The organism is Sulfitobacter sp. DSM 110093 (genome assembly GCF_022788715.1).
In the GTDB taxonomy this organism is placed as follows: Bacteria; Pseudomonadota; Alphaproteobacteria; order Rhodobacterales; family Rhodobacteraceae; genus Sulfitobacter.
Genome location: NZ_CP085167.1, coordinates 722,821 through 778,023, shown reverse-complemented (window position 1 = coordinate 778,023; position 55,203 = coordinate 722,821). Strand labels below are relative to the sequence as shown.

Sequence of the window (55,203 nt, the reverse complement as noted above, 5' to 3'; positions counted from 1 at the left end):
ACACTGAGTTGCGCAACTGCAGCCGTAGCGCCATCAAGCCGGGTCAACACCGCATACCACAAAGCGTAACCAAGGCCCGAAGTCACCCCGCCGCAGAGCGCAGCCATTAACATGCCAGTCGCGGTGAAATGCCCGCCTGCAAACGCAGGCAAAATAAGCATAAAAGGTAGGCAAAGAAGAAAGTTGGCCGAAGTCGCCGCCAAAGGATCGCCCGATGTGCGACCAATGATCGTATAGGCCGCCCACCCCATTCCAGCGAGCACCATAAGCCCGGCACCAATGATATCTGTTGAACTCTGCCCGTCCGGCCAGAGAACGACCACCAGCCCAGCAAAGGCCGCTACCGCGCCTGATATTTGCCGTCCTGTTGGTGTCGCACCGGTAAGCGCGGCGTATGTGAACATGGTGATCTGCACCACACCGAATAGAATAAGGGCCCCCAATCCGGCATCCAACGTCATGTAAGCAAGACTGAAACCGATCATATAGACAGCCAAGCTCACTGCTCCGCCGATCCGGTTGCGCCGCAACAGCGGCAACCGTCCGCCCCGCAGCGTGACCAAGACCGCCAGTACGATGGCGCCCGCACCGACCCGGACAAGAGCAAATCCCGCGGGATCAATATGCCCCCCATCAATCGCCATTCTCGTCAGAATGGAATTGGCCGCAAAGGCGCACATGGTGAGGGCGGAGAGAAGGAAAAGCTGCATAGCCCTTCGCTTAGCGTCGATAGCAGTGTGCGCCAAGCCCGCAAACGCGCTGTTCTGACAATCTAGCGGGGTCGTGATCATCAGAGCAATCGGATCGAGCACCGATGCACCTACCTTTACCCCCGGATACCTCGGCGCCTTCGGCACTCCACTCGGGCGGTTCTAATAGCGGTCGAATAGAATTACAGTTACAGCCTCAAAAGACAGAAAAGTTCCTCTGCATATTGCCTCATACCCCGCGGCGGCTGGGTCGAAGGCGGAACCGTGTAGAGGAGAATATTCAAAAACGATTGCGTCATATTGTGGCAAACCAAAGTGCTGTCATCGAATAAGGTGCTTAGGCTACGCGTTACCATCATGCGTATCGCCTGCATTATGCGACATCCCGCAGCAAACGGCGCGCGTCTGGCGGGTATTTACTACGAAGTTGGCTCCATCTCTTAACCTGACTCTCACGCCCTGCCCGGCTCGTGATAAGCTGCCACTGTTGGGCCACTCGCGTTAAGGCCACCTGCGGCGTCACGTCCCCGTGCAGAGCCCTGTCCAACCCTCTCCCCAACGTTTGAAAATACTCTGATTGCCCCTTGAGGTAGAGATCAGGAATGGCCCCCTTCAGCGTAGCGCGCTGCACCTTTAAAAAAGGCTCCGAATAGGCATCTTGCACGCCCGGATCCCTGTAGTGTTCTTCACGGTAAGGATCGAAAAATCCGTCCGGTTGCCGGACAGCGAGCGTCGACATAGCTGGCGTGACCGCAAAGAGAGCAAATAAGTAACCAAGTTCCTTCTGGGTTGACGCCGTACTCACGACAAAGCTCCACCCCCAGTTAAAATAGGGGGCCGGCAGTACTTCATTCCTAACTCTCCCGCCCGGCGTGGGGCCATGCACCATTCGCCCCCGCATCGGTGATTGTGGAGCGTTCAGGTATTTCTGCGTGCCGCCCCAGCCAATGTTACAATACACATCGCCCTTCGCATATCGCGACCAATTTTCAAACAACCCAAGACTGGACGTCTCGGGAACGAGACAGTCTGTAATCGCAATCAATTCCTCCAAAGCCGTTATGCCCGCCTCCTCCGCAATTTGCGGTGTCATATCGGGCGAAAGAGGCCAGTAACCTTTCGCATGGAACCGAACCCACCATTCCCATGCGAGGTAGCCGGGTGTGCGGAACAACAACCCGCCATAGCGGCCAGCCGCTGGCGCATTAAAAAACCGAATCTGCCGATCCAACTCCTCCCAAGTATTTGGTGTGGCAAGAGAATAGCCAAAGCGATCTGCATAACGTGCCTGCGTATCAGGGTCGTGCAGCATTTCGCGGTGGTAAAACATTACATATGCGTCGCCGTCAGTTTGGAAACCATAAGTCTGACCATCAAATCTATCGCCCTCTTGATAGAGCATCGCGTTACGGAATTCCTTGGGCTCGTAACGCGCGGCATAGTTGTCCAAGGGGTGGATAGCACCCGCCGCTACAAGGTCAGCCACGCCAAAAGTAGCAGGTAGGGCGACATCGTATTTCGCTTCACCCAATACGCTATTTAGCATCAGTTCGGCGTTAATTTGATCAATATGCACCTCTTTCAAAGTAACTTTGACCCCGGTTTGGGCCGTAAAAGCTGCGGCAACCGGTCCAAGATTAGCACGCGACCCTTGCGGCAACAGCACTGAAAGAGGGCGGCTTTTGTCCGCCACTTCACGCGCCTGTGCAGCCACCTGCACATCGATCGCCGCGCCACCGAATGCTGGCCCGACTACCATCGCGCCCAGTCCGGCCCCCAGGCCCAAAGTCATCTTTCTTCTCGTGAGCCCGCGTCCATTTAGCACATCGTCCCCTTCCAAGTCGCCGCTGACCCGATAACCATCTGCTGCTGTTAAATTGGTTTTAGGTCGGCAGCGATTAACATTGCGTTAATCGCTGCCGACTATTCACGTGGCATGGTTACGACGCATTCTCCTTGGCGATTGCTGCAACTTTTTGCCAGCCGAATTAGCACCCGACTAAGGGCGGGCCTCCTTCTGATTGCCGCGATTATCGGCGCAGCAGGATTATCCGCCACGGCGCAGATGCGGTCCGTGCTCACGAGCCAAGCTCATCTAAGCCAATCTGCTATGCCGATGATGGCTCTTTCGCAACGCATCGAGCGGTCATTAAACGGCGCCTTCCTCCTTATTGAACAGCTAACCCAAACAGATGCCACAGCTTCGTCCGTTAGCCTTGAGAAAGGCTTGGCCATGAAGATTGACGAAGTCATTGAGCTGCTGGATGACCTTAAGGATTTGGGAATACCCTCGCCGCTCGTGGTACGGTTAGAGGGGCAATTACAAGCGTTGCAGCGTGCTACTGCCGCAACGCTTCTGAGCCATCGGGAAATGCGACTTATCGATACCCAAATTGCAGCGGCCCTTGATCGCGCCGAGCAATTACAGGAGCAAAGCCATTTAATTATTGATGACCTGGCTTATCAACTTTCAACAAGGACTGAAGCACTCTTAAGCGAAGCGGATGTAAATCGCGCTTCGGTCAATAACGCCCTCGCGGAGCTCAGCTCAGATTTTTCTGACCTGATGCTAAACGCGCGTACACTAAATGATATTCGCCTGAGTATTGACGCACTTAACAACATTATTATCAACCAGGGCCTGCAAGAAAAACCGCTTCGTCTCGAACGCGCAAAGCTCTTGGTAAACGAGCATTTGCAAAATGCCATTACCCGTCTTCCTCACATTGCTGAAATGGACGCGCGGCAATCGTTGGCACGTCAAATCGCCGCGCTACGCGACGACCTACTCGATCCCCTAAATGGCTTTTTTGTACATACAGCAGCACGTTTACGATTTCGCGATAGTTTCAATGCGTTGCAAGCGGAACACCTGCCCATGATTGTCGAGCTATCTAACCTGTCTTCAGACCTGACGCAGAGCACTTTGCAGTTTGTAGATCGCGCAACGGACAACCTAAGCAATACAATTCACCGGGTCATTTGGATTGTTGGCCTTACCGTGATCTTTGCCCTTATCGCCATCGTACTGACCAACGGATTGGTGATCGAGCGACAATTCAACCGTCGCATCCAAAGGTTAACCAATTCCGTCACAGCCATCGCCAAAGGGGACCTTGATCACCCCATTACCGTTTGCGGACGCGATGAACTGGGAGAGATGGCCCGCGCTTTGGTCGTGTTTCGCCGTACGGCAGAGGAACTGCGCCGCTCCAACATTGAGCTCGAGAAGTTTGCCTATGTGGCCGCGCATGATTTGCGCTCTCCCCTGCGCGCGGTGCATGAATTAAGCCTCTGGGTGCTGGAGGACGATGAAAACGCCCTCAGCGAAGAAAGTCGCGAATATTTACTGATGGCTCAACAGCGTATTGATCGCCTGAACCGATTGCTGAACGATTTGTTGGACTATGCCCGTGCTGGCCAAGATCACCCCGTTCCCGAGCCGGTGAATATCGGGCAGCTGGTGTCAGACCAAGCACGCTTTATCGATACCAAAGGTCGGTTCAAAATCACCTTCAGCGGCACTGACCAACCGATAGACGTGCAACTCTCGCCGTTGCAACAAATTCTCGGAAACCTCATCTCAAACGCGATCAAGCATCATGACCGCGGCCATGGGACAATTCATGTCAACGCCAAGATCGCCAGCGATCGCTTGATCTTAACTGTACAAGATGATGGGCCTGGAATCGAACTGCGGCATCAAGAAAAGATATTTGAATTATTCCAAACCCTTAAATCACGTGATGAAGTTGAAGGGAGCGGACTTGGCCTTGCAATCGTAAGTAAGCTGGCAATCCATCAAAAAGGTAAAGTCAGCTTGATATCGAACCCTGACAAAGGCCGCGGTTCTGCCTTTGTTGTCGAACTGCCTCAGGTGCCGCCATCGCAACGTCCTGCTCCGCCTTTGGCGGCGGCAGCATGATGCAAGTCACAAAGGATCGCTGAATGAAAACGACTGCCGCAAAATTTCTTATTGTTGATGATGACAAAGTCAGCGTGATGGCCATGCAACGGGCGATGCGCAAGCTAAAAATCGTGAACGAAACGGCGGTCTGCCACGACGGTCAACATGCGCTGGAGTTTCTGGCGGAGGAGGTAAAACGGCATGGGCGTCTGCCGCCTTACATTATCACCCTAGACCTAAATATGCCGCGTATGGGCGGCTTGGAATTTTTGGAAATCGTCAGGGCCGATCCCGCATTGGAGCGTATGGTGATCTTCGTTTTCACAACCTCTGATATGCCCACAGACGTTCAATCAGCCTATAGCAAGAATATTGCTGGCTATATCGTAAAGGAAAACCCGTCAGAAACCTTTGCCAATGCGTTGGATATGCTCAATGCCTATGCGCGGATTGTCGAATTGCCGTGTTGAGTGCAAGGGATCAATGCGCGAGGTGAAAGCCTCAAACCCTTTACCATGAAACAAAATAAGGCGCGCCATTGCTGGCACGCCTCAGGTTCTTGAGCCAATTGGGCTGGCTTACATCATGCCGCCCATACCGCCCATGCCACCCATGTCGGGCATAGCAGCGCCGGCACCTTCCTTGGACGGACGGTCAGCAACCATCGCCTCGGTGGTGATCAGCAGACCAGCGATGGACGCCGCATCTTGCAGAGCTGTGCGAACGACTTTGGCCGGGTCGATAACGCCGAACTTGAACATGTCGCCATATTCTTCGGTCTGAGCGTTGAAGCCGAACTTCAGGTCGTCGCTTTCGCGGATTTTGCCGGCAACAACCGAACCGTCGACACCAGCGTTTTCAGCGATCTGACGCAGCGGTGCTTCCAGTGCTTTGCGCACGATGGAGATACCAACGTTTTGATCGTTGTTGTCGCCAGCCAGGCCTTCGAGCTTTTTGCCCGCCTGAACCAGAGCAACACCACCGCCAACAACGATGCCTTCTTGAACAGCGGCACGTGTCGCGTTCAGGGCGTCGTCTACGCGGTCTTTGCGCTCTTTCACTTCGACTTCGGTCATGCCACCGACGCGGATCACAGCAACACCGCCTGCCAGTTTGGCAACGCGCTCTTGCAGCTTCTCACGGTCGTAGTCGGAGGTGGTTTCTTCGATCTGGTTACGGATCTGAGCAACACGTGCTTCGATCTCGGCCTTCTCGCCCGCGCCATCAACAACAGTGGTCTCGTCTTTGGTGATCGCGACTTTCTTGGCCGAACCCAGCATGTCCATGGTCACGGACTCAAGCTTCATGCCCAGATCTTCGGAGATCACCTGACCACCGGTCAGAACCGCGAGGTCTTGCAGCATGGCTTTACGACGGTCACCGAAGCCCGGTGCCTTCACAGCAGCAATCTTCAGACCGCCACGCAGCTTGTTCACGACGAGTGTCGCCAGGGCTTCGCCCTCAACGTCTTCCGCGATGATCAAAAGCGGTTTCTGCGACTGGATCACCTGCTCGAGCAGCGGAACCATCGGCTGAAGGCTCGACAATTTCTTCTCGTGCAGCAGGATGATCGCGTCTTCCAGCTCGACAGTCATTTTGTCGGAGTTGGTGACGAAATAGGGGCTCAGGTAGCCGCGGTCGAACTGCATGCCTTCGACGACATCGGTCTCTGTTTCCAGACCTTTGTTCTCTTCGACGGTGATGACACCCTCGTTGCCGACTTTCTGCATCGCGTCTGCGATCTGACGACCGATTTCACGCTCGCCGTTGGCGGAGATGGTGCCAACCTGTGCGACTTCGTCGCTGTCGGATACGTCACGGGCCGCGGCGCGGATCGCTTCGACGACTTTGGAAGTTGCGAGGTCGATGCCGCGCTTCAGGTCCATCGGGTTCATGCCAGCGGCAACCGATTTCATGCCTTCTTTGACGATGGCCTGGGCCAAAACAGTCGCGGTGGTGGTGCCGTCGCCTGCTTCGTCATTGGTCCGGGAAGCAACTTCCTTGACCATCTGTGCGCCCATGTTTTCGAACTTGTCTTCCAGTTCGATTTCCTTCGCCACGGATACACCGTCTTTGGTGATGCGCGGTGCGCCGAAGGATTTGTCCAGAACCACGTTCCGGCCTTTGGGGCCGAGTGTGACTTTCACCGCATCGGCGAGGATGTTAACACCCTTGAGCATCCGGTTGCGGGCATCGGTGTCAAATTTGACGTCCTTAGCAGCCATGTTGTCTTCTCCTAAAATCTTGGATTGATGTGAGCGTCTTCAAAGGGTCGGCAAGCCGGGTGGCTTACGCGATGATCCCCATGATGTCGCTTTCTTTCATCATCAGCATTTCTTCGCCTTCGACGGTGACCTCTGTGCCGGACCATTTGCCGAACAGGATTTTGTCGCCGGGTGCGACGGCCATTTCGATCAGCTCGCCGTTGTCCTTGCGTGCGCCGGTGCCCACGGCAACGACTTCACCTTCGGAAGGCTTTTCTTTGGCGGAATCAGGGATGATCAACCCGCCGGCGGTTTTCTCTTCGCTTTCTGTGCGCTTTACCAGCACACGGTCATGAAGCGGTTTCAATGCCATCTTTGCAGCTCCTTAAGGCTCAAAGTTACTCTTCCAAGCCACCCCCTCCGTCCGAGGGGTGCAGCCGTTAGCACTCGACCCATGTGAGTGATAACGATGCATAGCTAAGGAGCGTTCTGAGTTCTGTCAACAACGGCATCAAAAAATTTTGCGCAGTCAGGAACTGTTAACCAGCGCCCAGAATGCGACCCGCTGTCGCCACGGCTTCAGCCCCTGATGGGGTAAGCCCGTATATGCCCTTGTCGACCTTTTCAAACCAACCATAGTGGTCGTCGCGCATCATGCGGGTTGCCGCCGAGACACCGGTCGCCCGAGCCACATCCGCGCCTTTGCTCGCCCCGGCCTCAAAAAGAAACATCGCCAACTTCAGCGCATCCTGACGGTAGGCGGTGACCAGCCCCGCGCGGGTTTGGCCGCCATCATTGGGATCCCCCTGCCGCCGCGCGAATTCGCGCAAGAGCATCGCCGCCCGTTTGACATTCTTGCGCGGGGCGTAGGGGCCGGGGTCGCAATGCACCTCAACCAATCCGTCCGACAGCCGCACTGTAATCAGCCCCAGCCCGAGCCGCCGCGCCAGCGTGACGTTGTCCTTCACCGCCTTGGCAAAGCGTTTGCCGGGTTGGCGGGCCACGGCAAGGTAGACGTCATCAGACACCTTGAGCCTCGCCAAGCATTGATGAAACAGCGCCAGCGAAAAGCCGAGCTTTAACTCCACAACCACAGGCGGCTCTGCCCCACGCACCGCCACCACATCCGCCGCGCCGACTTCGGCTTTGACCACATAGCCTTGTTCCTCAAGGAAAGCCTTGATCGGCGGGTAAAGATCGGTTTCGCGAGGGGTGCTCATGTCGGGCAACTTGCCCCATCGCGCGACGCTATGCAAAGGGGCCGTGCGCCCCTAGAGTGACGCCATGACCCGCGATGAATTCAACGCCTTCTGCGCCGCCCTGCCCCAGACAACCCATGTTGTGCAATGGGGCAACGCAGATGTTTGGAAGGTCGGCGGCAAGGTCTTTGCCATCTGCGGCTGGGCCGAGGATGCGCCCGCCTTTACCTTCAAGGTGACCGAACTTGGATTCGAGGTGCTTTCAGACAGTCCCGGACTGCGTCCCGCCCCCTATCTGGCCTCACGCGGGTTGAAATGGATACAGCATTACGCCGAACCCGGCCTAAGCGAAGACAGCCTGCGTGATCACATACGTGCCTCCTATGACATGATCGCCGCCGCCCTTACAAAAAAGAAGCGCGCTGAACTGGGCCTCTAGGCTCTTCACGCAATGCCGCAATGCGGCAGGCGCGCGTGACAAGCCTATTCAACCTGCTATAAGGCGCGCAAATCCACCCGAACAGACAGGACCGCCCCGATGACAACTCTTGTTTTTGGCCATAAATCCCCCGACACCGACAGCACCGGCAGCCCGATCGTTTGGGCTTGGTATCTGAATGAAATCAAAGGCATTCCCGCTAAGCCGGTCCTGCTGGGCGAGCCGAACACCGAAGCGCTGTTCATGCTCGACAAATGGAACCTTGATAAGCCCGAAATCCTGACCACGCTTGAGGCCGACACCAAGGTTGTGATCGTCGACACCAACAACCCCGCTGAACTGCCCGACAACATCAATGACGCCGATATCACCGGCATCATCGACCACCACCGTCTGGTGGCCGGGCTGGAAACACGCGGACCGATTGAGATCAACATCCAACCGCTCGCCTGCACGGCGACCATCATGTTCAAGATGATCGGCAAACACTGGGCGCAAGCCCCGCGTGGCGTCAAAGCGGCTGCCCTGTCGTGCATCCTGTCTGACACGCTGGAATTCCGCAGCCCGACCACCACGCAAGAAGACCGCGCAATCGCCGAAGACATCGCGCGGGACTTGGGCGTCGACATCAGCGACTACGCCGCGGAGATGTTCGCCGCGAAATCCGACGTGTCGTCCTTCAGCGAAGCGGAACTGCTGCGCATGGACAGCAAGGAATTCGATCTCGACGGCACCAACCTGCGCGTGAGCGTGCTGGAAACCACCTCCCCCGCGCCGCTGCTGGAGCGTAAGGACGCACTGATGGCCGAGATGCCGAAAGTGGCCGAAGCCGACGGTGCCGCGCAGGTGCTCTTGTTCATCGTCGATATCCTGAAAGAAGAGGCGACGCTGCTGGTGCCCAACGACATGGTCAAACACATCGCCGAGCAGAGCTTTGGCGCCGAGGTCTCCGGCGACACGGTCGTGCTGCCCGGCGTGATGAGCCGCAAAAAGCAGATCATTCCCAACCTTAAGATGTAAGCCAATCGGGCGGGCCAAGCGCCCGCCCTCGCTTTTTGAAAGGCCGCAACATGACCCGCATTATTTCCGCCCTGCCCGACGTATCCGGTCAATATGACGCGCTTTTCGTCGACCTCTGGGGCTGCGTGCATGACGGGCGCAAAGCGCTGCCCGATGCGGTGGCCGCCTTGCAGGCCTATCGCAAAACCGGCGGCAAGGTCGTGTTGGTGACCAACTCCCCCCGCCCCCGCACGGGTGTTGAGAAACAGTTGCAGCAGTTTGGCGTGCCGGAAGACGCATGGGACAGCATCGCCACATCGGGCGATTCCGCGCGCTCTGCCATGTTCCGCGGCGCGGTGGGCGAGAAGGTTTGGTTCATTGGCAATCCGGGCGAGCGCAAGTTCTTTGAGCCGCTGTCCATTCTCGACAACCCGGTGGAAGTCGAAACAGTCCCGTTGGATCAGGCCGAAGGCATCGTCTGCACCGGCCCTCTTGATCCGATGGCCGACCCCGACGTGATGCGCCCCGAATTTGAGCAGGCCATCGCGCGCGGCCTGAAACTGCTCTGCGCCAACCCCGATATCGTGGTCGACCGGGGCGAGGTGCGTGAATGGTGCGCCGGGGCGCTGGCTGCACTCTATACCGAAATGGGCGGCGAGAGCCTTTACTTCGGCAAGCCACACGCCCCGATATATGACCTTGCACGCCGCCGCCTTGCCACGCTTGACGTAGACATCCCCGACAACCGCATCCTCTGCATCGGCGACGGCATTCTTACGGATGTTAAAGGCGCGATAGGCGAGGGCATCGATTCGCTGTTCATTACCGGTGGGCTGGCCGCGTCGGAAACCGCGACCACCGATCAACCGGACAAGGAAAAGCTAAAGTCATACCTCACGCGCGAAGCCTCTGCCCCTACCTATGCGATCGGTTTCCTGCGCTAAGCCAAATTTGACTTGATTTTCTGCAACTGCGAAGTAATAAAGTTGCATCCAGTCGCGCCACAGCGCCACTTTATTACCAAGGAGCCGTCATGTTGGACAATATGCCGCGCGGAACGATCTGCATCGAAGACATCGAAATTGGGATGACGCGCCACCTGCGTAAGGTCGTCACCGACACGGATATCGAAATGTTCGCGCAGGTTTCGACCGATCATAACCCGGTGCATCTGGATGACGACTATGCCCGCGACACGATCTTTGAAGGGCGTATCGCCCACGGGATGCTAACGGCGGGGCTGATCTCTGCGGTGATTGGTGAGCAGCTTCCCGGCCACGGCACGATCTACCTTGGTCAATCACTCAAATTCCTCGGTCCCGTGCGCCCCGGCGACATGGTGCTGGCCGAAGTCACCGTGACCGACATAGACATCGCCAAACGCCGCGTGAAAATGGATTGCCGTTGCTCGGTTGATGGCAAACCGGTTCTTGCCGGTGAAGCGACGGTGCTCGCCCCCTCGGCCAAGCTCGACTGAGGGGACGGTTTTCGCTGTCTGAGCATCTTGCCCTCACGCCGTCGCGCAGCTAGGCAAGGCACATGCGGATCATCCGAGATTATCAATTCGTCGACCTGCCAGATCGCGGTGCCACCGCCGCGATTGGCAATTTCGATGGCGTGCACCTTGGCCACCGGTCGGTGATCGAATTGGCGCAGCGCGCCGCCCCCGATGCGCCCCTCGGTGTGGTCACCTTTGAACCGCATCCCCGCGAATATTTCGCCCCCGACGCCCCGCCCTTTCGCCTGATGGGCCGCGAAGCCCGCGCGCATCGGCTCGAAAAGATCGGCGTCGAACGGCTTTATGAACTGGCTTTTAACGGTACGCTTGCGGGGCTTACGCCCGAGGCATTCGCCCGCGACGTGCTGCACGAAGGGCTTGGGCTGGCGCATGTGGTTGTCGGCGCAGACTTCTGCTTTGGTAAGGGTCGCGCGGGCACGGCGGAAGATCTCGTCAGTTTCGGCGCGCAATATGGTTTCGGCGTCACCATCGCCCCGCTGATGGAGCGCGATGACCTCACCGTGTCCTCAACCGCGATCCGCGAAGCACTGACCCGCGGTGCCACCCGCGAAGCGGCGGCGATGTTGGGTCATTGGCACCGCATCGACGGGCCTGTGATCTCGGGCGAGCAGCGCGGTCGCGAGCTTGGGTTTCCGACCGCGAACATGTCCATCGACGGGCTGCACCCGCCTGCCTTTGGCGTCTATGCCGTTCTGGTGGACGTGCTGAAAGGGCCGCATCAAGGCAGCTACCACGGCGCGGCGAGCCTTGGCGTGCGACCGATGTTCGGTGAAAACAAAGCCAACCTTGAAACCTATCTCTTTGATTTCAAGGGTGATCTCTATGGCACTCCGCTGTCCATCGCCTTGGTCGAACATCTGCGCGGAGAAGAAAAGTTCGACAGCCTCGACGCGCTGATTACCCAGATGGACGCCGACTGCACCCGCGCACGCGCCATTCTGGAGGTCTTATGAGCGACCCGATTCCCCGCAAGGGCCTTGCCCCGAAATTTTGGGAGAAGAAGCCGCTTAAAGAGATGTCGCAGACCGAATGGGAGGCGCTTTGCGATGGCTGCGGCAAATGCTGTCTGAACAAGCTTGAAGACGAAGACAGCGGCGAAGTAGCCCTGACCCGCGTCGCCTGCCGCCTGCTTGATGATAGCACCTGCCGCTGTGTGCATTACGAGAACCGCCATGAATTCGTGCCCGACTGCATCGTGCTACGCCCTGACAACCTTGATACCCACGCCTATTGGATGCCGCAGACCTGCGCTTACCGCCTGCTGTGGGAGGGCAAGCCCCTGCCCGAGTGGCACCCCCTGCTGACCGGCACCCCCGACAGCGTGCATGACGCCGGGGTCAGCGTGCAATTTGATACCGTGTCCGAATTTGATACCCCGTTCGAAGAATGGGAAGACCATATTATCGAGGAGCCCACCTGATGTTTTTCGCCTCTGACAACGCCGGCCCCGTCCACCCAAAGGTGATGGAGCGCGTGATCGCCGCCAACAGCGACTACGCCATGCCCTACGGCAAAGACTCGATCATGGATGAGGTGCGCGCGCAGATTCGCGAACAGTTTGAGGCACCTGAGGCCGAGGTTTACCTCGTCGCCACCGGCACCGCGGCCAATGCGCTTGCGCTGGCCTGCTATACCCAGCCGTGGCAGACAATCTTCTGCTCCAAGGTCGCGCATATCGAAGAGGATGAGTGCAACGCCCCGGAGTTCTACGCAGGTGCGGCCAAGCTGACACTGGTAGAAACCGACGACAAGATGACCCCCGACGCCCTGCGCCGCGCCATCGTCGCGCGGGCGGCGGGCGATGTGCACACGCCGCAACGCGGCCCGGTGTCGATCACACAGGTGACGGAACGCGGCGGGGTGCACAGCCTTGAAGAATTGCAGGCCCTGACAGCGGTGGCCAAGGAATACGACCTGCCCGTGCATATGGACGGCGCGCGTTTTGCCAATGCGCTGGTGGCCTTGGGCTGCACGCCAGCTGAGATGACGTGGAAGTCTGGCGTTGATGTGGTCAGCTTCGGCGGCACCAAGAACGGCTGCATGGGTGTCGAGGCGGTCGTCTTTTTCGACCCCAAAAAAGCGTGGGAGTTTGAACTACGCCGCAAGCGCGGGGCGCATCTGTTTTCCAAACACCGCTTTCTCTCGGCGCAGATGGCGGGCTACCTCGCGGACGGCGCTTGGCTGGAAACGGCTACGGCTGCCAATGCCAATGCTGCCTATCTGGCCGAAGGTTTGCGCAAGGCCGGGGCAGAGTTTCTGCATGAGCCCGCGGCCAATATGATCTTCGCCCGTTTCCCCCGCGCCATTCACCGCAAGTTGCATGATGCAGGCGCGCGCTATTACCTCTGGGATGGCACGCTGGAGGGCGACGATGACGAGATGTTGGCCGCGCGGATGGTCTGCGACTGGTCGATCAGCCGCGACCAGATCGACCAGTTCCTAAGCCACTTCTAAGCAGTCACGCCAGCGGCAGGTCGTTCAGGAAATCGCGTATCGCTTCGGCGACTTCGGCGGGGTGCGTGATCGGCACCATATGCCCTGCCCCTTCGACTGAAACCCGCCGTGCGTTCGGCAGGCGGCGCATCAGCGACGCATTGATCGCAAGCGCCGCTTTGGGCGACGCGCTTCCCTCTACCAACAGCGCGGGCATTGACGCGCGGTCGAACATGCCCGGCGCCAGCAACCCGGCGCTGTCCTCTCCGAGGAAGGGCGAAGAGGCGGGGATGAAACCGATCCGATCCACCATGTAGGCGCGGGTCGGTTCGGGAATCTGGTCCCATTTCGTGCCATCGCCCCAGACCCGGTTGAACAGCCGTGCAGCGGTCTCCTTGTCGCCCTCGACCAAGGCGGCCTCAAATGCCATATTCTGTTCGTTGTATTCGGCCATCGCGTCAGGATCATCCTCCTTGGCTGCGGCGAAATAGACCGGCTCAATCAAGGTAACGCTGCGCACCAACTCGGGATGCTCGATCGCCAGCCGCAGCGCGACCGTCGCGCCAAAGGAATGGCCGATCAGGTCCATCGGCGCTTCGAGCAGGCTGAGCGCCATGTCGGTTGCCACGTCGTGGATATTGCCCTGCCCGTCCCAATCGCCCGACCGCCCGTGCATCGGCAGATCGAACGCCCGCAGGGTCAGCTCGTCCGACAGGGCAGCCCCAACGCCCCGCCACGCACCGGAGTGCGCAAGCGAGCAATGGATCGCCAAGGCCGGGCGCGGGCCGTGACCGAAACGGCGCGCGTTGACCTCTGGGATCACAGCTTGCCCCCGAGGTGCAGATCAAGATCTTCCAGACGGTCCTGCCCCCAGAACCGCTGATCCCCAACGATATAGAAAGGCGCCCCAAAGACACCTTGAGTGACGGCTTCCTCAAGGTTGGCGGCATAGGTCTCGGCCCCTTGCAGCAAGCCGCTGTTCGCCAGATCGGGGTCAAAACCCGCCTCTTCCAGACACGCCCGGACCACATCGTCATGGCCGATGTCCTTTTCTTCGGCCCAGACAGCGCGGGTGATGGCATGGGTCAGCTTGCCCAGATCACCGCCACCGGCATTCTGCGCGGCGATCACCGCATAGGCCGCAGGCGCGCCGTTGGTGGGCCAATGCGCGGGCTTGAGGTTGAAGGGCAGACCCAGCTTGCGCGCCTGACGCGGCAGGTCTTGGGCGCGGTACTCATTGCGGCTTGGGTGCCGCTCTGCCGGAGGCATGCCACCCGTGCGGGGGAAGGCCGCGATAATGTCGAAAGGCTTGTACACGATCTCAGCACCGTGCTTTTCAGCAATTGCCTCAAGCCGATTCCCGGCAAGGTAGCAATAGGGTGACAGGGTTGCGAAAAAATAATCGATCCGGGCCATTTGGCTCTCCTTCGGGGGCGGTGCAGCTTTGCCAGACCGTAAGCGCATGCTAAGCGGTGTCAACGTCACGAATCTGCAACCTACCGCTGCTCCGGAGCCCCTATGCCACGCACTTCAGAACCAAAACTGATATCAGGCAATGCCAATATGCCGCTTGCCAAGGCCATCGCGCGGCGCATGTCGCTGCATCGCGGCGTTAACGTGGGGCTCGTCGATGCGCGGGTCGAACGGTTCAACGACGGCGAGATTTTCGTCGAAGTTTATGAGAACGTCCGCGGTGAGGACATGTTCATCATCCAGCCCACATCGAACCCCGCGAACGACAACCTGATGGAACTGATGATCATGGCCGACGCGCTGCGCCGGTCTTCGGCCGCGCGTGTCACTGCCGTGCTGCCCTATTTCGGCTACGCCCGCCAAGATCGCCGCACCAAGGCTCGCACGCCGATCACCGCCAAGATGGTCGCCAACATGCTGACCGGAAGCGGCATCGAGCGCATCCTCACTATGGACCTGCACGCCGCGCAGATTCAGGGGTTCTTCGATATCCCGGTCGACAACCTCTACGCCTCGCCGATCTTTGCACTGGATATCAAAGACGCCTTCAAAGACCGGATGGATGAGCTGATGGTCGTCAGCCCCGATGTCGGCGGCGTGGCCCGTGCGCGTGAACTGGCCAAACGCATCAACTCGCCCCTGTCGATCGTCGACAAACGCCGCGAGAAGGCGGGCGAAGTGGCTGAAATGACCGTGATCGGCGACGTGAAAGGCAAGACCTGCCTGATCGTGGACGACATCTGCGACACCGCCGGCACGCTGTGCAAAGCCGCCGAAGTGCTGCTGGAGAACGGCGCCAATGAAGTGCACTCCTACATTACACACGGTGTCATGTCCGGCCCGGCGGTTGAGCGTGTGGCCAATTCGGTCATGAAATCGCTTGTCATCACCGACAGCATCGCGCCGACCCCTGCGATCAAGAAAGCGCCGAACATCCGCATCGTCCCGACCGCGCCGATGTTTGCCCAAGCGATCTTGAACATCTGGAACGGCACCTCGGTCTCTTCGCTGTTCGAGGCGGAAACGCTGGGCCCGATCTATGACGGAATGTACGCGGCAAGCTAAGCCGCAGGCTGTGATCTAGGGCTGGTCCCAGCGGGCCGCCCTCCCCCCTGCTGGGCCGCTCTCTCCCACCGAGCGATGCACCTAGCCGACGACCCAGTCGTCATCCTCTCCCACCGCGCCAATCGCTGTCCATGCCAAACGCGCCCGTGCGACGCGGGTGTCGCCCCATGTGCGGAACACCATGTCAAAGCCGGCCTCGGTCACCGCCTCGGCGCCGATATCAGCGCGGGTGACGGTGCTGGCGTCGATGTCCCAAAGCGACATGCTCACCTGAACATGCGGAGGCTCTCGGAAGGGCTCGGAAAAGCTGATCCGGCGGCGGCGTTCACGCTGGCCCTCGCCCGTCCACATCGATCCGCCGTCTTCGAACTCAGAAAACAGCATGACATCGCCACTGTCCACGCCGATGGTATGGCTGCGAAGTCGTTTCATATCTCGGGCCTGCTTGCATCTAGGGTCACCGCGCAATGATGCCGCAGCAGGGGGAGGCATAAAAGCAAAAAGCCCCGCCGAGGCGGGGCTTTTCACTGATTTTCAAAGCATTACAGGCTGGGCTGTTTACTCGACAATCCGATGTGATCGCCAACGGCAACCATATCGGCCAGAAGCTTGGCTGCGTCATCCACGGGACCGGGTTCGTTTTCCCAGTTGTCCTTGGCGCGGGTGTAGACGGCATGCGCCTCTGCCACCATGCTGTCCATCTGCTCCTGCGTCATGTCGGCACGCGCCACGGCACGTTCCGCCAGCACAGACACGCCGCCCTGACCGCCGATTTCGGCGAAACCGCCGGTCACGACATATTCAGACGTGCCCTCCGGCCCTTCCACGCGCAGAAGGCCCGGACGCAGGGTGGTGATGGTGGGCGCATGATCGGCCATGGCCGTCATGTCGCCCTCAGTGCCCGGAATCTGCACGGCCGTCACCTGCATCGATGCCAGCCGCCGTTCCGGCGAAACGAGGTCGAATTGCATTGTGTCTGCCATTGTCAGCGCTCCTTAAGCGGCGTCTGCCGCCATTTTCTCGGCTTTCGCCTTCACGTCTTCGATGCCACCAACCATGTAGAAGGCACCTTCGGGCAGGTGATCGTATTCACCGGCAACCACGGCCTTAAAGGACGAGATTGTCTCTTCCAGCGGCACCTGAACACCGTCGGAACCAGTAAAGACTTTCGCCACGTCGAAGGGCTGGCTGAGGAAACGCTCGATCTTACGCGCACGTGCCACGGTCAGTTTGTCTTCTTCGCTCAGTTCGTCCATGCCGAGAATGGCGATGATGTCCTGAAGCGATTTGTAGCGCTGAAGCACCTGCTGCACGTCTGTCGCCACCTTGTAGTGCTCGTCGCCGATGATCAGCGGGTCGAGCAGACGCGAGGTGGAGCCAAGCGGGTCAACCGCCGGGTAGATGCCCTTTTCCGAGATCGAACGGTCAAGAACCGTTGTCGCGTCGAGGTGGGCAAAGGATGTTGCAGGCGCCGGGTCGGTAAGGTCATCCGCAGGAACGTAAACGGCCTGAACGGAGGTAATCGAACCGGATTTGGTCGACGCAATCCGCTCCTGCATCACGCCCATGTCGGTCGCCAGTGTCGGCTGGTAGCCCACAGCGGAAGGAATACGGCCCAGCAGAGCGGACACTTCGGAACCGGCCTGTGTGAAGCGGAAGATGTTGTCGACGAAGAACAGAACGTCGGAACCGGATTCGTCGCGGAACTGCTCGGCCAGTGTCAGGCCGGTCAGGGCGATCCGCATCCGCGCACCGGGAGGTTCGTTCATCTGGCCGTAGACCAGCGCAATTTTCGAATCGACGAGGTTGTCAGGGACGATAACGCCGGATTCGATCATCTCGTGGTAAAGGTCGTTACCTTCACGGGTACGCTCACCCACGCCCGCGAACACCGATAGACCGGAGTGCACTTTGGCGATGTTGTTGATCAGTTCCATGATGAGAACGGTCTTACCAACGCCCGCACCGCCGAAGAGACCAATTTTACCACCCTTGGTGTAAGGCGCCAGAAGGTCGATAACCTTGATGCCTGTCACGAGGATTTGTGTCTCGGTCGACTGCTCAGCGAACTCAGGCGCTTCGCCGTGAATGGCGCGTGTCGCGTCAGAGTTTACCGGACCCTGTTCGTCAACCGCATCGCCGGTGACGTTCATGATACGGCCCAGTGTGGCGTTGCCCACGGGCACGCGGATCTGGTCGCCTGTGTCTGTTACGGCCTGACCGCGCACCAGACCTTCGGTGGCGTCCATCGCGATGGCGCGAACCGTGTTTTCGCCAAGGTGCTGCGCCACTTCGAGAACCAGCGTTTTGCCCTGATTTTCGGTGTGCAGCGCGTTGAGAATCTCCGGCAGGTCGCCTTCGAATTGAACGTCAACGACAGCGCCGATGACCTGTGTGATTTTACCGACAGCATTTGCCATGTCGTTTCTCCGATTTGCTTACAGCGCTTCCGCGCCGGAAATGATTTCGATCAGCTCGTTGGTGATGACAGCCTGACGCGAGCGGTTGTACTGGATGGTCAGTTTGTCGATCATCTCACCCGCGTTGCGTGTGGCGTTGTCCATCGCCGACATCCGCGCACCCTGCTCGGACGCGCCATTCTCCAGCAGAGCCGAGAAGATCGCCGTGGCGACCCCGCGCGGCAGAAGGTCGGCCAGAACCGCCTCTTCGCTGGGTTCATAGTCGAACAATGTGGACGCACCGCTGTCTTCGTCCGCGTCTGCTTCGAATTTGGCCGGGATGATCTGCTGCGCCGTCGGCGTCTGCATCACCACGTTCACGAACTTCGCATAGAAGATCGTCGCCACGTCGAATTCGCCCGCGTCAAAGCGGTTCAGCACGTCCTGCGCGATGTTTTGCGCATCACCATAGCCGATCTTTTTGACTTCGCTGAGGTCAACGTGACCGACCAGATGGTCGCCCAAGTCACGCCGCAGCGCATCACGGCCTTTTTTGCCAACGGTGAGGATTTTCACCTCTTTACCCTGGGCCAGCAATTCACGCGCATGGGCTTTCGCCTTCTTCGCGATGTTGCTGTTGAAGCCGCCGCACAGCCCGCGTTCGGCGGTCATGACCACCAGCAGATGCACTTTGTCTTCACCCGTGCCGCTAAGCAGCTTGGGCGCGCTGTCGGAACCGCCGACACTAGCCGCGAGCCCTGCCATCACGGCATTGAACCGCTCAGTATAGGGACGCGAAGCCTCGGCAGCCTCCTGCGCGCGGCGAAGTTTCGCCGCGGCAACCATTTGCATGGCCTTGGTGATCTTGCGGGTCGATTTGACCGACGCGATCCTGTTCTTCAGGTCCTTGAGATTTGGCATTGCCTTATCTCCCGTTTAAGCGAAGTCGGCGGCGAAACCGTCAATGGCGGCTTTGATCTTCTCTTCCAACTCGCCTTTGACCTTGCGGTCATTGTTGGTGATGTCCTTGAGAAGGTCGTCGTGCTTGCTGCGCAGATGCGCCAGCAGGCCTGCCTCAAATCGGCCAACCTCCGACAGTTCCACCTTGTCGAGATAGCCGTGGGTACCGGCATAGATCACGCAGACGATTTCCGAGTTGGTCAGCGGCGCGTACTGCGGCTGCTTCATCAGTTCGGTCAGACGCGCACCACGGTTCAGCAGCTGCTGGGTTGCGGCGTCAAGGTCGGAACCAAACTGAGCAAAGGCCGCCATTTCGCGGTACTGAGCCAGCGACAGTTTCACCGGACCAGCGACCGAGGACATCGCCTTGGTCTGGGCCGAGGAACCCACGCGGGAAACCGACAGACCGGTGTTCACGGCGGGGCGGATGCCCTGATAGAACAGTTCGGTCTCAAGGAAGATCTGACCGTCGGTGATCGAGATCACGTTGGTCGGAATAAACGCGGAAACGTCGCCACCTTGGGTTTCGATGATCGGCAGAGCCGTCAGCGAGCCGTTGCCAGCCTCGTCACCCAGCTTCGCGGAACGCTCAAGCAGGCGGGAGTGGAGGTAGAAAACGTCGCCCGGGTAAGCTTCACGGCCCGGTGGGCGGCGCAGCAGCAGGGACATCTGACGGTAAGACACGGCCTGTTTGGAGAGGTCATCATAGATGATCAGGGCGTGACGGCCATTGTCGCGGAAATGCTCGGCCATCGCGGTGGCAGCATAGGGCGCGAGGAACTGCATCGGTGCAGGCTCGGACGCGGTCGCGGCCACGACGATAGAATAGTCGATCGCGCCGGTTTCTTCGAGCTTTTTCACAAGCTGAGCAACGGTCGAACGCTTCTGGCCGATAGCGACATACACGCAGTACATCTTCTTGCCTTCGTCGTCGCCAGCAGCGGCGTTAACCTGCGCTTGGTTCAGCATCGCGTCGAGGGCAACAGCGGTTTTACCGGTCTGACGGTCACCAATGATCAGCTCACGCTGGCCACGGCCGATTGGGATCATCGCGTCAACAGACTTGAGGCCAGTCGCCATCGGCTCATGCACCGATTTACGCGGGATGATGCCGGGTGCTTTTACGTCGGCGATGCCGCGCTTGGTGGCACCAAGGGGGCCTTTGCCGTCGATGGGGTTGCCCAGACCGTCAACAACGCGGCCCAGCAGTTCGTCACCGATTGGCACGTCCACGATGGAGTTGGTGCGCTTGACGGTGTCGCCTTCTTTGATGTCACGGTCGGAGCCGAAGATAACAACACCGACGTTGTCCGCTTCGAGGTTCAAGGCCATGCCCTGAATGCCGCCGGGGAATTCGACCATTTCACCGGCCTGAACATTGTCCAGACCATAGACGCGGGCGATACCGTCACCGACGGAGAGAACGCGACCAACTTCGGCCACTTCGGTTTCCTGACCGAAATCCTTGATCTGGTCTTTCAGGATCGCAGAAATCTCTGCTGCTTGGATACCCATTTATCCGACCTCTTTCATTACATTCTGGAGGGAATTGAGCTTGGAACGGATCGACGTGTCGATCATTTTCGAGCCCACTTTGACGACAAGACCGCCGATGAGGCTTTCATCAACGGTCGCATGAAGTGATACTTTTTTACCGGTAGAGGCATTGAGCGACTTGGTCAGCTTGTCCGACTGCGTCTTGGTCAGCGCCTTGGCCGTGGTGACATCAGCGGTGATCTCGCCTTTAGCTTCGGCAATCGTCTCGCGCAGCGCTTTGACCAGCGCGGGCAGCACAAACAGACGACGCTTTTGCGCCATCAGCGCCAGCGTGCTCGCCATGGTCTTGGTCAGGCCCATCTTGTCGGCCAGCACTTTGATCGCCTGCGCCTGCTGTTCGCGGGTATAGAGCGGCGAAGAGATCAGGCGCTGAAAGTCATCGCTGTCGGTCAAGGCCGCTTCAAGCGCGGTAAGATCGCCCTCGATGGCATCGACCTGATTGGCCTCGCGGGCCAGATCATACACGGCTGTCGCGTAGCGTTCCGCGATGCCGGTGGAAATGGAAGCAGGTTCGGACACGTCCATCCTCTCGTTCAATAAGCGCCGGATATGCGAAGATGTCGCGTCACCAGCAGTTGGCGCGGCTTGAAGTTACCCAAGACGTCTAAATCAGGGGCGATGTAGCAGACAGGTTCGCGCCCGGCAACACAGTATAGGCAGGTAATGTTCCTCCGCGCGGCAATATTGCAAGGGCTGTGACAAGAAGCGGCTCTTTGACGCAGGGGAAACGCCGACTTTGTGGTCAAAACTGTAAGCCATCGGCGAATCCTACCCGCGCCAAGGGTGCAAGGGCCTTTGCGGCAAGGCTTAGATTGGCTTTGCCTGCGGCTCGCCAATCCCTTCCAGCACGCCAATTGCGCGTCGCGCGGGGCTGCGTTGCGGGCGACCGCGCGGCGGATAGACCAGTTTCGTTGCCTCCACCATGATCGCCCCCCCGCCCATCATCGTCGGCATCTGGCGACCAACTTTCTCAAACAATGGCGCGGATTTCATCCAGATTCGCTGCTGCGAAGGAAATTGGAACAGCGCCCCAAGGTGGCGTTCGGGTAGGAATTGATGCTTGCGCAGTTGCGTCTCCAACTGCCCCGGCGAATAGGGGCGCCCATAGCCAAAAGGCGTACGATCCCGCCGCGCCCACATGCCTGCGCGGCTTGGCACGATGAACAGCGCCTTGCCCCCCGGCCCCAACACGCGCCAGCATTCATCCAACAACTCACTGGGCCGCTCCGATGTCTCAAGCCCATGCATCAGCACCAGCTTGTCCACTGCCCCCGTCTCGACCGGCCAGAGCGTTTCTTCGGTCAAGACTGAGGTATTGGGCATCCCCGCAGGCCAAGGCATCACGCCCTGCGGGCCGGGCATCAGCACCATCACGCGCCGCGCATCCGCCAGATAGGGGCGCAGCAGGGGTGCTGCAAAGCCAAAGCCCACGACGGTCTGGCCCTTTGCCTCGGGCCAAAGCTCCAACAACCGCCCGCGCAAGGATTTCTGCGCCGCACGCCCCAACGCGCTGCGATAATAGAAATTGCGCAGATCCTGTACATCAAGATGCATTGCAGCCCGCCTTGGTGAGTGTCACTCTGACCCGACCATAACAACACAGTGAGGTGAGACGCCATGGCCTTTGATCTGGTCACGATTCCATGTCTGTCGGACAATTACGCTTTCCTGCTGCGCGATCATGACAGCGGCGCTGTGGCGCTGATCGACGTGCCCGAAGCCGCCCCGATCATCGCAGAACTGGACCGCCGGGGCTGGACGCTGAGCCAAGTCTGGCTAACCCACCACCATCCTGACCATGTACAAGGGCTGGCCGAGGTCCTGACCCGCTTCCCCGCGCAGGTGATTGGGGCCAAGGCCGATGCTCACCGCCTGCCCCCGCTAGACCGCGGCGTGGCAGAGGGCGACGCCGTTGAACTTGGCGCGCTAAAGGCCGAGGTGCTGGATGTCTCGGGCCACACCGTCGGCCATATTGCCTTTCATGTACCCAAGGCCAAGGCGGCCTTCACCGCCGACAGCCTCATGGCGCTTGGCTGTGGCCGTCTGTTCGAAGGCACGCCCGCGCAGATGTGGGGAAGCCTGCAAAAGCTGGCCACCCTGCCCGGCGACACGACGATCTGCTCCGGCCATGAATACACCGCAGCCAACGCAAAATTCGCGCTGACCGTTGATCCGGACAATCCCGCACTTATATCAAGGTCCAAGGACATCGACAGCGCCCGCGCCAAAGGGCAGCCGACCGTCCCCTCGCCACTTTCACTGGAACTAGAAACCAATCCCTTCCTGCGCTCAGGCGATCCCGCCATACGCGCCACACTGGGGATGCCAGACGCCACCGACACGGAAGTGTTCACTGAAATCCGCAAGCGAAAAGACCAGTTCTGATTGCCTGCAATCATGGCTCAAAGTCCCCGGTCACGCGAAATGTGACCGATTCGGACCAGAATCTTCTTGAAGATGAGCGATGATCAACCAAACTCTAATACTATGAGGCCATGGTCGGACCGGGCTCTGAGACACCTCAGCACCTCACCGACCCCGATCGAAAAGGAGCACGCCCGTGCCTTCATTCTCGACTACACTAGAGCAGGCAATCCACGCGGCCCTCGCGCTGGCCAATGCCCGCCGCCACGAATTTGCAACGCTGGAACACCTGCTGTTGGCGCTGCTTGATGAACCTGACGCGGTTCAGGTGATGAAAGCCTGTTCGGTCGACGTCTCTGATCTGCGCGACACGCTGGTTGAGTTTGTCGATGATGACCTTAGCAATCTGGTCACCGACATCGATGGTTCTGAGGCCGTGCCGACTGCCGCATTCCAACGCGTGATCCAACGCGCCGCAATCCACGTGCAATCTTCGGGCCGGACCGAAGTAACCGGGGCCAATGTGCTGGTCGCGATATTTGCCGAACGGGAAAGCAACGCCGCCTACTTCCTGCAAGAGCAGGACATGACCCGCTATGACGCGGTGAACTTTATCGCCCATGGCGTCGCCAAAGACCCGGCCTACGGCGAAGCACGCCCCGTAAGCGGCGGACCAGAACATGAAGAAGAGGCCCAAGGCGTCACCGACGGTGACAAGAAAGAGTCCGCGCTGGCCAAATACTGCGTGGACCTCAACGCCAAATCGCGCGAAGGCGATATCGACCCGCTGATCGGCCGCGAGAGCGAAGTTGAGCGCTGCATTCAAGTGCTCTGCCGTCGGCGCAAGAACAACCCGCTGCTGGTGGGTGATCCGGGCGTTGGTAAGACCGCTATCGCAGAAGGTCTGGCACGTAAGATCGTTGCAGGTGAAACGCCAGAAGTTCTGGAAAACACCACGATCTACTCCCTTGATATGGGCGCGTTGCTGGCTGGTACCCGCTATCGCGGTGACTTTGAAGAGCGTCTCAAAGCGGTCGTGACTGAGCTGGAAGAGCATAAAGACGCGGTGCTGTTCATCGACGAGATCCACACCGTGATCGGTGCCGGGGCCACCTCGGGCGGCGCGATGGATGCCTCCAACCTGCTGAAGCCTGCGCTTCAGGGTGGCAAACTGCGCACCATGGGCTCCACGACTTATAAGGAGTTCCGCCAGCACTTTGAGAAGGACCGCGCGCTGAGCCGCCGTTTCCAGAAGATCGACGTGAGCGAGCCTTCGGTTGAAGACGCCACCAAGATCCTTAAGGGCCTGAAGCCTTATTTTGAGGAGCATCACAGCGTCAAATACACGGCCGATGCGATCAAAACTTCGGTGGAATTAGCACATCGCTACATCAATGATCGCAAGCTGCCTGACAGCGCGATCGACGTGATCGACGAAGCGGGTGCCGCCCAACATCTCGTGGCCGCCTCCAAGCGCCGCAAGACCATCGGCACCAAAGAGGTCGAAGCTGTCGTTGCCAAGATCGCCCGCATTCCGCCAAAGAACGTTAGCAAAGACGATGTGGTGGTGCTGAAGGATCTGGAAAGCTCGCTCAAGCGGGTGGTCTTTGGTCAGGACGACGCCATTGTCGCGCTGTCGTCGGCGATCAAACTCTCGCGGGCTGGCCTGCGCGAGCCGGACAAGCCCATCGGCAACTACCTCTTTGCTGGCCCGACCGGGGTGGGCAAGACCGAGGTCGCCAAGCAACTGGCCGACACCCTTGGCGTGGAACTCCTGCGTTTCGACATGTCGGAATATATGGAGAAACACGCGGTCAGCCGCCTTATCGGCGCCCCTCCGGGCTATGTCGGATTTGACCAAGGTGGCATGCTCACCGATGGTGTAGACCAGCATCCGCATTGCGTGCTGCTGCTCGACGAGATGGAGAAGGCGCATCCGGATGTCTACAACATCCTGTTGCAGGTGATGGACCACGGCAAGCTGACCGATCACAACGGCCGCACGGTGGATTTCCGCAATGTGGTGCTGATCATGACCTCCAACGCTGGTGCTTCCGAGCAGGCGAAAGAGGCCGTCGGCTTTGGCCGCGAACGCCGCACTGGTGAAGACACCGCCGCGATTGAGCGGACCTTCACGCCGGAGTTCCGCAACCGTCTCGACGCTGTCATCAGCTTTGCGCCGCTGCCAAAGTCGGTGATCCTGCGGGTGGTCGAAAAGTTCGTGCTGCAACTCGAAGCGCAGCTGATGGATCGCAACGTGACCATCGAACTCAGCAAGAAGGCCGCCGAATGGCTCGCCGACAAGGGCTACGACGACAAGATGGGCGCACGCCCCTTGGGCCGCGTGATCCAAGAGCACATCAAAAAACCGTTGGCCGAAGAACTGCTGTTCGGCAAGCTCGCCAAAGGCGGTGTGGTTAAGGTCGGTGCCAAGAAGGGCGAGTTGACACTCGAAGTTCTGGGCGTTGAAAGCAAGCGCCTGTCGGGTGATCGGCCTCCCTTGCTGACCGCAGAATGATCCTCAGGGCCGCTCTGGCCCTGATCCTCGCCTCCGCTGGCCCCGCGCTGGCGGAGGATTTGCAATTGGCCTTTCCGCTAGATTGCACCCTTGGGCAGGATTGCCACATCCAACAATATATGGACCGTGACCCCAGCAGTGCCGCGCAGGATTACCGCTGTTCAGGGCTGACCTATGACGGGCACAAAGGCACCGACTTTGCCCTGCCCGATCGTGCTGCGATGGCCGCAGGTGTGACGGTCCGCGCAGCGGCAGGCGGTGTGGTCAAAGGTCTGCGCGACGGTATGCAAGACAATGCGCCACTTGGCGAAGTGCGGGGGCGCGAGTGCGGCAATGGCGCGGTAATCGATAACGGTAACGGGTGGGAAACGCAGTATTGCCACCTAAAGCGGGGCTCCCTACGCGTTACCAACGGTCAGAAAATATCCGAAGGTGATGTCATTGGGCAGGTCGGTCAATCCGGCAAAGCCGCCTTCCCCCATCTGCATCTCTCATTACGGCACAACGGCCAACCTGTTGATCCTTTTGATCCCAAAGGCAGTGACTGCACGACCGTGCCGTCCGACACCCTTTGGCAAGACACCCCGCCCTACCGCCCCGGTGGGTTGATCGCGGTGGGATTCGCAGACCACGTGCCCAGCTATGCGGCCATCAAAGCAGGCGATGCCGGGCGCGACACCCTCTCCCCAGATGCACCTGCCTTGGTGATCTATGGTTATAGCTACGGCACGCAAAAGGATGATGTTTTGCGGCTGCGCCTTTCAGGCCCAAACGGTGTGGTGATTGAAAAAGACGTGATAATGGACAAGCCCCAAGCGCAGTCCTTTCGCGCCATCGGTAAACGCATGTCCCAGCAGTGGTCACCGGGGCGCTATACTGGCACAGTGGTCCTGCTCCGTTCGGGCCGTGTCATTGACGAAAAACATGGGTCCGTAACCGTTCAGTAATCCCCCGGCAGTATCACTTCTCGGTAAACTTCAACTCAATCCGCCGGTTTTGCGCCCGCGCGGCTTCGGTGTCGCCTTCGGCCACGGGCTGATACTGGCCAAAGCCATTGGCCGCCAAACGATCCGGCGCGATGCCGAGGAAATTGACCATATATTTGACGACCGACAGCGCGCGGGCTTGGCTCAGTTCCCAGTTATCCGCAAACTCCCCAAACCCCGAAAGGGGTACGTTGTCGGTATGACCGTCGACCCGGATCACCCAGTCAATCTCGGTAGGGATGTCGCCGACAACACTGCGCAAAATACCCGCTACTTTGGCGATCTCGGCTTGGCCGTCTTGGCTCAACACCGCACTGCCCGGCGCAAAAAGAACCTCGGAGGAGAAGACAAAGCGGTCGCCCTCAATCCGCACGCCTTCTTGATTGCCCAGAAGGTTGCGCAGACGGCCAAAGAATTCCGACCGATACTGCGCCAGATCCTTGCTTTCCTCTTCCAAACGCTTGCGCTCTGCCGCTTCCAATTCGGCGCGGCGGCGCTCTTCGGCTGCGACCCGCGCCAGTGCGGTGTTCAACTCTGATCCCAGCGATTGGAGTTCAACCGATTTCGCCGCATCCCGCGCCACGGCATCATCCAAAAGCGCCTGAAGATTGCCCAGTTGCGCGCGCAGTTCCGCGACTTGCTGGTTCAGCAATTCGGTCTGCCGCTGCGCCTCGGCGCTCACGGCTTTTTCCTCGGCCAGTGTCTGTTCGGTCTGCGCCAACAGTGCCGCGCGGCGTTCGGCGGCGGTGGTCTTGTCTTCTGCCAGTGTCTCGGCGGCGAGCTTTGCAGCCAGCGCCTGCGCCAGCCTTTCGCGCAAGTCAGCTTGATCGCCACTGAGCGCATTGCCTTCATCTTCAAGCACTTGCACGCGACTTAATGCCTCGGAAAGCCGTGCGGTCAAGTCCTGTTCGGTGACCTCCGCCTGCGCTAATCGCGCCCGCAGGTCTTCTTCGGTGCCCATGGCCGCATCAACCTGCGCCTCGAGCGCCGCGCGCTCGGCTTCAAATTCTGTACCGCTCTGCTCAAGGGTCTCCATCCGCAACAGGGCGGCGGCCAGTTCTGTATCAAGATCACTGCGCGCCGCACGGGCAGCGGCTAGCAAGGTCAGGGTATCTTCCGCTTCTTTCCGCTGCGCCTCAAGCGCGAGGGTCATGGCGGTCAGTTCCGCATCAGCATTCTCCAACCGTTCACGCAGCGCCTGCGCCGCTGCGGCTTCGGCGAGACGCGCGGTTTCTTCCTCGCTCAGCGCTTCTTCCGCCTCGGCCACCTGCGTATTCAACGTGGCAACTCCGGCCTCTGCCTCGGCATTCTGCACGCGCAGGTCGGCGACCAACGCATCCAACGCTTCGCGTTTCGCCGCAGCCAGACGGGCCGTTTCGGCCTGCGCATTAATCTCATCACGGGCGGTACTGAGCGCGAGGTTCAACGCCTCTTGCTCATCCAGCAACTCAGCTTCGCGGTTTTCCAATGTACCGATACGGGCCTGATCCGTCGCCTGCGAAGCCAACAGCGCCGCAACGCGCGCCTCGAACCCAGTGATCTGCGCCTCTGCGGCCTTAAGGGCCGCGTCCTGTTCTTCACGCTGTGTCGTTAGTCCGGCAATCACGGCCTCTTGGCGTGACACTTCATCCTGTGCGTCATTCAGCGAAGCGTTGAGCGCACCAAGCCGCGCCTCCAACCGCGCGCTGGTACGCTCCTCCACCCCAAGCGCTTGGGCAAGGGCCGCGACCTCTCCGGCCAGTTCGTTCAATTCGTTTTCTTGCCCGCTGATGCGTTCGGTCAACACGAACTGCACGACCATAAAGATCGTCAGCACGAACATCAGCACCAGCAAAAGCCCGGTCATCGCGTCGACGAAACCCGGCCAGATGGACCCCTGAAACCGCGTACCTGACCGCCGGGAAAGTGCCATTACTGGTCCCCGCCACCGGGTGCTTCACCGGCGCGCAAGCGGCGTGCATCCGGCGCGCGTTGACCCGAAAGCGCCTTGGCCAGCAGTGAAATATCCTTGCGAAGCTCGGCCATGGTTTCCTGCCGCCCGGCAGAAATCTCTTCCAGAATGCGCAGCATCTGGACGTCGATAGAGCGTAGCCGCATCCGGCTTTCCGCATCGATCCCCTCGCCCGCGACCTGCCCCTCAAGAACCGAGACAAGACGCTCTTGCCCTTCGGCCACCCGCGTCAACGCCGGGCCTGTGGGATCTTCACGCTCCATCCTTGTGGTCATCCGGTCCACGGCATCGGCAAGCTTGCCCAGCTTGTCGTCCACCATGGCGCGACTGATATCGGATTGGGTGAACATCTGCTGCATCTCGCCCATCTGTTCGACCATCTGATCCATCACGCTGGCCATGATGTTCTGGTCGCCCACATCGTCCCCGGAGGTCAGACCGACCCGCGTGATGGAACTCAGCCAATCTTCCAACTCTTGATAAAACCGGTTCTGCCCGTGGCCCGCGAAAAGCTCCAGCAGCCCTACGACGAGTGAGCCCGCAAGCCCCAAAAGCGATGAGCCGAACGCCACGCCCATGCCGCCCAGCTGCGCCTCAAGCCCGGTCATCAGGCGGCCAAAGACATCGACGCCCGCCTCCCCCTCACCCGGGGCCAGCGAGCGGATCGTATCGACAACCGCAGGCACCGTCGTGGCAAGCCCGTAGAAGGTACCGAGAAGTCCGAGGAAAATCAGCATGTTGACGATATAGCGCGTGATCTCCCGCACTTCGTCGATACGCGAGGCGACAGAATCAAGGATCGACCGGGTCGAGGCCGTGCTCACCTGCATCCGCGCGCCACGCTGGCGCAGAAGCGATGCCAAGGGGGCCAGAAGTTGCGGCGGCTGCGCATCTGGTTCGGAGTTGTCAGCAGCGAAATCCTCGATCCAGCGGACCGAGCCGATAAGCTGCGTCACCTGATAGAAACAGGCCAGCACGCCGACGACGAAAACAAAGATGATGACCCCATTAAGCCATGGGTTCGCGGCAAAGATCGGCAGCACACTGGGCAGCGCCAAAAAAGCGCCTACGCCGGTCAATGCCAATACGATCAGCATCAGAGAAATCTGACGCACCGGTTGTGAAAACTGCGGTTTTGCCTTGCGGTCTGGCTGTGCCATGCGGCCTTTCCTGACCCTTTGTTCTGCTCTCGGCGCAGCTTACACTGAAACGGCGCGGAGTTGCCAAGTTTTTATGAGGCCAAAGCCCTTACACGGTCATGCAACCACTCCAACGCGGGGTCATGCAAGCCCACATCAGAAAGATGCACGGCGGTGTTGATTAAATACTCGGTATTTGGCCCGCGTCCGCCTACGGCGCGGGCAATGATCCGGGCCTGTTCTTCTAGGGGCAAGCCGCCGCAGTATTGGTCATGCGCCGCGTCGATCACATAGGTCACCGCCTCCACGTCGCGGCCATCGGTCAGATGCACGGTGAGGTTTTTCTCCACATAGGCCGAGGAGATCAACTCACGTTCGCGCAGATAGTCCAGCGTTTGCGCCTCATGCCCATCGGTCACGCGCATCGCCATGCCTTCGCAGGCAGAGCGGACAGATTCGTCCAGCGCCAACACCAGCCCCGGCTGTTCGACCGTGCCGCGGTGGTGGATCGAGCGCATGCAGAACGACCGCGCATAGCCCGGCAGCGTGGCGATCACGCTTTCCGCCACCTCGAAACCGGGGTTCCACAATAGGCTGCCATAGCCGAATACCCACATTGTCATGCTGCTGGTCCTTTCTATTGGCCTTCGGTAAACCGCATCTGAAGCACGATTTGAAGGGCTATCAAGATGCGTAAACTGGTTTGGTTGCTGATTCTGCTCGTGGCGCTTTGCGGCGCGTGGTGGGCCGCCGCCACGACGCAGATGCAAAGCACAGTGAACGCGTTGCTCGACAGTCGTCGTGCGGCGGGTTGGGATGTGACGCTCAAAGATATCGGCAAAGCAGGTTTTCCGCTAACCCTGCAAAACCGGCTGAGCGGTCTTTCAGTGGCTGAACCGAACCAGAGCATTGCATTTGAAGCGCCGCAGCTTGATCTTTCTGCCCCTGTCTGGTGGCCCGGTGACCTGTCGGCACGGGCCCCCGTGGCCCAAGCAGCTTTCCCAGCCGGTGCGCTGCCCTTGGTTTTGAACATGCGCAATATGCAGGCGGATCTAGACCTGCATCCCGGCCTATCACTGCAACTTGAGCAGATAGAGGCCCGCAGCACGTATCTGGAGGTCAATGGTCCCGACGGGCTTTTGCTAGAGGCCGAAGAATCGCGTCTGCGGGTCACACAATCCTCCGACGCGGCGAATGAGTATAACATCGCGGTGCTGCCGGGCAGGATCACCCCCGGCCCGCTGCTCCGCAGGGTGTTGGGCGAGCCAATTGCCCAACCCGGCGGGCAGCCAATCCTGTCAGCGCGGATGGCCGTGACCTTTGCCCGCGCGCTGGACCGCCATAGCGCGATGGGTGACCCCCTGCCGCAGATTGAGGCGCTGACGGTTGAGAGTGTCGATGCCGCGTGGGGCGATGTGGCGCTGGCCACCGAAGGGGCGCTGACCTTTGACGCGCAGGGCATTCCCGATGGGGTTTTGAGCCTGCGCGTTACCAATTGGCCCCGGCTGCTTGACGCAGGCGAACGTTCAGGTTTTCTGCCGCCGTCCATGCGCGGTCAGGTTAATACCATGTTGCGGTTGCTTGAGGCACGCGGCGGCACGCCCGGGGGACTTGATCTTGATCTGGTTTTTGCCGAGGGGCAGATGGTGCTGGCGGGCATCCCACTTGGCGCGGCACCTCGGTTGATCCAACCTTAAACCGGGCCTCAACGGCAATAACTGCCGCTGCGATACCGCGCCGTGTCGAAATGAAAATGGTCTTGGTGGAAACGGTCGGATTCAGGGCCAAGTACGGTGCCGAACGGGCCACATGCGCCCCGGTGCATCCGCCGCATCGCCTTGCTGCTGCGCCGCGCCCGCCATCCCTTAAGCACAGTGATCGTGCTGCCATCCGCCAGTTCAAACCCGGAAATGTCGATCGCTCGGCCCTTGCCGTGTTCTGAAATTTTGCCGCCCTTACGGTTGTTGCGCGTGCGACAGGCGTAATGCGCCGCGACCCGCAGCTCCTTCAAGCCGCCGCCCTGCCCTGCCAAAGCGGGCACCGCCGATTGCCGCACCCATGTATCGAGCGCCTTGGCCGTCGTGCAATCCATCACTGCGGCGTTGCTGAGCTTGATACCAGAGACCGAGCGCACCTTGACTGCGTTCTCGATCCCGCAACCGCTGATCTTGCCCGGCACCCGGCCCACCGGCTCGCCTTGGATCGCCAGATCGCCGCAAACCGCCCCTTTGGCCAGCATCTGCTGGCGCGCGCGGGCGGCTTTCTCAACCTTGCGGCTGCGCAGAAAGGGCCGAGAAGAGGATTCTAGCCCGCGACCACCCTCGGCAGCAGCTCGGGCCGCAGGGTCACGTTTGGGCTGTTCAATCGCGCCCGAGGGGACAACGATCACCGGCAGCGTATCGCCATCATCCCGCGGCACCGGGCGTTGCGAACTGTCCGGCCCCGCGGCCAGGGCCATCTGCCCCAGCACAATCAGCGGCAGGACAGCCCAGCCCTTCATGCCTTGCGTGCGCCCCGGCCAAAATCGGGCGCATCGGTATCTTGCCCCGCCTCAATAATGCCGCGCCGGATCGCGCGGGTCCGGGTGAAATAGGCGTGCAGATGATCGCCGTCGCCCGTGCGAATGGCGCGTTGCAGGGCGAAAAGTTCTTCGGTGAAACGGCCAAGGATTTCCAGCGTGGCGTCCTTGTTGGTTAGAAAAACATCGCGCCACATGGTCGGATCGCTCGCTGCAATCCGGGTGAAGTCCCGAAAACCGGCGGCGGAATATTTGATGACTTCGCTGTCGGTCACCCGGCGCAGGTCGTCGGCCACGCCCACCATCGTATAGGCGATGAGGTGCGGCGCATGAGAGGTAACCGCAAGCACCAGATCGTGATGCTCGGCGTCCATCTCTTCGACATTGGCGCCCGCCCCTTCCCAGAGCGCACGCAGCCGGGCGATGGCGTCCTTGTCTGTCCCCTCGACCGGGACCAGCAGACACCAACGGTTGTCGAAAAGCTCGGCAAAGCCACTACGCGGGCCGGAATGCTCGGTCCCTGCCAGCGGGTGCGCGGGGATGAAATGCACGCCTTCGGGCAGATGCGGCCCCACCTGCGCGATCACGTCGGCCTTGACCGAACCTACATCCGTCACCGTGGCACCGGGGGCCAGATGCGGCGCGATTTCAGCGGCGACGGCCCCCATGACGCCCACCGGTACGCAGAGCACCACCAGATCGGCCTCCTTAACGGCTTCGGCGGCGCTGTCGCAGACGCGGTCGCAAAGGCCGATCTCGCGCGCGGTGGCGCGGGTCTCATCGCTGCGGGCATAGCCTGTGATTTCGCCCGCCAGACCACCGCGTTTCATCGCCCAAAACAGCGACGACGCAATCAGCCCTAGCCCGATCAGGGCGACCCTGTCATAAACCTGTGCCATCAGCGCACCCCCTTGAACTGCCGCACAGCATGAACCACGCGGCGGCAGGCGCTTTCATCCCCGACGGTGATGCGCAGGCATTGCGGCAGGTTATACCCCGCCACGCGCCGCACGATCAGCCCTTGGGACTTGAGGTAGTCGTCACAGGCCTCGGCTTCGGCCTGATTGGCGAAACGTGCCAACACGAAATTGGCACAAGAAACATCCGACGGCACGCCAATTTCGGCCAGCGCATCGGCGAGCCATGTGCGCCAGCGGGCATTCTCGGCCCGGCAATGGTCGGTATAAGCGCGGTCCCTGATCGCAGCCTCGGCAGCAGCAAGTGCTGCCTGCGAGAGGTTGAACGGCCCCCGCACGCGGTTGAGCACGTCGATCACATGGGCGGGTCCATAACCCCAGCCGATCCGAAGACCGCCCAGACCATAAAGCTTGGAGAACGTCCGCGTCATCACCACGTTGTCGCGGCGGTCGACCAGCTCGGCCCCGCCGTCATAACCCTCGACATATTCGGCATAGGCTCCGTCGAGCACCAAGAGCGCCTGCGGCGGCAGCCCATCAGCCAGCCGCTCAATCTCTGCCAGACCAATCATCGTGCCGGTGGGGTTGTTGGGGTTGGCAATGAACACCAGCCGCGTCGCATCGGAACAGGCGGCAAGGATCGCATCCACATCAGTGACCCGCTCACACTCAGGCACCTCAACAGGCGTGGCCCCGGCGGCGAGGGCAGAGATGCGGTACATGGCAAAGCCGTGTTCGGTGTGCACCACTTCGGTCCCCGGTCCGGCATAGGCTTGGCAAAGGAAGGCGATGATTTCATCCGAGCCCGCGCCGCAGATGATCCGCGACGCATCAAGGCCCAGTACCTCGGCGATGGCGGCGCGTAGCGCGCTATGATCGGAAGACGGATAGCGATGCAGGTCATAGGCCGCGCGGCGGTAGGCTTCGACGGCGGCAGGGCTTGGCCCCAGCGGGTTTTCGTTCGAGCTGAGTTTGACCACGTTATCAAGGCCCGCGACATGCGCCGCACCCCCTTGGTAAAGGTCAATCTCCATAATGCCCGGTTGCGGTGCGATCTGTGTCATCTCGCTCTTTTCCTCACGCTACTGCCGCCCTTCTATCGGGGCGACAGCGGTGATGCCAGAATCATTCTGCATCCGCGCTTCCGCCCAGCAGTCTGTTGCATCGCTGCGCCCCAGCCCTGCCCTGCGCAAAGAAAAAGGCCGCGCAGTCTGCACTACGCGGCCTTTCGATTGTCGACTGGCGAAGAAACTTAGTTCTTCGCGTAGAATTCCACGACGAGGTTCGGCTCCATGACAACGGGGTACGGCACGTCGCCAAGGCTCGGTGTGCGCACGAAGGTTGCTGTCAGTTTAGAGTGATCCGTCTCAAGGTAGTCAGGCACGTCACGCTCGGGCAGCTGAACCGCTTCGAGAACGGAAGCCAACTGCTTGGAACGGTCACGCACTTCGATCACGTCACCCTCTTTCACGCGGTAGGAGGGGATGTTCACTTTCTTGCCGTTCACACGAACGTGGCCGTGGTTCACGAACTGGCGCGCGGCGAAAACGGTCGCAACGAACTTGGCGCGGTACACAACGGCGTCCAGACGACGCTCCAGAAGACCGATCAAGTTTTCACCTGTATCGCCTTTGACACGCTCGGCTTCGCCATAGATGCGGCGGAACTGCTTTTCGGTCAGGTCGCCGTAGTAGCCCTTGAGCTTCTGCTTGGCGCGCAACTGGATACCGAAATCGGAAATCTTGCCCTTACGGCGCTGGCCGTGCTGGCCGGGGCCGTATTCACGACGGTTCACTGGGGATTTTGGACGGCCCCAGATGTTTTCGCCCATGCGGCGGTCTAGTTTGTGCTTGGCAGCTGTGCGTTTGGTCACGGCTGTTCTCCTTTATAAGGCCCCGAGGGGCGGTAAAGGGCGTTGTCCTTTGGCCGAAGCCCGACAGGATTCCCCTTGCGGGGTCCACCAACACCAATGAAGGGGCGCTTATACGGTGCCATGGCCGGGAGTCAACGGGGGATTTCAGCGAAGACGATACGCCCTACCCTAACGCGCCATCGCCGCACAGGGGCCATGGCGGTGGCAGGTCAGGATATGATCGTTCACCAGCCCGCAGGCCTCCATCCACGCATAGGTGATCGTCGGCCCACAGAACTTGAAACCAGCTTTCTTCAAGTCTTTGCTCACCTGTTCTGACAGCGCAGTTTTCGGCGGCACCTCAGCCTGTGTGGCAAAGCCGGGCTGCAACGGCACCCCATCCACATAGCGCCACATGAAGTTGTCAAAGCCCTCGCGTGCCTCTAGCTCCTGCCAAGCACGGGCATTGGTGATCGCGGCTTCGATCTTGCCCCGGTGGCGGATGATGCCCGGATCGCCCAGCAGGCGCGTGACATCCGCCTCGCCCCATTCGGCGATCTGATGCGGATCGAACCCGGCGAATGCAGCGCGGAAATTGTCACGTTTTTTAAGGATCGTGATCCAGCTTAGCCCGGCTTGAAACCCATCGAGGATGAGCTTTTCCCACAACGCACGGCTGTCATATTCGGGCACACCCCATTCGGTGTCATGGTAGGCTTGGTAAATCGGGTCATCCCCGGCCCAGTCACAGCGCTGCATCTTAACCCTCCCGCGTGATCCACCGCGGAAATCACCGCTGATTAAGACCGTGTTATCACCTTTGCGCCCATACCCTAGGCAGGACAGAAAGAAGAGTACCGCCGTGCCCCGCCGATTCCAACGCCCTATCGCCGATATCCCCCCCGGTGGGGACAGCCCGCTTAATCATGCGGTAACGCAACGCGATGCCGCGACGCTGGAAATGGTGCGCGACGCCGTGGCACACCATCAGACCTTATTGGCCTTTCAGCCGGTCATGCGGGCCAGCGATCCGACGCGCATTGCCTTTCATGAAGGTTTGATCCGCCTGCTTGACCCTACAGGCCGTGTGATCCCGGCCAAGGACTTCATGCCAGCGATTGAGGATACGGAAACCGGGCGGCAGGTGGATGTCCTGGCCCTGCGCCTTGGGCTGAACGCGCTGCACCACCACCCCGGACTGCGGCTGTCGATCAATATGTCGGCCCGCTCCATCGGGTATCACGAATGGAACCGCGTGCTGCGCCACTGGCTGGCCCGCGATGCAACTTTGGGAGAACGGCTGATCCTTGAGATTACCGAAAGCTCGGCCATGATGGTGCCGGAACTGGTGGCGAACTTTATGGATCAATTGCAGCCCTATGGCATCTGCTTTGCCATGGATGATTTCGGCGCGGGGCAAACCGCGATCCGCTATTTCAAGGATTTCTACTTCGACATCCTGAAACTCGACGGGCAATTTATTCGCGGCATCGCCACGAACCCGGACAACCGCGCCTTGACCGCCGCGCTGATGTCGATCGCCACTCATTTCGACATGCTCACCGTGGCCGAATGCGTGGAAAACGCGGCTGACGCAGCAGTCCTTGTCGAGATGGGTGTCGACTGTTTGCAGGGCTACCATTTTGCCGCCCCCACCACCCGGCCCGCCTGGCTTGGGTTCGACCGCATGCGCGCCACAGGCTGACCGCAAAAAAAGGGTAACGCCATGTCGGCAGCGTGCTGCCTGTTCAGTTGCCGCGTTGTGGCGCATCCGCTATCACTGCCTTTAGAGGGACGGGAGCGCCCACGCCCGACGATGGCGCGTGTCGGTGTGCCCCCGCCCAACAAGGTAGAGGAAAGTCACATCATGACCAATGTCGTCATCGCATCCGCCGCCCGTACCGCCGTGGGCAGTTTCGGCGGGGCGTTTGCCAATACACCCGCCCATGATCTGGGTGCCGCCGTTCTAAAAGAACTGGTGGCCCGCGCCGGGGTCGACCCATCCGAAGTTTCTGAGACCATTTTGGGGCAGGTCCTGACCGCCGCGCAGGGTCAGAACCCCGCGCGTCAGGCACATATCAATGCGGGCCTGCCGAAAGAAAGCGCCGCTTGGGGCATTAACCAAGTCTGCGGCTCGGGCCTGCGCGCCGTGGCATTGGCGGCCCAGCACATCCAACTGGGTGATGCGAGCATCGTCGCCGCCGGTGGACAGGAAAACATGACCATGAGCCCCCATGCGCAAAACCTGCGTGCGGGTCAGAAAATGGGCGATCTGCAGTTCATTGACACGATGATCCGCGACGGTCTGTGGGATGCCTTCAACGGCTACCACATGGGCCAAACCGCCGAAAACGTCGCCGAAAAATGGCAGATTTCCCGCGACCAGCAGGATGAATTTGCCGTCGCGTCGCAAAACAAGGCCGAGGCCGCGCAAAAAGCTGGCAAATTTGCGGATGAGATCGTCGCCTACACGGTCAAGACCCGCAAGGGCGAGACGGTCGTCGATCAAGACGAATACATCCGCCACGGTGCCACTATGGAAGCGATGCAGAAACTGCGCCCCGCTTTTGCCAAGGACGGCTCGGTTACTGCGGCCAACGCCTCGGGCCTGAACGACGGTGCAGCCGGTGCCCTGCTGATGAGCGCGGACGACGCCGAAAAGCGTGGTATCACCCCGCTGGCACGGATCGCCTCCTACGCCACCGCCGGCCTCGACCCGTCGATCATGGGCGTCGGCCCCGTCTATGCCTCGCGCAAGGCGCTTGAGAAAGCAGGCTGGAAGCCCGAAGATCTGGATTTGGTCGAAGCCAACGAAGCCTTCGCCGCACAGGCCTGTGCCGTGAACAAGGAAATGGGCTGGGATCCGGAAATCGTGAACGTCAACGGCGGTGCCATTGCCATCGGTCACCCGATCGGCGCCTCCGGTGCGCGCGTGCTCAATACCCTGCTGTTCGAAATGCAGCGCCGCGGGGCCAAAAAAGGTTTGGCAACGCTGTGTATCGGTGGCGGCATGGGTGTTGCCATGTGCCTTGAGCGCCCCTAAGACTATATTCGGCGCGCAACTTTATTGCGCGCCGAAACATGCAGTTGCAAGAACATTACCTTGAGGGAGGGATCACATGTCACGCATCGCTTTGGTCACCGGAGGCAGTCGCGGCATTGGCGCGGCTATTTCGACCACGCTGAAAGACAAAGGCTATACCGTCGCCGCCACCTATGCGGGCAACGACGAGGCCGCTGCGAAATTCACCGAAGAAACCGGGATCAAGACCTATAAATGGAACGTGGCGGATTACGACGCCTCCAAAGCTGGGATCGAACAGGTCGAAGCCGATCTTGGCCCTATCGAAGTGGTCGTTGCCAACGCAGGCATCACCCGCGATGCGCCTTTCCACAAGATGACCCCCGACCAGTGGAACGAGGTCATCGCGACCAATCTCACCGGCGTTTTCAACACGATCCACCCGGTCTGGCCCGGCATGCGTGAACGCAAATTCGGGCGCGTGGTCGTGATCTCTTCGATCAACGGGCAAAAAGGCCAGTTCGCTCAGGTTAACTATGCCGCCACCAAGGCAGGCGATCTAGGCATCGTTAAATCACTGGCCCAGGAAGGTGCGCGCGCGGGCATCACCGCCAATGCGATCTGCCCCGGCTATATCGCGACCGATATGGTCATGGCCGTGCCCGAAAAAGTCCGCGAAAGCATCATCGCGCAGATCCCCGCAGGCCGTTTGGGAGAGCCCGAAGAGATCGCACGCGCGGTCGCCTTTCTCGTCTCCGATGACGCGGGCTTTATCAATGGTTCGACCATTTCAGCCAATGGCGCGCAATTCGTCGTGTAGCCGACGCGAACATTCAAATCGAAAAGGCCAGCCCTTCGATGGGCTGGCCTTTTTCATATTGGCTAGGGGAAGAGTTTACTCGCAGGTCTTTGCGGTCCTAAATACGTGCCAATCAACGCAAGGCTGCCGTCCCGCCAGAACGGAACGACAGCCATCGAAAAAGAGCATCAGCTCTAGTTCAGGATTAGCTCGATAGGCGGCTAATCTCCTCTTTCAAACGCAGTTTTTCCTTCTTCATGGAAGCCACTTTTAGATCGTCCGAACCGGGGGCGCGTTGAGCGGATTCAACCGCCTCACTCATCGCCTGATGCTTGCGCTTCAGGGTGTCCAGATGTGCGTTCAAAGCCATACAATCCTCCATGATTGGTGTTTAGAAATTCAGTGGACCACAGCATGACCCACAAGTCACGCAGCACCGCAGCATAGGGATGAAGTTGGTAAAAATATGCTTAAGAAACGGGATAAACCAGCGGCGCACCGCTGCGCAGGACCGCTTCGATTTCGGGCACATAGCTTTTGCCATCACCCTCATGCCGCGTGCCGAGATGCATGGCATAGCTGTGATGCAATCGGAATGCGCCCCGACCGTTCTTGCGGGCACGCAAGAGAATCAGCTCTGGCAACCGCCCGACCCGCGAGGCCAAGGGCAGCACTTCGACCGATCCCATCTCATGCGGCAGTGCCGCCAGAAGCTCGGGCAGCCGTTCCGCGCGGTGGATAAAATGCGCCTGCCCTTTGGGTTTCAGCCGTTTCGCGGCGATGCGGACCCATTGTCGCAGGGGCGTCGCTTCGCCCAAGGCAGTCTCTCGTCCCGGATCGCGTGACTGGACCGAAGCGGCGCGGTCAAAATAGGGCGGGTTGGCCAGCACGTGATCAAATTGCCGTTGGCGTAGATGTAGGGGCATGTCGGTCAGGTCCGCTTCGACCACCTCCAACACATCTCTGCCATTGCGTCGCGCGAGATCGGCGTAGGCAGGCTGCACCTCACACCCCGTCAGTATCAGCCCCGGCACCCGCGCGCCCAAGCACAGCACCGCGGCACCCACCCCACAGCCCAGTTCCAGCACGCTTTGCCCCGCCGTCGCCTCAACACTTGCGGCCAGCAAAACCGGATCCACCCCGGCGCGATAGCCCCGCCCTCGCCGCGGCTGCCATAGGTGCAGCTTGCCGCCCAGAAAGGCGTCACATGTCAGATCATCTTCGGCAAAAAGGCTCACAGCCCGAGGGGAATCTCATTGTCGCGCATCACCCGCAGGGCGGCGTCGTGATCGTCGGGATGCACCATTAAGCGGCGCGGGAAAATTCCGATGCCCCCTTCGAGCACGCTCATGTTTACGTCCATTTCAAAGCAGTCTATATCCTCCCCTCTGAGAAGGGCGGTGGCAAAGGCGATGATGGTCATGTCGGTGCTGCGCAAAAGTTCCTTCATATCAAAGATGTAGAGCCGGATCACCGGCATGTCGAGCGGGACGTGGGAAATGACAATGAAAAGTGATGCAACGATGAAACCGCACGACCGCATGGCGGCCTATTTGGCCGATGATATGGATGCCGTCAGCGCGCTGATCCGCGAGCGGATGGCGTCAAAACACGCGCCCCGCATCCCCGAAGTCACCGCCCATCTGGTCGAGGCTGGCGGCAAGCGTCTACGCCCGATGCTGACGCTGGCGGCAGCGCGGATGTGTGACTACGACGGCCCCTATCACATCCATCTGGCCGCTACGGTGGAGTTCATCCACACCGCGACGCTGCTGCATGACGATGTGGTAGACGAAAGCGCCCAACGGCGGGGGCGGCCCACGGCGAACCTATTGTGGGACAACCAGTCTTCCGTGCTGGTGGGCGATTACCTCTTCGCCCGCAGTTTTCAGTTGATGACCGAACCGGGTTCGATGCCCGTCATGCGCATCCTGTCCAATGCTGCTGCAACGATTGCAGAGGGCGAGGTGTTGCAACTGACTGCGGCACAGAATCTCGCCACCGATGAGGCCATCTATCTGCAAGTGGTGCGCGGCAAGACGGCGGCGTTATTCTCGGCCGCGACCGAAGTGGGCGGCGTAATCGCTGACGCGCCAGAAGGTCAGGTCAAAGCGCTTTACGACTATGGTGACGCGCTTGGCATCGCATTCCAGATCGTCGATGACCTGCTGGATTATCAAGGCGATACCGGCGCCACAGGCAAAAACGTGGGCGATGATTTCCGCGAGCGGAAGCTGACATTGCCGGTGATCAAGGCCGTGGCCAAGGCCGACGCGGAGGAACGCGCCTTTTGGGTGCGCACCATCGAAAAGGGCAAGCAGGAGGATGGTGACCTCGACCATGCGCTCATGCTGCTGAACAAGCACGACACGCTGACCGCGACGCAGCGCGATGCCTGTGACTGGGCGGAAAAGGCCAAAGCGGCGCTTGCCCCCCTGCCCGACCATGAGTTGAAAGACATGCTGATCGATCTGGCCGACTACGTCGTCAGCCGGATCAGCTAAGCGGCCAAGACAGGCGCGGCGGCGACCCACCAATTGGGCGCGGCGGCGCTGATGCGGTTGGCGGCGGCCTCAGCCTCAGCTGCGGTTGCATAGATGCCGAAACAGGTCGCGCCCGAGCCTGACATACGCGCCAGGGCCGCATCATGCAGCGCCCCTAGGCAAGATGCGATGACAGGCTCCCTTGCGATGGCCGGGGCGGCGAGGTCATTGCGCTGTAGGCGCAGGAAATCCACGAAATCTGCCAAGTTGACGAAGGGCGGAATCACCTCTGGCATAGGCGGTTGGTTTTTGTCCGACAACGCCGAGAAGACAGCAGGCGTCGGCACGTCGACACCGGGGTTCACCAGCACCAAGTGACAGGTCGGAAGCGACGTCTGCGGCGTAAGAATTTCCCCCACGCCCTGCATCCGCTGCGGACCTTGAGAAAGGCAAACCGGCACGTCGGCCCCCAGCCGAGCTATCTCCTTTGGCAGGGCCAACCCCCAATGCAGTGCCAGCAATTCCAACGCCGCCGCCGCATCGGCAGAGCCGCCACCGATCCCCGCAGCAGCCGGTAGATGTTTGACCAGATGCAGCGCCGCCCCACGCCCCGCGCCCGCATCCAGCATCTCGGCGGCGCGGAGTACAAGGTTGCGTGCGTCCGTGGGCACACCTTCAGCGCGGGGGCCGCTGACGCTCAGGCTCAGCGCATCGGCGGGTGTCACATGCAGCGCATCGCCTACACCGGCCCGGACCACGAGCGAATCCAACAGGTGATAGCCGTCTGCGCGCTGCCCGGTGCAATGCAGAGTCAGGTTAATCTTGGCCCACGCCATCCGCGACGCAGCAGCGCCGGGGCCAGCGGGGGCGGCAACTTCCGAACGGCTCATTCCTCTGCGGCAACCTTAAGCGGCGGCGCGCCTTCCTCTGAGAGCACGGCATCAAGGCCGACGTCCAGCTTGCGGCGCATCCGCTCTGGGTCAGCCTCCGACTCGGCATCGGTCAGGTCAACGAACGACAACGCCCGGCGCCACTGAAACTCGGCCTCGCGGATGCGGCCCACGGCCCAGTAGACGTCTCCGAGGTGGTCGTTCACCACCGGGTCTACCGGCTCCAACTCAACCGCGCGCTCCATCTGCTCCACCGCTTCGTCATAGCGGTCCAGACGATAGAACACCCAGCCCAACGAATCGACGATATAGCCACTATCAGGGCTCGCCGCGACCGCGCGTTCGATCATGTCCAACGCCTCGTCCAAGCTGCGCTGTTGTTCGACCAATGAATAGCCGAGATAGTTCAAGACCTGCGGCTGCTCGGGGTTCAGTTTGAGCGCCGCGCGGAAATCAGCCTCGGACCCTTCCCAATCGCCACTGCGTTCCTTGGCGATGGCGCGGGCGTAGAACAGCACCCAACGGGCGCGGGCTGTTTCGGCGGTCAGGTCAATCGCCTGATCGTAAGAGGCGATGGCTGCCTCATAGTCTTCCTCGGCCCGCAGCATGTCGCCCAGCGTGGAATGTACCACGGCCAGATCACCATGGCTCCGCGCAAGCTGCTCCAACACTTCGATGGCCTGCGCGGTCTTACCTGAGCGGCGCAGCGCTTCGGCACGGCCCAACTCGGCGGCGTGATAGGCGGGGCTATTGGCAGGCAGGGATTTATACTCGGCAATCGCCAGATCATGCTCGCCGAGGTTTTCCAAAAGGCTCGCCGTCAGCAGCAACGCATCGATATGATCGGGGCGCAGGAAGCGGGCGATGCGCGAGTAGAGCAGCACATAGTAATCGCCCGCCGCCTCGTTGCGCAGAACGGCGGCGAAGGTGAAGAACACCTCGGCCATCCCGGCTTGGGCGTCGGGCATATGGCTGAAGGGTGCGGGCGTGTCTTGCTGCAAGGATTCGATCAGCCGCGCAATCTCTGGATCGGTGTCATCACCAAAGCCGTTTTTGAGCACGGCCAGCGCATCATCGCTGCGACCCAATTGGCCCAGAATCTCAGCATGGGCCATCACTCCGCGTCGGGTTTGACCCGCCGCCCCTGCCGCATCACTGGCAAAGATCGCCTCAGCTCCTTCGAAATCCCCCACGCTCGCCAGCGCCAAGGCTTTGTGGTACATCACAAAACCCTGCATCCCGGCCTCTTCGCTCAGGCTGTCGAATGCAGCCATTGCAGCGGTCACATCGCCCGCACCCATATGCGCCCATGCCTGAACCAGTCCGCCGACCCACGGACCAATGGCTGACGTGTCACGCTCTAACAATGCGCTGTAATCGCCCTCTTTCGCCATGCCGGCGACGAGTGCCATCTCCGCCACTTGGCTCTTGGTGCCAATGGTAATCATGCTGCGCGCCAGCGGCAGTGCTTTTTCCACCCGCCCAAGCGACAGGTAGGACAACACGGCGCTTTCCATCAGCTCGATATTCTTGGGATCACGCGCCAGCGCCTCGGTGTAATAGCGCGCGGCCTCGGGGTAGTCGCTGTTCACAGCCGCATGGCGCCCCGCCAGATAGGGGCCCGCGATCGACTGCGCCATCAGAGGCGCAGAAAGGCCGATGCAAAGCGCCGCAACGCTGGTGAACCCTAGAACATTCCGAAACATGCAAACCGCCTCATATCGCTTTGCGCTCAGGCTATCACCTCTGGGCCCGTGTGCAATGGCGCGGCCCCGATGAAGCATGCCGCTGACGAGATTTCGCCGATTCAGATACAAAAAAGGACCGACCCGCCCTCGCGTATCGGTCCTTTCAACGTGCCTTATGGCGACCCGTTTACATGTTTGGATAGTTTGGCCCATCGCCGCCCTGCGGGGTGGTCCAAACGATATTCTGCGTTGGGTCTTTGATGTCGCAGGTCTTGCAGTGAACACAGTTCTGGAAATTGATTTGGAACCGCGTCTCGCCTGTTTTGTCATCCTCGACGAACTCATAAACACCCGCCGGGCAATAGCGTGCCGAAGGGCCCGCGTATTTCGGCAGGTTCACCTCAACCGGCACCGATGGGTCTTTCAGCGTCAAATGCGATGGCTGGCTTTCCTCGTGGTTAGTGAAAGAGAAGGCCACATTCGTTAGACGGTCAAAGCTGAGCTTGCCGTCGGGTTTGGGGTAGTCAATCTTCTTGTGCTTATCCGCAGGCTCGGTCGCCTCGGCATCCGATTTGCCGTGGCCGAGCGTGCCCAAAAGCGAGAAGCCGAGCGTGTTGGTCCACATGTCAAAGCCACCAAGCGCCAGCGAAGCGGTGAGCCCGTATTTCGACCACAGCGGCTTGACGTTACGCACTTTCTTAAGGTCTTCGGCAATCGGACCTTCGCGCACGTCCGTCTCATATTCGGTCAGCTCATCACCGCCACGACCCGCTTGGATCGCGGCATAGGCGGCCTCAGCCGCTGCCTTACCCGAGAGCATAGCGTTGTGGTTGCCCTTGATGCGCGGCACGTTGACCATGCCGACCGAACAGCCCAGCATCGCCACACCGGGAGCCACCATCTTGGGCATCGATTGATAGCCACCCTCGGTGATCGCCCGTGCGCCGTAAGCCACACGTTTGCCCCCCTCAAGCAACTCAGCCACCATCGGGTGATGCTTGAAGCGCTGGAATTCCATGTAAGGGAACACATGCGGGTTCTTATAGCCAAGGTGAACAACGAAGCCGACGTAAACCTGATTGTTCTCAAGATGATAGATGAAAGACCCACCGCCCGCATTGCTGTTCAGCGGCCAGCCCATCGTGTGGGTGACGGTACCCTCGCGGTGCTTGGCAGGGTCGATCTCCCAAATCTCTTTCATGCCGAGACCGTATTTCTGCGGCTCTTTACCCTCGTCCAATCCGTATTTCGCGATCACCTGTTTGCTTAGGCTCCCGCGCACACCTTCGGAGAGAAAGACATATTTGCCGTGCAACTCCATGCCCGGCTCATAGCTTGGGCCCGGCGTGCCGTCAGCCTGACGGCCCATCTCACCGGCAACAACGCCTTTGACTTCGCCGTTCTCGCCGAACACGAGTTCAGAGCAGGCCATGCCGGGGAAGACTTCGACGCCCAGTTCCTCGGCCTGTTCGGCCATCCAGCGACAGACATTGCCCATGGAGACGATGTAGTTCCCGTGGTTTTTCATCAGCGGTGGCATCGGGAATTCGGGGATGCGCAGCTTGCCCGCCTCGCCCAGCAGATAAAAGTTGTCTTCTTTCACCGGCACATTGATCGGCGCGCCTTTTTCTTTCCAATCAGGGATCAGCGCATCCAGCCCGCAGGGGTCAAGCACCGCACCCGACAAGATATGCGCGCCCACTTCCGAGCCCTTCTCAAGCACCACAACATTGCAATCGGCGTCCAACTGCTTGAGCCGGATCGCAGCCGACAGGCCAGCAGGCCCGGCGCCGACGATTACAACGTCATATTCCATCGCTTCGCGTTCAATCTCGGCCATCTTTTGGTGCTCCCTCACGGCAAATTCGGTTTGGATTTGGCTAAACCACCGCCGCGCGCAATGCAATCGCGACCCTGCGTTTATTGCGCAAAACATGGCCTCAGCGACATAACATGACGCGCGACCCGTCAGGCCGCCAATTCATTCCCCATCAAATAGCGCGATTGGTGACCATTTCACCACCACGATGATCGTGGTCATATTGCCCTGGCAGGATAGGATTGACGGCATCCAACCGCCGATCGCGGGGCCGTTAGGCACTTGCAATTGGCGGCCAGTTTGGGTCAGGTAACTGCCAAGTTAACACGCAATTGGCCGCCCCCCGGCGAAAACCCGGGTGCGGCCCTCATTATATAGGCACACCGCCATGGAAAAGATCCCGATGACCCGCGACGGTCACACCGCGCTCGAAGTTGAACTCAAGCATCTCAAGTCGGTTGAACGTCCCGCCATCATCAAGGCCATCGCCGAAGCGCGCGAACATGGTGACCTGTCGGAAAATGCCGAGTATCATTCCGCCAAGGAAAAGCAGTCTTTCATCGAAGGCCGCATCAAAGAGCTTGAGGGCGTGATCTCGCTCGCGGATGTGATTGATCCCAAGAAACTATCGGGGTCGATCAAGTTCGGGGCCACGGTGACGCTGGTGGATGAAGACACTGACGAAGAGAAGACCTATCAGATCGTTGGCGAGTATGAGGCCAACATCGAAAAGGGCCTTTTGAACATCAAGTCGCCCATCGCCCGCGCGCTGATCGGCAAGGAAGAAGGTGATTCCGTCGAGGTGCGCACCCCCGGGGGGCAAAAGTCCTATGAGGTTCTCAAGATCGTCTACGCTTGAACGGGAAGGCTGACATGGCAGAGCCCGACGCTTCCGCACCCCAAGACCAAGCCCCCCGCGCCCCGCGTGGCGGGAACGGCGCCGCGCGGCCCGCGCAGATCGGTCTCTATGATCGGCCCAAGGGCAGCAGCATCACCGAAATTGAGATCATAGCGGGCGGGCTTTCAGCGCTTTGGCTGCTCGGCACGGCGATCTATTTCACCTTTATCGCCGCAGAGGTGCCAGAGGGCGCGAATGAGGCTGGGCTGCGCGGGTTATTGACCCTGCTGGTCGTCGTTCTTCCCGTGGCGATGATTTGGGTGGCGGCCACTGCGGCGCGTGCAGGGCGGGTCATGCGCGAAGAAAGCCAGCGCCTGCAAGCTGCAATCGACGCCATCCGCCATTCCTATATCTCGCAACAGCAGGGCAACAAGCCTGCAGGCGAGGGTAGCATCGCGCGTAAACTGGATGAATTGACCGCCAGCCTCCGCAAGACCGAAATTGCGCTGGCGGGTCTTCAAGGCCGCGAAGAGCCAGCGCGCCCTGCGGCCCCTGCCCCCGCGCCAACACCCCCTGCCGCCGAAGATCAGCCCACGCTGGCGCTTGGCACACAGGCGGGCGATATGACCCAACCGCTGTCTGCCGAAGATTTCACCCGAGCTTTGAACTTTCCAGAAACGGCTGAAGATAAAGCAGGTTTCGACGCACTGCGCCGCGCGCTAAAAGACCGTTCCGCCGCGCAGCTTGTGCAGGCCGCGCAGGATGTGCTGACCCTGCTGAGCCAAGACGGCATCTATATGGACGACCTGCGCCCCGACCGCGCGCGCCCCGAGGTCTGGCGGCAGTTCGCCAGCGGGGCGCGGGGCCGCACGATTGCGCCTCTGGGCGGCATTCGGGATCGCTCGTCGCTGGCGCTGGCCAATGCGCGGATGCGGCAAGACCCGATCTTCCGCGATGCCGCGCATCACTTCCTGCGCCGCTTTGACCGGACTTTTGCCGAGTTCGAGAAACAGGCCACGGATGAGGAAATCTCAATGCTGGCCGACACCCGCACCGCCCGCGCCTTTATGCTACTGGGCCGCTGCGCGGGCACCTTCGACTGACGCGCGGGCCTTAGCTGGTAAAGCTGCCGTAGGGGATAAAGCGCACGGTGTCGCCCGGCTTGATGTCGCGGGCGGCTTCGTCCAACTCTACCAAGCCTTCTGCCCAGCTTAACCCGCTGATCCGGCCCGATCCTTCGGAGGCAAAGACCTCGGCGCGGCCATCGCGCATCCGCGCGCGCAGGTATTCACGCCGCCCGGCTTTTTTGCGCTTTGCAAACGCCGCAGGCACATCAAAGCCCTGCGGTTCCTGCCAGCCGCCCCCGGCCAAAAGCGCCATGGCGGGCCGCGCGAAAATCAACGAACAGACCATCGCTGCCACCGGATTGCCCGGCAGCCCGAAAACCGGCACGTCTTGCCACATCCCAAGCGCCAAGGGCCGTCCCGGCTTCACCGCGATCCGCCAAAGCTGCATCGCCCCCGCTTCGGTCAGCAGGGCCGAGACGTGGTCTTCGTCCCCTGCCGAGGCGCCGCCGCTGGTGAGGATTACATCGACCCGTGCTGCCGCCGCATCAAGCCGCGCACGCAGCGCGGCGCGGTCGTCGGCCACGCGGCCCAGATCGACCGCCTCATGGCCAAAGTCGGCGGCGAGTTGCAGCAGCATCGGGCGGTTGGCGTCGTAAATCTGCCCGTCGCGTGCCGCCTCTCCCATTTCGACCAATTCGTCGCCGGTTGAGATCACACCGACCTTGAGCCTTTTGCGCAAGGATACCTCCGCCACACCGGCGGCAGCCAGAAGCGCAAGCTCCGCCGGGCCGATGCGCCTGCCCGCGGGGAGGATCACCTCCCCCGCGTGCACATCCTCCCCGGCTTTGCGGGTGTTCGCCCCCTGTTTCACCGGCCCGTGAAACCGCAACATGCCGCCCTCGGCGGTCACGTCCTCTTGCAGGATGACAGTATCCACGCCCTCAGGCAGCGCCGCGCCGGTCAGCACGCGGATCGCTTGCCCCGCAGGCACGGCCCCGGGGCGATCCCCCGCCGCAGCCCGGCCCGGCACCAGCGGAAACTCATGCAACCCTTCGTCGCGCCCACCGGCAAAACCGTAGCCATCGACGGCCGTATTCGGGAGCGGCGGGTTGGCGCGGGTGGCTGTGACGTCTTCGGCCACGATACGCCCCCCGGCATCGGCGGCGGGAAAGGTTTCGGCCCCCGTCACCGGGTGGAGGCGCTCTTTTAACAGCGCCAGCGCCTCATTCACCGGGGTCCAATGCACGCCGGGCGGCAGGGCGAAACAGTCGTTGCGCAGGGGCGGCGGCGCGGTTGTGGTGGGTGCCGCTGCGGTGGCGATCAGCCCCACGTCGCGCAGGATGAAATCGACAATCGCGCAGGTGTCGTTCAGATCAAAAACAGGCCGATCCATCTCAAGCGCCACGTCGCTGGCCACCGCCCGCACCGTCGGGTCATCCGGCGCGATCAGCGCGTTTCCGGTCTCGGCCCGATGCGCTTCGACCTTCGGATGTCCGTCGCGTTTGTAGCCTTCGATCAGCACCAGATCGACCGGCGAAAGCCGCGCCAGATGCGACTCCAGCGGTGGCTCATCGGCCCCGCGCAGCTCATGCATCAAAGCAAAACGCGCGCCCGAGGCCAAGAGCACCTCCCGCGCGCCCGCGATGCGGTGGCGGTGGCTGTCCTTGCCGGGGTGGTCCACGTCGAAAGTGTGATGCGCATGTTTGACAGTCGAGACGGTGAAGCCGCGCCCGGTGATCTCAGAGACCAACCGTTCCATCAATCCGGTCTTGCCTGCATTCTTCCATCCGACGACGCCGTAAACCCTCATGCCATCGCCTCTGCTTTCGCCAAATCCTCGGGCGTGTTCACGTTGAAGAAAGCCGCCTCGTCGGGAAACAGCGCCTCGCGCCCATCGTGCTGTTCGGTCCAGAGCACCACCTTGCGCAGCCCGCCCGCCAAAGCGCTGCGCAGATCGTCGCGCAGCGCCACGGGCCAGAGGCCAAAGGTCGGATGCCGCGCCGTGCCGCGTTTCACGTCCGGCGTCGCGGCCAAGGCGAGCGGATGGGCCATATTATCGGCAGCGAGCAGCAGACGGGGCACCAGATCGCAGGGGAAGAAAGGCGTATCGGCGGCAGCGGTGACGATCGTCTCCGCCCCCTGCGCCGCCGCCCAGTCCAACCCGGCAAGCACGCCCGCGAGCGGCCCGGCGAACCCTTCGATACTGTCCGCCAGCACCGGCAGGCCCAGCTCCGCAAAGCGCGCAGCATCGCCATTGGCGTTGAGCGCGAGTCCTGCCACCTGCGGCTCTAGCCGGTCGATTACCGACGACAGCAACGTACCTTGCCCCAGCGGCAGCAAGCCCTTGTCGCCGCCGCCCATACGGGTCGCCTGCCCGCCCGCCAGAATGACGCCAAGTGGTTGTTTCATGTAGTCAATCCTTCGCGCCCTTGCGCCCGCTTTTGCGCGGTTCCTCGGCCACGCTGGCCGGATCCGCATCGCGGATGAGCCGCGCCTCCCCTGCTAGACAAGTAAATCGCTGCCCGCGCATCCGGCCGATGAGCGTCAGATTCACCTGCTGCGCGATCTCCACCCCCCAAGCGGTGAAGCCCGAGCGCGACGCCAGCACCGGAATGCCCATCATCGCCGTCTTGATCACCATCTCAGAGGTCAGACGCCCGGTGGTATAAAGCACCTTATCCTCGGCCCCGACCCGTTCGGAGAGCATCCAACCCGCAATTTTGTCGACGGCGTTGTGACGGCCCACGTCTTCCATATAAACCAATGGCCGATCACCTTGGCACAGCACGGTGCCGTGGATCGCCCCGGCTTCCAGATAGAGGCTCGGCGTGCGGTTGATCTTGGCCGCCAGCGCATAGAGGTCCGAAGTGCGCACCGGCGTGTCGGGCAAGCGCACATCGGCCAGCCCCTCCATCATATCGCCAAAGACGGTGCCCACAGCGCAGCCGCTGGTGCGGGTTTTGCGCTGCATCTTGTCTTCGTAATCGGTCGCGCGTTTGGTGCGCACGACGACGGTCTCAAGCTCTTCGTCATAGTCGACGCCGGTGATCTCTTCGTCCGGGCGCAGCATCCCCTGATTGCGCAGAAATCCGAGCGCCAGATAGGCCGGGTAATCGCCAATGGTCATGGCGGTCACGATCTCTTGTCGGTTGAGGAATATCGTCAGCGGGCGTTCTTCGACCACATTGATCGCCACCTCCGCGCCGGTGTGATCCACGCCAGAGACATTCCGCGTCAGTCGAACAGCAGTGGGATCGGGGGCGATCAGATAATTGCTAAGTTCATTGTCGCGGGCCAATTGTATCCCCTTCCGGTTAGGTCTAAGCCTTTGACATTATATTTAAGAGTTCGCCATGGCCATCACCACCACCAAATCCGCCTATCGCAAAGGTATCGTTGACGCATTGCCCTTTGTGTTGGTGATTATTCCTTTCGCCTCGCTCTTTGGTCTGCTGGCCACCGAAGCCGGATTGAACGTGTTCGAGACGCTGACCTTCTCTATCGTGGTGATCGCTGGGGCCGCGCAGTTCACGGCGTTGCAACTGCTTCAAGAAGATGTGCCTACGGCGATTGTGCTGGCCTCAGCTTTGGCGGTGAACCTGCGCATGGCAATGTATTCGGCGTCACTCACCCCTTGGATCGGCAGCGCGCCGGTGTGGCAGCGGGCGCTGGCGGCCTATATGACGGTGGATCAATCCTATGTCGCGGCCATGACCCAATATGAACGCGCCCCAGAAATGACCGTGCCACAACGCATGGCCTACTTCTTTGGGACCGTGACCCCGGTGGTGCCGCTTTGGTATATTTTCACGCTTGTCGGCGCGATGGTCGGCTCGAATGTGCCTGACAGTTGGGCGCTGGATTTTGCGATTCCGATCACCTTCCTTGCCATGATCGCGCCGATGTTCCGCACATTAGCCCATGTGGCGGCGGCCCTGGTCGCGGTGATTGTAAGCCTTATTGCGGTTGATGTGCCCTATGCGCTTGGGCTGATCATCGCGGGGCTCGCGGGTATGATTACCGGCGCGCAGGTTGAGGCATGGATGGAACGACGCAAGCCGGGGAGCATGGCACGATGATTGATAAAACCGCACTTTGGACCGTAATCATCGGGCTTGGGGCTGGGAGCTTTTTCCTTCGTTTCGTCTTTACCGGGCTGGTGGGCGACAAGCAGATGCCCGCGTGGCTGTTGCGGCACCTGCGCTATACCGCCGTGGCGATCCTGCCCGCGTTGGTCGCGCCACAGGTGTTATGGCCCTCGGCCACCGATGGGCAATTTGACCTGCCCCGCGTCAGCGCCGCCGTGGTCACGCTGGGCGTAGGGCTGCTAACGAAAAACGTACTCGCCGCGATCCTGTCAGGAGCCGTGGCGCTTTATGGTATGCTGTATTTGGTGGGCTAAGCGCGGGCGCTACTGGCGTGCCAGTTCCGCCGCGCGCAGGGCATCGATCACGTCGCCCTCATCGTCTTCGTAATATTTCGTGGTGGTCACGCCCGGCAAAGCCTCAAACCGCTCTTGCAGTTTGACGGGATAGAAGGTTGATCCAACGTTCTGAAAGCCGGGGATTTCACCAAGGATTCCGCTGGTGGCACTGGCACAAAAAGCACCGGGTACGGCACCGTGGGACGTAACCAATTGCAGCGCCCGTTCGGCCACAGCAGGGGGTACTTGAATTTCTTGGGTAACAACGTGAAAGGTACTGCGCGCATGGGCCGATTTATAGGCCTGCAACCAGCCCGGCGTCACACCGTAAAGCACATCGCCCCGTTCGACCAAACGCGTATCGCGAAACGATCCGGCTGGGTCAAAGATCACGCGCTGCGACCCATTCACCATCAGCGCGGTATGACCGCCACTGCCCGTGCGGTTGTTCACCATGGTCATCAATGTCAGCGAAGGCGGCTCGGGCGAGCGATAGGCGGCACGCGCGACGACGTCGGGCGGGCTATCGGGGCTTTGATCCACCGAACAGCCAGCCAACACGCCTACAAGCGCGATCGCAGTCAAGAGAGATTTCAAAGGCTTATCCTCTTGAACAAGAGTGTGGGACGATTAACCAGCAAAGAGCGCCAGCAGAACCAAGATCGCAAGGATGACGACGACGCTGCGTGTCACGAAGGTCATGAACCCGTCAAAGGTCTTTTCCTGAGCATCGTAATCCATGCTACCGTGTTCATGTTCAGCCATTTTCGTCTCCCTAGGAAAATCTGTTCGCGGTGATTAACCTATATAATTCTTCCTGTCACGGGGGGATAACAATCTGAATACCATACTAGCAATAGGCGGAACTGCGCGTTATAGGGGAATCTCATAGACACCTGCACGCCTAACATTCTTGCAAATTCAAGTTTCTTCTAGGTCAGCGACCAATCGGAACCCAATCCTCTTTGGTTCGGCATCAGGGACCTTCTTTGGCAGCGCGCGCAACATCACATTTAATTGTCCCACATGTTGCACCAACTGCGCCCGCGCGCCTGCTGGATCGACGCCGTAGAATGTAATGATGTCCGGGTCGAAATACCCCATTCCTTCGATCCGAAGCACACCTGCATCGCCCCCGGCGAAGCCGATCGCCGCCTCGTGATCGTTGTCGAGTTTTTCTTCAAAGTTCTTGAGATAGAGCACCACCCGCTCATAGGCCCATTGGGCCGGAGATTTCTGCTTTACCGATTTGTCTGTGACCGACTTAGGCAGCGGCTGATCGCCTGATTTGGGCTGATCCGGGTCCGTATGCACCTCATGCATGCGTGGCAATGCCGCAGCTTCATAGGCCTCGGCCGCTGTTTTCACCTCATCACCCATCGCTCACCCCTTGCGCTGATACACCCATGCGCCGTCGGCCTCGCGCAACTCGCGCGTGGCGTCTCCGGCTTGGTAAAGGTGGCTTAGATGGGCGACGGCTTCAACCAGTGCGAGGCCATATTCCGCCTCGCCGATGTTGCGCTTGAACAGCGACGCAAAACATTCGGATGCTGATTTCGGCGTGTCGATATAGGCCAGCAGTCGACGCAACGCCGAGTGATGATTTTCAATCAACTGTTTCAGGCGCGTCGGCAGACCGGTGAAGGGCAGTTTATGCCCGCCCAGCACCAGATGATCCTCGCGCGCCAATGGAAGAAGACGCTCGCAGGATTCAAGCCACTCCCCAATCGGATCGGCCATCGGCTCGGTCGGGTAGACGCCGATATTGGGGCTGATGGAGGGCAGGATTTGATCGCCCGCAATCACCAGATTGTCGTCCCGGCTCCAGAATGTTGCATGTTCGGGTGCATGGCCATTGCCGATATGCACCTCCCAATCGCGCCCACCCATGCGGATCACATCGTTCTGGCGGATACGGGTAAAGCCCAGCGGCATCGGTGCCACCACGTCAGAAAAGTTAAAGGGCCGCTCACTGGCGCGTTTGTCATAAAGCTCGGCCGCCATGCCCGCCTTGCGGTAGAACGACAGAGATTCGGCGAGCGGCTCCTCTTGAACATCCAACGTCAGCATCCGCGCGGTCAGCCACGCGGTGCGGGTAGTGACCAGTTCCGCACCGAATTCGCTTTGCAGCCAGCCCGCAAGGCCCACATGATCTGGGTGATGATGGGTCACGACCACACGGGAAATCGGCTTGCCGCCCAGTGGGCCTGCCATCAACCCACGCCAAAGCTCTTTGCCCCGGCGCGAGGCAAAGCCCGTGTCGATCACTGTCCAACTGTCGCCTTCGTCCAGCGCATAAACATTGACGTGATCCAGCTTCATCGGCAGCGGCAGGCGGAACCACAGGACCCCCGGTGCCACCTCAATCGGCTCCCCTTCGGCGGGCGGCACGTCCCAAGGATAGCGCAGCCCTTGGGACGGTTTCGGTGGCGTGACGGGGATGGTGGCCTGCTCTGACATCAGCGGCTCAAGTCTTCGACGCCAAGCGCATAAAGGTCTTCGGCCCCCGCCTGTGCATGGGCCAGCAGACCCTGATGCTCTGGCAACAAACGCTGGATATAGAAACGCGCCAGTTTTTCACGCGCACCGCTGCCGCCTGCGGCTTTCTCGGCCATCGCGGCTTGCAGATGCAGATGCCCGCCCAGCACGCGGGCAAAGGCGCGCAGGTACGGGACGGCACCGGCGAAGCGCTGGTTCATGTCCTTTTGCGCCAACATCCATTCGGTCGCCTCGCGCAGGGTCTCGCTGGCCTGCCAGACGGCATCGGCCATGCGCGGGAACGGGTCGCGTGCGGTCTCGGCATCGGCCTCGATCTCGTCCAGCAGCCGGTTCGCCGCCTCGCCGCCATCCATCATTTTGCGGCCCACAAGGTCCATCGCCTGAATGCCGTTGGTGCCCTCGTAGATCGCTGTGACACGCACATCGCGGCTGAACTGCGCGGCGCCGGTTTCCTCGATAAAGCCCATGCCGCCATGCACCTGCACACCCATTTCGGCGACGCTCATGCCAGTGTCAGTCCCAAATGCCTTGGTGATCGGCGTTAGGAATGCCGCCCGCGCCGCCCA

58 protein-coding genes (2 of these 58 cut by a window edge) are annotated in these 55,203 nt (G+C 60.4%); 22 read left to right on the top strand and 36 right to left on the bottom strand.

Going from position 1 to position 55,203, the window contains the following annotated elements:
* Together DSM110093_RS03730 and DSM110093_RS03725 are read right to left on the bottom strand one after the other, a co-directional pair.
* Positions 1–710 carry the 5' portion of a DMT family transporter gene (locus tag DSM110093_RS03730; RefSeq protein ID WP_243266747.1) on the bottom strand. It extends 139 nt beyond the left edge of the window, so 710 of the gene's 849 nt are visible here — the first part of the coding sequence; it begins with the start codon at positions 708–710; the stop codon falls past the left edge of the window.
* Between the two features lie 373 nt (positions 711–1,083).
* The gene (locus DSM110093_RS03725; protein WP_243266746.1) at positions 1,084–2,502 is read right to left on the bottom strand and encodes an extracellular solute-binding protein; all 1,419 of its coding nucleotides are present in this window, start codon (positions 2,500–2,502) and stop codon (positions 1,084–1,086) included.
* Positions 2,503–2,820: 318 nt separating this feature from the next.
* Here DSM110093_RS03725 and DSM110093_RS03720 point away from each other — a divergent pair, with 318 nt between their 5' ends.
* Both DSM110093_RS03720 and DSM110093_RS03715 read left to right on the top strand, forming a co-directional pair.
* Positions 2,821–4,635 carry an ATP-binding protein gene (locus DSM110093_RS03720; RefSeq protein ID WP_243266745.1) on the top strand — a complete coding sequence of 605 codons (1,815 nt, stop codon included), beginning with the start codon at positions 2,821–2,823 and terminating at the stop codon, positions 4,633–4,635.
* A 23-nt stretch (positions 4,636–4,658) separates the two neighbouring features.
* Positions 4,659–5,087 carry a response regulator gene (locus tag DSM110093_RS03715; protein WP_243266744.1) on the top strand — a complete coding sequence of 143 codons (429 nt, stop codon included), beginning with the start codon at positions 4,659–4,661 and terminating at the stop codon, positions 5,085–5,087.
* 108 nt (positions 5,088–5,195) lie between these two features.
* Here the strand turns inward: DSM110093_RS03715 and groL are convergent, their stop codons facing one another.
* The 3 genes from groL to DSM110093_RS03700 all read right to left on the bottom strand — a co-directional run bounded on the left by groL (position 5,196) and on the right by DSM110093_RS03700 (position 8,041).
* Entirely contained in the window at positions 5,196–6,842 is a 1,647-nt protein-coding gene (groL, locus tag DSM110093_RS03710; protein WP_243266743.1) for a chaperonin GroEL, read from the bottom strand.
* Positions 6,843–6,906: 64 nt separating this feature from the next.
* On the bottom strand, positions 6,907–7,194 hold the full coding sequence (gene groES, locus DSM110093_RS03705) for a co-chaperone GroES (protein ID WP_007119008.1): 288 nt from the start codon (positions 7,192–7,194) through the stop codon (positions 6,907–6,909).
* A 166-nt stretch (positions 7,195–7,360) separates the two neighbouring features.
* Complete coding sequence (locus DSM110093_RS03700) at positions 7,361–8,041, bottom strand: DUF2161 family putative PD-(D/E)XK-type phosphodiesterase (protein ID WP_243266742.1); 681 nt, start codon at positions 8,039–8,041, stop codon at positions 7,361–7,363.
* Positions 8,042–8,105: 64 nt separating this feature from the next.
* On the opposite strand from DSM110093_RS03700, the gene DSM110093_RS03695 reads away from it, so the two are divergent.
* The 7 genes from DSM110093_RS03695 to DSM110093_RS03665 all read left to right on the top strand — a co-directional run bounded on the left by DSM110093_RS03695 (position 8,106) and on the right by DSM110093_RS03665 (position 13,431).
* Positions 8,106–8,459, top strand: a complete 354-nt coding sequence (locus tag DSM110093_RS03695) for an MmcQ/YjbR family DNA-binding protein (protein WP_243266741.1) — start codon at positions 8,106–8,108, stop codon at positions 8,457–8,459.
* A 99-nt stretch (positions 8,460–8,558) separates the two neighbouring features.
* Positions 8,559–9,479 carry a manganese-dependent inorganic pyrophosphatase gene (locus DSM110093_RS03690; protein ID WP_243266740.1) on the top strand — a complete coding sequence of 307 codons (921 nt, stop codon included), beginning with the start codon at positions 8,559–8,561 and terminating at the stop codon, positions 9,477–9,479.
* A gap of 50 nt (positions 9,480–9,529) precedes the next feature.
* Entirely contained in the window at positions 9,530–10,402 is an 873-nt protein-coding gene (locus DSM110093_RS03685; protein WP_243266739.1) for a TIGR01459 family HAD-type hydrolase, read from the top strand.
* Positions 10,403–10,491: 89 nt separating this feature from the next.
* Positions 10,492–10,935: a MaoC family dehydratase gene (locus DSM110093_RS03680; protein WP_243266738.1), complete on the top strand. Its 444-nt coding sequence runs from the start codon at positions 10,492–10,494 to the stop codon at positions 10,933–10,935.
* Positions 10,936–10,997: 62 nt separating this feature from the next.
* Positions 10,998–11,930 carry a bifunctional riboflavin kinase/FAD synthetase gene (locus DSM110093_RS03675; protein WP_243266737.1) on the top strand — a complete coding sequence of 311 codons (933 nt, stop codon included), beginning with the start codon at positions 10,998–11,000 and terminating at the stop codon, positions 11,928–11,930.
* Positions 11,927–12,397: a YcgN family cysteine cluster protein gene (locus DSM110093_RS03670; RefSeq protein ID WP_243266736.1), complete on the top strand. Its 471-nt coding sequence runs from the start codon at positions 11,927–11,929 to the stop codon at positions 12,395–12,397. Before DSM110093_RS03675 ends, DSM110093_RS03670 begins: the two co-directional genes overlap by 4 nt.
* Positions 12,397–13,431 carry a beta-eliminating lyase-related protein gene (locus tag DSM110093_RS03665; protein ID WP_243266735.1) on the top strand — a complete coding sequence of 345 codons (1,035 nt, stop codon included), beginning with the start codon at positions 12,397–12,399 and terminating at the stop codon, positions 13,429–13,431. Before DSM110093_RS03670 ends, DSM110093_RS03665 begins: the two co-directional genes overlap by 1 nt.
* Before the next feature lie 4 nt (positions 13,432–13,435).
* Here the strand turns inward: DSM110093_RS03665 and DSM110093_RS03660 are convergent, their stop codons facing one another.
* Entirely contained in the window at positions 13,436–14,233 is a 798-nt protein-coding gene (locus DSM110093_RS03660) for an alpha/beta hydrolase (protein WP_243266734.1), read from the bottom strand.
* On the bottom strand, positions 14,230–14,826 hold the full coding sequence (locus DSM110093_RS03655) for a 2-hydroxychromene-2-carboxylate isomerase (RefSeq protein ID WP_243266733.1): 597 nt from the start codon (positions 14,824–14,826) through the stop codon (positions 14,230–14,232). Before DSM110093_RS03655 ends, DSM110093_RS03660 begins: the two co-directional genes overlap by 4 nt.
* Positions 14,827–14,928: 102 nt before the next feature.
* Here DSM110093_RS03655 and DSM110093_RS03650 point away from each other — a divergent pair, with 102 nt between their 5' ends.
* Positions 14,929–15,948 (top strand): ribose-phosphate pyrophosphokinase, encoded by a 1,020-nt coding sequence (locus DSM110093_RS03650; RefSeq protein ID WP_243266732.1) that lies wholly within the window; start codon positions 14,929–14,931, stop codon positions 15,946–15,948.
* An 81-nt stretch (positions 15,949–16,029) separates the two neighbouring features.
* On the opposite strand, the gene DSM110093_RS03645 is transcribed toward DSM110093_RS03650, so the two are convergent.
* From DSM110093_RS03645 to DSM110093_RS03615, 7 genes are all read right to left on the bottom strand, one after another.
* Positions 16,030–16,380: an H-type lectin domain-containing protein gene (locus DSM110093_RS03645; protein WP_243266731.1), complete on the bottom strand. Its 351-nt coding sequence runs from the start codon at positions 16,378–16,380 to the stop codon at positions 16,030–16,032.
* A 110-nt stretch (positions 16,381–16,490) separates the two neighbouring features.
* The gene (locus tag DSM110093_RS03640) at positions 16,491–16,931 is read right to left on the bottom strand and encodes a F0F1 ATP synthase subunit epsilon (RefSeq protein ID WP_067629565.1); all 441 of its coding nucleotides are present in this window, start codon (positions 16,929–16,931) and stop codon (positions 16,491–16,493) included.
* 12 nt (positions 16,932–16,943) lie between these two features.
* On the bottom strand, positions 16,944–18,368 hold the full coding sequence (gene atpD, locus DSM110093_RS03635; protein WP_243266730.1) for a F0F1 ATP synthase subunit beta: 1,425 nt from the start codon (positions 18,366–18,368) through the stop codon (positions 16,944–16,946).
* An 18-nt stretch (positions 18,369–18,386) separates the two neighbouring features.
* Positions 18,387–19,268, bottom strand: coding sequence for a F0F1 ATP synthase subunit gamma (locus DSM110093_RS03630; protein ID WP_067629562.1), 882 nt, complete (start codon positions 19,266–19,268; stop codon positions 18,387–18,389).
* 15 nt (positions 19,269–19,283) lie between these two features.
* Positions 19,284–20,822 (bottom strand): F0F1 ATP synthase subunit alpha, encoded by a 1,539-nt coding sequence (gene atpA, locus DSM110093_RS03625; RefSeq protein WP_243266729.1) that lies wholly within the window; start codon positions 20,820–20,822, stop codon positions 19,284–19,286.
* On the bottom strand, positions 20,823–21,383 hold the full coding sequence (locus DSM110093_RS03620; protein ID WP_243266728.1) for a F0F1 ATP synthase subunit delta: 561 nt from the start codon (positions 21,381–21,383) through the stop codon (positions 20,823–20,825).
* Positions 21,384–21,671: 288 nt separating this feature from the next.
* Entirely contained in the window at positions 21,672–22,418 is a 747-nt protein-coding gene (locus tag DSM110093_RS03615; protein WP_243266727.1) for a class I SAM-dependent methyltransferase, read from the bottom strand.
* 63 nt (positions 22,419–22,481) lie between these two features.
* Between DSM110093_RS03615 and gloB the strand changes: the two genes are divergently transcribed.
* The 3 genes from gloB to DSM110093_RS03600 all read left to right on the top strand — a co-directional run bounded on the left by gloB (position 22,482) and on the right by DSM110093_RS03600 (position 26,693).
* Entirely contained in the window at positions 22,482–23,249 is a 768-nt protein-coding gene (gene gloB / locus DSM110093_RS03610) for a hydroxyacylglutathione hydrolase (protein WP_243266726.1), read from the top strand.
* 175 nt (positions 23,250–23,424) lie between these two features.
* Entirely contained in the window at positions 23,425–25,746 is a 2,322-nt protein-coding gene (gene clpA, locus DSM110093_RS03605; protein WP_243266725.1) for an ATP-dependent Clp protease ATP-binding subunit ClpA, read from the top strand.
* Positions 25,743–26,693 (top strand): M23 family metallopeptidase, encoded by a 951-nt coding sequence (locus tag DSM110093_RS03600; RefSeq protein WP_243266724.1) that lies wholly within the window; start codon positions 25,743–25,745, stop codon positions 26,691–26,693. Before clpA ends, DSM110093_RS03600 begins: the two co-directional genes overlap by 4 nt.
* A gap of 13 nt (positions 26,694–26,706) precedes the next feature.
* Here DSM110093_RS03600 and DSM110093_RS03595 read toward each other — a convergent pair whose 3' ends face one another.
* The 3 genes from DSM110093_RS03595 to DSM110093_RS03585 all read right to left on the bottom strand — a co-directional run bounded on the left by DSM110093_RS03595 (position 26,707) and on the right by DSM110093_RS03585 (position 30,445).
* Positions 26,707–28,644 (bottom strand): peptidoglycan -binding protein, encoded by a 1,938-nt coding sequence (locus DSM110093_RS03595; protein ID WP_243266723.1) that lies wholly within the window; start codon positions 28,642–28,644, stop codon positions 26,707–26,709.
* Positions 28,644–29,843: a biopolymer transporter ExbB gene (locus DSM110093_RS03590; protein ID WP_243266722.1), complete on the bottom strand. Its 1,200-nt coding sequence runs from the start codon at positions 29,841–29,843 to the stop codon at positions 28,644–28,646. Before DSM110093_RS03590 ends, DSM110093_RS03595 begins: the two co-directional genes overlap by 1 nt.
* Positions 29,844–29,914: 71 nt before the next feature.
* Positions 29,915–30,445 carry a gamma-glutamylcyclotransferase gene (locus DSM110093_RS03585; protein WP_243266721.1) on the bottom strand — a complete coding sequence of 177 codons (531 nt, stop codon included), beginning with the start codon at positions 30,443–30,445 and terminating at the stop codon, positions 29,915–29,917.
* A 66-nt stretch (positions 30,446–30,511) separates the two neighbouring features.
* Here DSM110093_RS03585 and DSM110093_RS03580 point away from each other — a divergent pair, with 66 nt between their 5' ends.
* On the top strand, positions 30,512–31,519 hold the full coding sequence (locus DSM110093_RS03580) for a DUF2125 domain-containing protein (RefSeq protein WP_243266720.1): 1,008 nt from the start codon (positions 30,512–30,514) through the stop codon (positions 31,517–31,519).
* 8 nt (positions 31,520–31,527) lie between these two features.
* Here the strand turns inward: DSM110093_RS03580 and DSM110093_RS03575 are convergent, their stop codons facing one another.
* The 5 genes from DSM110093_RS03575 to DSM110093_RS03555 all read right to left on the bottom strand — a co-directional run bounded on the left by DSM110093_RS03575 (position 31,528) and on the right by DSM110093_RS03555 (position 35,868).
* On the bottom strand, positions 31,528–32,322 hold the full coding sequence (locus DSM110093_RS03575) for an extensin family protein (RefSeq protein ID WP_243266719.1): 795 nt from the start codon (positions 32,320–32,322) through the stop codon (positions 31,528–31,530).
* Positions 32,319–33,239, bottom strand: coding sequence for a prephenate/arogenate dehydrogenase family protein (locus DSM110093_RS03570; protein WP_243266718.1), 921 nt, complete (start codon positions 33,237–33,239; stop codon positions 32,319–32,321). Before DSM110093_RS03570 ends, DSM110093_RS03575 begins: the two co-directional genes overlap by 4 nt.
* On the bottom strand, positions 33,239–34,321 hold the full coding sequence (gene hisC, locus DSM110093_RS03565; RefSeq protein ID WP_243266717.1) for a histidinol-phosphate transaminase: 1,083 nt from the start codon (positions 34,319–34,321) through the stop codon (positions 33,239–33,241). Before hisC ends, DSM110093_RS03570 begins: the two co-directional genes overlap by 1 nt.
* Positions 34,322–34,509: 188 nt before the next feature.
* Positions 34,510–35,130, bottom strand: coding sequence for a 30S ribosomal protein S4 (gene rpsD / locus DSM110093_RS03560; protein WP_243262335.1), 621 nt, complete (start codon positions 35,128–35,130; stop codon positions 34,510–34,512).
* Positions 35,131–35,298: 168 nt separating this feature from the next.
* Positions 35,299–35,868 carry a DNA-3-methyladenine glycosylase I gene (locus DSM110093_RS03555; RefSeq protein ID WP_243266716.1) on the bottom strand — a complete coding sequence of 190 codons (570 nt, stop codon included), beginning with the start codon at positions 35,866–35,868 and terminating at the stop codon, positions 35,299–35,301.
* Positions 35,869–35,971: 103 nt separating this feature from the next.
* Between DSM110093_RS03555 and DSM110093_RS03550 the strand changes: the two genes are divergently transcribed.
* From DSM110093_RS03550 to phbB, 3 genes are all read left to right on the top strand, one after another.
* Positions 35,972–36,814, top strand: a complete 843-nt coding sequence (locus DSM110093_RS03550) for an EAL domain-containing protein (RefSeq protein WP_243266715.1) — start codon at positions 35,972–35,974, stop codon at positions 36,812–36,814.
* Positions 36,815–36,976: 162 nt separating this feature from the next.
* A complete protein-coding gene (locus tag DSM110093_RS03545; protein ID WP_243266714.1) occupies positions 36,977–38,152 on the top strand; it encodes an acetyl-CoA C-acetyltransferase in 1,176 nt (391 codons plus the stop codon).
* 76 nt (positions 38,153–38,228) lie between these two features.
* Entirely contained in the window at positions 38,229–38,951 is a 723-nt protein-coding gene (gene phbB / locus DSM110093_RS03540) for an acetoacetyl-CoA reductase (RefSeq protein WP_067942768.1), read from the top strand.
* A gap of 184 nt (positions 38,952–39,135) precedes the next feature.
* Here the strand turns inward: phbB and DSM110093_RS03535 are convergent, their stop codons facing one another.
* From DSM110093_RS03535 to DSM110093_RS03525, 3 genes are all read right to left on the bottom strand, one after another.
* Positions 39,136–39,300, bottom strand: a complete 165-nt coding sequence (locus DSM110093_RS03535) for a DUF465 domain-containing protein (RefSeq protein ID WP_243266713.1) — start codon at positions 39,298–39,300, stop codon at positions 39,136–39,138.
* 100 nt (positions 39,301–39,400) lie between these two features.
* Entirely contained in the window at positions 39,401–40,168 is a 768-nt protein-coding gene (locus tag DSM110093_RS03530; protein ID WP_243266712.1) for a methyltransferase, read from the bottom strand.
* Positions 40,165–40,380: a DUF2007 domain-containing protein gene (locus DSM110093_RS03525; protein ID WP_040700850.1), complete on the bottom strand. Its 216-nt coding sequence runs from the start codon at positions 40,378–40,380 to the stop codon at positions 40,165–40,167. The genes DSM110093_RS03530 and DSM110093_RS03525 overlap by 4 nt, the downstream gene beginning before the upstream one ends.
* Before the next feature lie 55 nt (positions 40,381–40,435).
* Between DSM110093_RS03525 and DSM110093_RS03520 the strand changes: the two genes are divergently transcribed.
* On the top strand, positions 40,436–41,434 hold the full coding sequence (locus DSM110093_RS03520) for a polyprenyl synthetase family protein (RefSeq protein ID WP_243266711.1): 999 nt from the start codon (positions 40,436–40,438) through the stop codon (positions 41,432–41,434).
* On the opposite strand, the gene DSM110093_RS03515 is transcribed toward DSM110093_RS03520, so the two are convergent.
* The 3 genes from DSM110093_RS03515 to DSM110093_RS03505 form a co-directional block, all read right to left on the bottom strand.
* Complete coding sequence (locus DSM110093_RS03515) at positions 41,431–42,303, bottom strand: 4-(cytidine 5'-diphospho)-2-C-methyl-D-erythritol kinase (protein ID WP_243266710.1); 873 nt, start codon at positions 42,301–42,303, stop codon at positions 41,431–41,433. The two genes, DSM110093_RS03520 and DSM110093_RS03515, sit on opposite strands and share 4 nt — an antisense overlap.
* The gene (locus DSM110093_RS03510) at positions 42,300–44,009 is read right to left on the bottom strand and encodes a tetratricopeptide repeat protein (RefSeq protein ID WP_243266709.1); all 1,710 of its coding nucleotides are present in this window, start codon (positions 44,007–44,009) and stop codon (positions 42,300–42,302) included. Before DSM110093_RS03510 ends, DSM110093_RS03515 begins: the two co-directional genes overlap by 4 nt.
* 169 nt (positions 44,010–44,178) lie before the next feature.
* The gene (locus DSM110093_RS03505) at positions 44,179–45,831 is read right to left on the bottom strand and encodes an electron transfer flavoprotein-ubiquinone oxidoreductase (protein ID WP_243266708.1); all 1,653 of its coding nucleotides are present in this window, start codon (positions 45,829–45,831) and stop codon (positions 44,179–44,181) included.
* Positions 45,832–46,198: 367 nt separating this feature from the next.
* Between DSM110093_RS03505 and greA the strand changes: the two genes are divergently transcribed.
* Positions 46,199–46,669, top strand: coding sequence for a transcription elongation factor GreA (gene greA / locus DSM110093_RS03500; protein ID WP_093927031.1), 471 nt, complete (start codon positions 46,199–46,201; stop codon positions 46,667–46,669).
* 14 nt (positions 46,670–46,683) lie between these two features.
* Positions 46,684–47,751 (top strand): hypothetical protein, encoded by a 1,068-nt coding sequence (locus DSM110093_RS03495; protein ID WP_243266707.1) that lies wholly within the window; start codon positions 46,684–46,686, stop codon positions 47,749–47,751.
* 10 nt (positions 47,752–47,761) lie between these two features.
* On the opposite strand, the gene DSM110093_RS03490 is transcribed toward DSM110093_RS03495, so the two are convergent.
* The 3 genes from DSM110093_RS03490 to DSM110093_RS03480 are packed head-to-tail and all read right to left on the bottom strand — an operon-like array spanning position 47,762 to position 51,019.
* Complete coding sequence (locus DSM110093_RS03490; RefSeq protein ID WP_243266706.1) at positions 47,762–49,525, bottom strand: bifunctional molybdopterin-guanine dinucleotide biosynthesis adaptor protein MobB/molybdopterin molybdotransferase MoeA; 1,764 nt, start codon at positions 49,523–49,525, stop codon at positions 47,762–47,764.
* On the bottom strand, positions 49,522–50,124 hold the full coding sequence (mobA, locus tag DSM110093_RS03485; protein ID WP_243266705.1) for a molybdenum cofactor guanylyltransferase MobA: 603 nt from the start codon (positions 50,122–50,124) through the stop codon (positions 49,522–49,524). Before mobA ends, DSM110093_RS03490 begins: the two co-directional genes overlap by 4 nt.
* A 4-nt stretch (positions 50,125–50,128) precedes the next feature.
* Positions 50,129–51,019, bottom strand: coding sequence for a formate dehydrogenase accessory sulfurtransferase FdhD (locus tag DSM110093_RS03480; RefSeq protein WP_243267664.1), 891 nt, complete (start codon positions 51,017–51,019; stop codon positions 50,129–50,131).
* Positions 51,020–51,068: 49 nt separating this feature from the next.
* On the opposite strand from DSM110093_RS03480, the gene DSM110093_RS03475 reads away from it, so the two are divergent.
* The gene (locus DSM110093_RS03475; protein WP_243266704.1) at positions 51,069–51,794 is read left to right on the top strand and encodes an AzlC family ABC transporter permease; all 726 of its coding nucleotides are present in this window, start codon (positions 51,069–51,071) and stop codon (positions 51,792–51,794) included.
* Positions 51,791–52,117 (top strand): AzlD domain-containing protein, encoded by a 327-nt coding sequence (locus tag DSM110093_RS03470; protein WP_243266703.1) that lies wholly within the window; start codon positions 51,791–51,793, stop codon positions 52,115–52,117. Before DSM110093_RS03475 ends, DSM110093_RS03470 begins: the two co-directional genes overlap by 4 nt.
* Positions 52,118–52,126: 9 nt before the next feature.
* Here DSM110093_RS03470 and DSM110093_RS03465 read toward each other — a convergent pair whose 3' ends face one another.
* From DSM110093_RS03465 to DSM110093_RS03445, 5 genes are all read right to left on the bottom strand, one after another.
* A complete protein-coding gene (locus DSM110093_RS03465) occupies positions 52,127–52,735 on the bottom strand; it encodes a hypothetical protein (protein ID WP_243266702.1) in 609 nt (202 codons plus the stop codon).
* A gap of 33 nt (positions 52,736–52,768) precedes the next feature.
* Positions 52,769–52,903: an aa3-type cytochrome c oxidase subunit IV gene (locus DSM110093_RS03460; protein ID WP_093927039.1), complete on the bottom strand. Its 135-nt coding sequence runs from the start codon at positions 52,901–52,903 to the stop codon at positions 52,769–52,771.
* Between the two features lie 156 nt (positions 52,904–53,059).
* On the bottom strand, positions 53,060–53,518 hold the full coding sequence (locus DSM110093_RS03455) for a DUF6173 family protein (RefSeq protein WP_243266701.1): 459 nt from the start codon (positions 53,516–53,518) through the stop codon (positions 53,060–53,062).
* Positions 53,519–53,521: 3 nt separating this feature from the next.
* Entirely contained in the window at positions 53,522–54,598 is a 1,077-nt protein-coding gene (locus DSM110093_RS03450) for an MBL fold metallo-hydrolase (protein WP_243266700.1), read from the bottom strand.
* On the bottom strand, positions 54,598–55,203 hold the 3' portion of the coding sequence (locus DSM110093_RS03445; protein WP_243266699.1) for an acyl-CoA dehydrogenase. The gene runs 1,122 nt beyond the window's last position; only the last 606 of its 1,728 coding nucleotides appear in the window; its start codon lies beyond the right edge, outside the window; the stop codon is at positions 54,598–54,600. The genes DSM110093_RS03450 and DSM110093_RS03445 overlap by 1 nt, the downstream gene beginning before the upstream one ends.

Excerpts from the sequence above, each read along its gene's own strand:
- DSM110093_RS03670 (WP_243266736.1), top strand. The coding sequence starts at position 11,927 with ATGAGCGACCCGATTCCCCGCAAGGGCCTTGCCCCGAAATTTTGGGAG.
- DSM110093_RS03525 (WP_040700850.1), bottom strand. The coding sequence starts at position 40,380 with ATGAAGGAACTTTTGCGCAGCACCGACATGACCATCATCGCCTTTGCC.
- DSM110093_RS03590 (WP_243266722.1), bottom strand. The coding sequence starts at position 29,843 with ATGGCACAGCCAGACCGCAAGGCAAAACCGCAGTTTTCACAACCGGTG.
- DSM110093_RS03680 (WP_243266738.1), top strand. The coding sequence starts at position 10,492 with ATGTTGGACAATATGCCGCGCGGAACGATCTGCATCGAAGACATCGAA.
- DSM110093_RS03580 (WP_243266720.1), top strand. The coding sequence starts at position 30,512 with ATGCGTAAACTGGTTTGGTTGCTGATTCTGCTCGTGGCGCTTTGCGGC.
- DSM110093_RS03640 (WP_067629565.1), bottom strand. The coding sequence starts at position 16,931 with ATGGCAGACACAATGCAATTCGACCTCGTTTCGCCGGAACGGCGGCTG.
- DSM110093_RS03685 (WP_243266739.1), top strand. The coding sequence starts at position 9,530 with ATGACCCGCATTATTTCCGCCCTGCCCGACGTATCCGGTCAATATGAC.
- DSM110093_RS03720 (WP_243266745.1), top strand. The coding sequence starts at position 2,821 with ATGCCGATGATGGCTCTTTCGCAACGCATCGAGCGGTCATTAAACGGC.
- DSM110093_RS03555 (WP_243266716.1), bottom strand. The coding sequence starts at position 35,868 with ATGCAGCGCTGTGACTGGGCCGGGGATGACCCGATTTACCAAGCCTAC.
- gloB (WP_243266726.1), top strand. The coding sequence starts at position 22,482 with ATGGCCTTTGATCTGGTCACGATTCCATGTCTGTCGGACAATTACGCT.
- DSM110093_RS03600 (WP_243266724.1), top strand. The coding sequence starts at position 25,743 with ATGATCCTCAGGGCCGCTCTGGCCCTGATCCTCGCCTCCGCTGGCCCC.
- DSM110093_RS03535 (WP_243266713.1), bottom strand. The coding sequence starts at position 39,300 with ATGGCTTTGAACGCACATCTGGACACCCTGAAGCGCAAGCATCAGGCG.
- greA (WP_093927031.1), top strand. The coding sequence starts at position 46,199 with ATGGAAAAGATCCCGATGACCCGCGACGGTCACACCGCGCTCGAAGTT.
- DSM110093_RS03490 (WP_243266706.1), bottom strand. The coding sequence starts at position 49,525 with ATGAGGGTTTACGGCGTCGTCGGATGGAAGAATGCAGGCAAGACCGGA.
- phbB (WP_067942768.1), top strand. The coding sequence starts at position 38,229 with ATGTCACGCATCGCTTTGGTCACCGGAGGCAGTCGCGGCATTGGCGCG.
- groL (WP_243266743.1), bottom strand. The coding sequence starts at position 6,842 with ATGGCTGCTAAGGACGTCAAATTTGACACCGATGCCCGCAACCGGATG.
- mobA (WP_243266705.1), bottom strand. The coding sequence starts at position 50,124 with ATGAAACAACCACTTGGCGTCATTCTGGCGGGCGGGCAGGCGACCCGT.
- DSM110093_RS03460 (WP_093927039.1), bottom strand. The coding sequence starts at position 52,903 with ATGGCTGAACATGAACACGGTAGCATGGATTACGATGCTCAGGAAAAG.
- DSM110093_RS03495 (WP_243266707.1), top strand. The coding sequence starts at position 46,684 with ATGGCAGAGCCCGACGCTTCCGCACCCCAAGACCAAGCCCCCCGCGCC.
- DSM110093_RS03725 (WP_243266746.1), bottom strand. The coding sequence starts at position 2,502 with ATGACTTTGGGCCTGGGGGCCGGACTGGGCGCGATGGTAGTCGGGCCA.
- DSM110093_RS03675 (WP_243266737.1), top strand. The coding sequence starts at position 10,998 with ATGCGGATCATCCGAGATTATCAATTCGTCGACCTGCCAGATCGCGGT.
- DSM110093_RS03470 (WP_243266703.1), top strand. The coding sequence starts at position 51,791 with ATGATTGATAAAACCGCACTTTGGACCGTAATCATCGGGCTTGGGGCT.
- DSM110093_RS03520 (WP_243266711.1), top strand. The coding sequence starts at position 40,436 with ATGAAAAGTGATGCAACGATGAAACCGCACGACCGCATGGCGGCCTAT.
- DSM110093_RS03690 (WP_243266740.1), top strand. The coding sequence starts at position 8,559 with ATGACAACTCTTGTTTTTGGCCATAAATCCCCCGACACCGACAGCACC.
- DSM110093_RS03650 (WP_243266732.1), top strand. The coding sequence starts at position 14,929 with ATGCCACGCACTTCAGAACCAAAACTGATATCAGGCAATGCCAATATG.
- DSM110093_RS03715 (WP_243266744.1), top strand. The coding sequence starts at position 4,659 with ATGAAAACGACTGCCGCAAAATTTCTTATTGTTGATGATGACAAAGTC.
- hisC (WP_243266717.1), bottom strand. The coding sequence starts at position 34,321 with ATGACACAGATCGCACCGCAACCGGGCATTATGGAGATTGACCTTTAC.
- DSM110093_RS03545 (WP_243266714.1), top strand. The coding sequence starts at position 36,977 with ATGACCAATGTCGTCATCGCATCCGCCGCCCGTACCGCCGTGGGCAGT.
- DSM110093_RS03450 (WP_243266700.1), bottom strand. The coding sequence starts at position 54,598 with ATGTCAGAGCAGGCCACCATCCCCGTCACGCCACCGAAACCGTCCCAA.
- DSM110093_RS03695 (WP_243266741.1), top strand. The coding sequence starts at position 8,106 with ATGACCCGCGATGAATTCAACGCCTTCTGCGCCGCCCTGCCCCAGACA.
- DSM110093_RS03615 (WP_243266727.1), bottom strand. The coding sequence starts at position 22,418 with ATGCATCTTGATGTACAGGATCTGCGCAATTTCTATTATCGCAGCGCG.
- DSM110093_RS03645 (WP_243266731.1), bottom strand. The coding sequence starts at position 16,380 with ATGAAACGACTTCGCAGCCATACCATCGGCGTGGACAGTGGCGATGTC.
- DSM110093_RS03595 (WP_243266723.1), bottom strand. The coding sequence starts at position 28,644 with ATGGCACTTTCCCGGCGGTCAGGTACGCGGTTTCAGGGGTCCATCTGG.
- DSM110093_RS03655 (WP_243266733.1), bottom strand. The coding sequence starts at position 14,826 with ATGGCCCGGATCGATTATTTTTTCGCAACCCTGTCACCCTATTGCTAC.
- DSM110093_RS03630 (WP_067629562.1), bottom strand. The coding sequence starts at position 19,268 with ATGCCAAATCTCAAGGACCTGAAGAACAGGATCGCGTCGGTCAAATCG.
- DSM110093_RS03515 (WP_243266710.1), bottom strand. The coding sequence starts at position 42,303 with ATGAGCCGTTCGGAAGTTGCCGCCCCCGCTGGCCCCGGCGCTGCTGCG.
- DSM110093_RS03570 (WP_243266718.1), bottom strand. The coding sequence starts at position 33,239 with ATGGCACAGGTTTATGACAGGGTCGCCCTGATCGGGCTAGGGCTGATT.
- atpA (WP_243266729.1), bottom strand. The coding sequence starts at position 20,822 with ATGGGTATCCAAGCAGCAGAGATTTCTGCGATCCTGAAAGACCAGATC.
- DSM110093_RS03510 (WP_243266709.1), bottom strand. The coding sequence starts at position 44,009 with ATGTTTCGGAATGTTCTAGGGTTCACCAGCGTTGCGGCGCTTTGCATC.
- DSM110093_RS03455 (WP_243266701.1), bottom strand. The coding sequence starts at position 53,518 with ATGGGTGATGAGGTGAAAACAGCGGCCGAGGCCTATGAAGCTGCGGCA.
- DSM110093_RS03575 (WP_243266719.1), bottom strand. The coding sequence starts at position 32,322 with ATGAAGGGCTGGGCTGTCCTGCCGCTGATTGTGCTGGGGCAGATGGCC.
- DSM110093_RS03665 (WP_243266735.1), top strand. The coding sequence starts at position 12,397 with ATGTTTTTCGCCTCTGACAACGCCGGCCCCGTCCACCCAAAGGTGATG.
- DSM110093_RS03475 (WP_243266704.1), top strand. The coding sequence starts at position 51,069 with ATGGCCATCACCACCACCAAATCCGCCTATCGCAAAGGTATCGTTGAC.
- DSM110093_RS03585 (WP_243266721.1), bottom strand. The coding sequence starts at position 30,445 with ATGACAATGTGGGTATTCGGCTATGGCAGCCTATTGTGGAACCCCGGT.
- DSM110093_RS03505 (WP_243266708.1), bottom strand. The coding sequence starts at position 45,831 with ATGGCCGAGATTGAACGCGAAGCGATGGAATATGACGTTGTAATCGTC.
- DSM110093_RS03700 (WP_243266742.1), bottom strand. The coding sequence starts at position 8,041 with ATGAGCACCCCTCGCGAAACCGATCTTTACCCGCCGATCAAGGCTTTC.
- groES (WP_007119008.1), bottom strand. The coding sequence starts at position 7,194 with ATGGCATTGAAACCGCTTCATGACCGTGTGCTGGTAAAGCGCACAGAA.
- atpD (WP_243266730.1), bottom strand. The coding sequence starts at position 18,368 with ATGGCAAATGCTGTCGGTAAAATCACACAGGTCATCGGCGCTGTCGTT.